Below are 57671 nucleotides of genomic sequence, written 5' to 3' on the forward strand. Positions count from 1 at the left end.
ACGTCCTGTGCGCTGGGCTGGAAGAACAACGTCAGGTAGACGCCGGTCAACAGCAGCGTGATGAAGCTGTAGAGCGCGACCTCACCCAGCATGAAGGACCAGTGGTCCGGAAAAACCTTCCGGATGTACTTTCCGCCGAGCCGGTAGATCCCCAATCTCTCATCGAGCGCGTCGGCGAGGCGCACCCCCTTGCTCTCCCGGACGGATATGCTGGCAGGTTCTGCTCCATGGCCGACCTTGGCGGTCGATTCCTGTGCACTCATGCGAGGCACACCTTTCCTCTCTCCCACATCCTCGGCGCGACGACGGCTGATCCCGTCCGAGGAGGTCTCTGCGAGTTCCCTCGTATCTCAGACGAGACAGCCCGGCGGAATGTGACGTGCACTGCGGAAGCCGAGAGGCAAGCTGGGAGCGGCACGGGCTCTTGAACAACCGCCCGTGCCAGCCGGTGCCGCTGCGGGGAGCAGCTTGTGGTGGCCCGGAGCCGGCACGAACGCCCCGGGCGGTCACTTTCCCTATCTGTTGCCGGAGGTGTCGCACAGCGCGCGGTCGACGAGGTCGCTGGCGGCCTTGTGTTGCCGGAGCATTTCATCGGGGTCGTTGACGCTGGTGGACATGGAGACGGTGACGGTGCGGCTGCCGTCGTCGGTGGCGCCGTTCAGGGTGATGTAGCCGGCTTCGCCTCCTTCGTGGCTCCAGTAGCTGCCGCCGCAGGTCAGGGGGCGGCTGACCAAGCCGAGGCCGTAGCGTCCGCCGGGCCAGATTGCCTCGATCCGCTTGTCGACCGGGACGGTGTCCTGCATCTCGGCCATGCGCGCCTCGGACAGCAGCTTGCCGCCCAGCAGTCCCTGGAAGAAACGGTTGACGTCCGCCGTGGTGGAGACATAGCCGCCGAGGTCGGGGACGATCTGTTCAGTGACGTCGGTCCGTTCGCCGGAGGCGAAGACCTGGTAGCCGTCGGCGTGCGGGCGACGAAGGGGGGACGTGGTGCCCGGCAGGTAGGTCTGGTTCATGCCGAGCGGTTTCAGGATCCGGCTCTCGACCTCCTCCTGCCATGGGCGGCCAGCGGCCTTTTCGACGATCATGCCGAGGACGACGTAGCCGGTGTTGGAGTAGCTCCAGCCGGTGCCGGGCCGGAAGTCCGGATGATGCTTCATCGCCCGGGCGACGATCTGTTCGGGGGTGTAGGTGTCGTAGCGGTGCTGGTAGTACTCCTGCGGGGTGTCGAAGCCGGGAAGGTCGTCGTGGAGGCCGCTGGTGTTCTGCAGAAGCTGGCGCACGGTGATCTTCCGTCCGTCGTTGCCGTTGCCGTCGATCACACCGGGCAGCCGACGGTCCACCGTGTCGTCCAGTGACAGCTTGCCCTCGTCGACCAACTGCAGGATGACAGCGGCCATGAGCGCCTTGCCGGTGCTGGCTATCCGGAAGTAGCCGTCGCGGGGCACCGGGCGGTTCATGCCCACCACGGCGACGCCGGAGGTGGCGACCAGATCCCGGCCGGAGGCGGTGGTCACCCGCGCCTGGACGCCGGTGACCCCCAGCGCCTGGATGGCATCGGTGTCCAGGCGCAGGTCGTCCTGCTGGTAGCCGGGCGCGGACTTCGCGGCCGAGCCGTCCGAGGGCTGGACAGCTATGGCCACACTCGCTGTGCCGAGTGCGGCCGCCGCGACGGCCAGCCACCCTCGGCCGATCCGGCGGTGACGCTGCTGGGACGGGCGGTGCTGCGGCGCGGAGGCCGGGGTTGTGGATCTCATGAATCCCACGCTAGGTAAGCGTCGAGTTGCATGTCGCTACCACAGGCAGCCGATGGAAACCTACAGGTGGCTGTAGTGCCCCAGGGGCGCCCGGCACTTACAGTGGCGCGTCTGAGGGCCGCTCCCGGTCCCGCACGACAGTCAGACGAAAGCGAATCCAGTGCACGGCGTGATCGGCGAGGCCCGCATACGGTTGGTCCAGACCAGGCGTAGCGGGCGCTACCTACTCGGCACCCTGATGACCGCGACGGTGACGCTCGTGGCGGCGCCACTGCTGTGCGTACCGTCGCTGGCAGCTCCCTGGGCCGAGCGCCACCGCCGGCGCGCCGGGGCGCTGCTGGGCCGACCGGTGACGCCACGCCCGCGCGCCCTCCGCCGCGACCTTGCGTGGCTCGTGACTCACGTGGCCACCGGCCTGCCCGCGGGCATAATCGCCCTGCTGTGCCTGGGTAACCTGCTCCTCACCCTTGTCGTCACCGTGGGGTGGTGGGCCTTTCCCACGTCGGATCCGCCACGGCTGCCGCTGCTCGATGTCCGTATCAACAGCTGGGCCCCCGCGCTGACGATCAACCTGGCACAATTCCTGCTTCTTGCGGCGCTGGCGACCATCGCCCTGCCACCGCTCGCCCGGGTGCACGCGCGGTGTTGCCTGGCAGTCCTGGCACCGTCTCCCGCGGATCAACTGGCCGCGCGCGTCACCGAGCTCACCCAGACGCGCGCAGAAGTCCTGCAGGCGCACGGCGCGGAACTCCGCCGGATCGAACGCGACCTGCACGACGGCACCCAGGCCCGGCTGGTGGCCATCGCCATGCGGCTTGCCGTGGCCGGGGAGAGCCTTCGCCAGGACCCCGACGCGGCCGCTGCGCTCGTACGGCAGGCCCAAACCGAGACCGAGGAGGCCATGACCGAGCTGCGCTCCGTCATCCGCACCATCTACCCTCCGGTCCTGGCCGACCAGGGCCTCGTCGGCGCGCTCAGCACCCTGGCCACCAGGTCCGGCGTGCCGACCCGCATCGACATCGGCGAGCTCGGCGAGGTCCCTGCCGCGGTCGCAGTGGTCGCCTACTTCGCCGTCACCGAGGCACTGGCGAACATCGCCCGGCACAGCCGAGCCACCAAGGCCGCCGTCCGCGTCACCCGCAACGGCGCGATGCTGTCCGCAGAGATCACCGACGACGGGACCGGCGGGGCGGACGCATCTCGAGGCAGCGGCCTGGACGGAATTCGCCGCCGCGCCGCCGCCCTGGACGGCACTATGAAGATCAGCAGCCCGCCGGGCGGGCCGACCACCCTCACTGTGGAGTTGCCGTGCGTGTAGTCATCGCCGAGGACAACGTCCTGCTGTCCTCCGGACTCGAACTCCTGCTGGGCTCCCAGGGCTTCGAGGTCACCGCGATCACGGATGACGCCCCTGGCTTCCTCGCCGCCGTCGAGACCCACCGCCCGGACGTCACCATCGTCGACGTGCGACTACCCCCGACCTTCCGCGACGAGGGTATCCGCGCCGCCCTCCGGGCTCGCCGCGACCGCCCCGGACTTCCCGTCCTGGTCCTGTCTCAGTACGTCGAGCAGGAGTACGCCGGCCGCCTCCTCTCCGACGCGCGCGGCGGCATCGGCTATCTGCTCAAAGACCGGGTGAGCCGTATCGCGGAGTTCACCGACGCACTGCGCCGCGTGGCCGCCGGCGGCACCGCCATGGACCCCGAGGTCATCGCCCAGCTCCTCGCCGTCCGCAGCGATCCCATCAACGCCCTCACCCCCCGCGAACGCGAGGTCCTGGCTCTGATGGCCGAAGGACACAACAACGCCACCATCGCCCAGCGGCTTTTCATCACCGAAAACGCCGTCCACAAACACATCGGCAGCGTCTTCCTCAAACTCGGCCTGTCGGCCGGCGACAGCGGCCACCGCCGGGTCCGCGCCGTCCTGGCCTACCTCCGCCGCCACAGCGGCACCGAACCCAGCCCCAGTTGAGTCATCGGCCGATTGATGAGCAAGATCGGCAAGCGCGAGTTCGCGGGCGGCCCGGCGTACCGGCTACCGGCACCCGCTGCTGGACGTACCGCTGCCGGAGTGGGAGAAGATGCACTGCGCCCTTGGCCGCCTGGCCCGTCCTGAGGAGATCGCCGCCGTGACAGCCTTCCTGGTCTCCGACGACGCCTCCTACATCACTGGCCGCACCATCGAGGCCGACGGTGGCTTCCTCTGACCCCGCCACGGGCCACTGCCAACGGCAAGTCGGCCCGTCTCCCTTGGGACGTGCCGGTCGCTTCGCGGGTTCAGCTCACTGCCACACCGTAGGGGCTGGCGCCGACGGTGACAGTGGCGACGACCTTGCGGGATGTCGGGTCGATGACCGTGAGGGTGCCCGCTCCCTGGTTCGTGACGTAGACGGCGCGGCTGGTGACTTCCAGGTTGAACGGGTCGGTTCCTGGAGGGCCCAGGGCAATGGTCGCCGCGACGCGATGGCTGCCGGTGTCGATCACGGATACGTTGCCCGGGCCGAGATCGGCGGAGTAGGCGAAGCGGCCGTCGGGCCCGATGGCCACGTCGAAGGGGCCCTCGCCGACGGACACGGCAGTCGCCTTGCCGGTGCGGGTTGCGACGGCAAGGACCTTCTGTCCCACTTCGTCGGCGACGTAGGCCGACTCGCCGTCCGGCGTGAGGGCGACGCCCACCGGGGAGCGCCCTGCGGAAAGTTTCCGGGCGACCCGGCGCGTGCGGGTGTCGATGACCGACAGGTTGCCCGACCCGGCGTTCGCCACATAGGCACGTCCACCGTCTGGACTGAACGCCACATTCACCGGTGATTTTCCGACCCGGATGGTCGCAGCCACCCGACTGGTTCGGGTGTCGATCACCGAAACGGTGTTGGACTTGCCGTTGGTGACATAGAGGGATTTGCCATCGGGGCTGAGGCCGACACCGGTGGGGCTCTTCCCGACCGGCACAGTTGTGACGATCTTGTTGTTCCGGGTGTCGAGGACCGAGACCCGCGCCGAGCCGCTGTTGGCGATGTACACGTGCCTGCCGTCCTTGGTGACCGCGACGCCTTCCGGCGCCGCGCCGGCCGGCACGGTTGCGACGACCTTGTAGGTACGGGCTTCGATCACCGAGAGTGTGTTGTCCTGCTGGTTCGTGACATATACGCGGCCACTGTCGCCGGCAACGGGCACAGTCGGCGCAATCGGTACAATCGGCGCAGGACCCGATTCCTTTTTGGCCGAGGGGCTGTGCGTACAGGAGATCAACAGGATCCCCATGGCCGCGGCGAGTGCCGGCCGGAGCATCCTGCCGGGTCGCCGGTGGCCGCCACCGGCTGGGGTCCGCAGGGCAGAGAACATCTCGCCTCCTGTACGCATTGCGATGGTTCGGTCCGGGACCGGGCGGCATCCCGCCGCCGACTGCCCGGCAGCGGGTTCGGATCAGGTCAGGAGCCGGCGGGCGTAGTAGTCCTTCTCGTCCTGGACGCCCGGCAGTGCGAAGAAGTAGCCCCCGCCCCGTGGGCTGATGAACGGCACCAGCGCTTCGCCTTCCAGCCGGGTCTGCATGGCGATGTAGGTGTTGAGTTCTTGCTGGAAGGAGACGAACGCATGCCCCATGTCCAGTTCCGGCAGGTTGGGGCTCCGGTCGTAGTCGTAACTGCGACGCAGGATGGTGCTGGTCGCCGCGGTCTGCGGAGTCTGGGGATTGGCCAGGCGGATGTGGGAGTTCAGCGGGGTGATCAGGCCCAGCGGGTCGTTGGTGTAGATGGGGTCGAGAAGATCTGGGGCGCTCTCACCCACTGCGTACATGGGGGCGCCGCTCGCCTTACGGCGGCCGAAGATCCGCTCCTGCTGGGCAACGGGCACCTTCTGCCATGCCTCGATAAAGAAATGCACGATACGCACCACGTGGTACGTGCCACCCGCGGCCCAGGCCGGTTCGGCGCTCTTCGGCTGGACCCAGACCACCTGATTCATCTGGGCGTCGTCGGAGACGGATGGGTTGGAGATGCCGTCCTTGAAGCCGAACCAGTCGCGCCGGACACCGACCGGACGCTCCGGATTGCGCTGGCCGTCGATGCGCCAGCGCAGCTTCATCGCGGACTTGGTGTGGGTCAGGATGTCGATCAGTGCGTGCACCGTCGTGTCGCGGTGATCGGCGCAGATCTGGATCAGCAGGTCCCCCTGGCTCAGCGTGGGGTCCAGGTCGTCGTGGCGGAAGGCTGTCATCTTGACGAGCTGGGCCGGCTTGCGCGCGCTGAGACCGTAGCGGTCGTCGAAGAGGGACGCGCCCACTCCGACGGTCAGGGTGAGACCATCCGCCACGACCGTGGGCCCCAGGATGCCGTTGTCCGTCGGCGGTGCGGTCGGGGCCACCTTCGGTGGTCTGCCGCCCGCCGTGAGGAAACGGGCTCGCGAGGTGAGCGTGCGGAACAGGTCTTTGAGTTTCGTCCGGTTGGAGGCGGTCACGTCGAACGAGACGAAAATCGCGTCCTGCTGGGGCAGAGTGGCGATGCCTGCCTGGTGATAGCCATGGAAGGGAATCGCACGAGATGCCGGTCCCATCTTGGGAACAGCCACTGTGTCGGCGCGCGCCGCACCGCTGCCCAAGGCGACCCCGCCCGCCGCTCCGGCCAGGCCCGCGGCGGCACCGTGAAGAAACGACCGCCGGGCAAACGCACTCGCCGGACACCCTTCGCCGCTCCATCCCTCCTCCAGGGTCGCGAACGTCTCGTCAGCCATCGTTCGTTCCCCTCAGTCAGGAGCCAGGTGGCAAGCCGTACGCTCTTGCCTCGATCGGATTCCGTGTGCCGGCCGGCCCAGCAGGGCACGACCGTAGACGGCAGTTCCCCACCGGCGCTTGAAGAACCGCCAGCCGCACGACCGCCCATAAAACGGAATATATGCGACATCTCTGCGCACGCCACTGGATGGTGCGGCGCGAGGTAAGGGGTTTGGATCGCGTGCGGCGGCGTCGACCGTGCCCGTGTGCTGTCAGTGCGAGGCCAGCGGCACGGCGGCTTCTCGGCGACCGGATCGCAGACCGTCAGCCACCCCGGAGAGCTCCCCCGGACGGCCGACGGGCAGACTAATGACTTCCGGAACCAGCCCAGCCCACCCGCAGGAGCGGCCTGAACTCCTTGAGGCAGACCGGCGGGCCATTGACGAAGACCGCGGACCAGGGGCCCCGGCCGACCAGCGCCTCGGCTACGTCGACGCGCCTGTGGTGACGGAGCAGAACGCCGATGAGCGATCAGGCATCGCCGCGGCCGTCGTCATCCATGGCACGTTCGTCGGCAGAGACGGCGCGACGACCTCGCCACGTGGGAGCCGACCCGCTCGACAAGAGTCAGGACTTGGCGGCCGCGGTCAGTTCGCCGGCGATGAGCACCCGGTCACGAGGGGGACCCTCGGCGCCGTCGATGGTGCGGCCGGCTTCGACCTCGTCGTCACTCCAGGACCACCCGAACAGTGCGCCGTGAGCACCGCGCTCAGGCTTCGTCACTTCGATGAAGCAAGAGCTGGCAGGGAGACCAGGCATTGACGCTCCAACAACGTGGCTGCTGCGCTGAAGCGCGCCCGCCACACCTTCCGGGCGACGAAACCCCATTGGTCGACGGGTTCACATATGACGTCAACGCGCGGATCCCAAAAAAATGATTCACCCGCCACGTCCGTTTTTGCCGTTCGTTTGTGATGCATGAGCGTATAAAAGCCTTCAGGGAGGTGACGATCATCGACAGGCGGACATTTTCCAAGATTCTCGCTGCAGGGACAGCCGGAGTATCGCTGTCGGCGCTCACGGCAACGTCGGCCTCGGCGCCCGGCCGGGAAGTGCCCATGGCGCACCTCATGGGCAAGCCGGGGAACACATCCTTCGACTCACTGAAGCAGATCAATGCCGGGGTCCTGAACATTGGGTACGCCGAGGCCGGTCCCGCCAAGGGTCCCGTGGTCATCCTCCTGCACGGCTGGCCCTACGACATTCACAGTTATGTCGACGTGGCGCCTTTGTTGGCCGCGCGGGGCTACCGGGTGATCGTCCCGTATCTGCGCGGCCATGGCACGACGCGCTTCCTCTCAAGCAAGACGTTCCTGAATGCTCAGCAGTCGGTGTTTGCTCTCGACCTCATCGCGCTGATGGATACACTGAAGATCAGCAAGGCGATCCTCGCCGGCTTCGACTGGGGATCACGGACGGCTGACATCATCGCGGCGCTCTGGCCCGAACGCTGCAAGGCGCTGGTCTCGGTGAGCGGCTATCTGATCACCAATCGCGAAAACAACAAGAAGCCTCTGCCGCCGAAGGCCGAGTGGGCGTGGTGGTATCAGTACTATTTCGCCACAGAAAGAGGCCGGCTCGGCCTTGCGAAGTACACGCATGATTTCGCGAAACTGATCTGGCAGAACGTCTCCCCGACGTGGCATTTCGATGACACAACGTTCGAACGCACTGCGGCGGCCTTCGATAATCCGGACTGGGTCCCGATCGTGATCCACAACTATCGCTGGCGACTTGGCCTGGCCAAGGGCGACCCCCGATACGACCGTCTCGAAGAACGACTTGCCCAGAGCCCCGCCATCTCGCTGCCCACGATCACCCTTGACGGCGAGTTGGATCCCTTCACTCCTCCCGGGGCCGGCGCCGGCTATCGCAGCCACTTCACCGGCCCCTACGCCCACCGGACCCTGAAGGGCATCGGCCACAACGTGCCGCAGGAAGCTCCGAAAGACTTCGCCGAATCGGTCGTCGAAGTCGACGGTTTTTGATCGCGCCACCTGGAGTGACCGTCTCGTCTCACCGCTGAGCTCAGCGTGTCAGCCGTTCGTACCAAAACCTACGAGCAATTCGTATGAGTTCCGGGCCAAGAGGGGTCAGTCGATCGTTGAGGGCAATGGACCGCGCCTTCGCTCATCACGAAGGAGCCCGTCGACCGGGACCAGCCCCGTGGTGATCGCGCCGTGGCCGGAAGCGTCAGACGCTCCTGATACGACGCACGGGAGGTCTCAGCCACCCATCGACCGGTCCGGCGCATGCGCGCAGAACACGGTGCTGTGCGGGGAGCCCACATCGTTGCCCTGACGAAACCCTCGAGTTGCGCGATGTGATGTGCAACCTCCTGCCGCCACCCCATGCCTTTGAGGCCGTCACTGGCTTACGCAAGTCGAGTTCGACTCAAGTGGTGCCGAGTTTGTGATCGTGGCACGCTTCGCACTGACGCAGCCATCTGCCATTTCGGCGAGGCGTTCCCCGGTCGCACGTTGCCGATGCGGCCATCCCTCAACACCGTCATCTCTGACTCGCCGGCGCAGAGGCGAAGGAGGCACTTTGCCCACCGCGATCGTCCGCGTTCTCCGGACACCCGAACTGCGCAATAAGTTGCTCTTCACGCTCGGCATGATCCTCCTGTTCCGCTTCGGGGCGCACGTCCCGATCCCCGGGGTGAACTACGGAAACGTCCAGACCTGCGTCAATGCAGCACAGGCCGCCAACAGCCGGCTACTCGGTCTGTTGAACCTGTTCAGCGGCGGGGCGCTGCTACATATCGCAGTGTTCGCGCTCGGCATTCTTCCGTACATCACAGCCAGCATCATTCTTCAATTGCTGACCGTCGTCATCCCGAAGCTGGAGGCGCTCAAAAGAGAGGGCTCGGCGGGGCAGGCGAAGATCACCCAGTACACCCGCTACCTCACGATCGCGCTCGCCGTGCTGCAGGGCACAGGCCTGGTCGCAACCGCCCGGAGCGGCGCCCTGTTCAGCGGCTGTCCAGTCGCCTCGGACATCGTGCCGGACAAGTCGATCTTCATCACCGCCACCATGGTGATCACGATCGCCGCGGGAACGGCCTGCGTGATGTGGCTCGGCGAGCTGATCACGGACCGCGGTGTAGGCAACGGCATGTCGATCCTGGTATTCGTCTCGACCGCAGCCACTTTGCCCGGCACGCTGTGGGCCATCAAACAGAACGGCAAGATCGCCGGTGGCTGGATCAACTTCGGCAGCGTCATTGCCGTCGGATTCGTCATGGTGGGCCTGGTCGTCTTCGTCGAGCAGGCCCAGCGCCGCATCCCGGTGCAATACACAAAGCGGGTGATCGGCCGGAAGTCCTACGGTCACGCATCCACATACATCCCACTAAAAGTCAACCAGGCGGGTGTAGTTCCTGTCATTTTCGCATCGTCGCTGCTTTACATTCCACAGCTCATTGCACAGTTCTCCAGTTCGACCTCGGGGTGGAAGGCATGGATCGAAAGTAACTTCGTCAAGGGCGACGACCCCTACTACGTAATCACCTATTTCCTGTTGACGGTCTTCTTTGCCTTTTTTTACGTGTCGATCACGTTCAACCCCGAGGAAGTCGCGGATAACATGACGAAATACGGGGGCTTCATTCCAGGAATCCGAGCCGGCCGACCCACCGCCCAGTATCTGGGCTATGTCCTCAACCGGATGACGTGGCCCGGAGCTCTTTACCTGGGAGTGATCGCACTGGTACCAACAATTGCCTTTTCGAGTTACGGCGGCGCCAGCAGCCTCAGCGGAACAAGCATCCTCATCATCGTGGGCGTGGGCCTGGAAACGGTAAAGCAGATCAACAGCCAGCTCCAGCAGCACGATTACGAAGGCTTCCTCCGCTGATTCCCGGCCAGGGGACGGGCGATCACCGGGCGGTGCTCTGCATCGCTGCTTGGCGACGGCCCAGTGGTAGACGTGCGGTGGCCGGTCGGTCTTGGTCGTGAAGGTCAGCTCCTCGGGAACCCGGGCAGCTTTGCAGCGGTCGGGATCCTCCGTCCAGGACCTGGGCAGATACAACTCCTGGTTCACCGGGGCCCGCCCTGGTCGTGGTCGGCGAACTGGAACGCGACGGGTCATGCCTGGTCAGGGGCGGTCGGCGAACTGGAACGCGACGGGTCATGCCTGGTCAGGGGCGGTGGGCTACTTGTGCGCGGGCTGCCGTGGTACGCACGTACGGTGCTCGCAACGCGGTCACTCGAAGCCGAGACCATCCGCACTCGGATCCAGAAGGGGAACGTCGAGCCAACACCGTTCATCCGGACCGTGACAGCCGGGAAAAGCCTCGAATCCATCGCAGGTTTTCGCCGACGGATCCCCGGCGCACGACGTTAATATCGCGACCCGTCCATCCGATTGAGACCGCGAGGTACCCGTGGCGCCCCTCAGCAAGCTCTACCTCCAGCTCGACGATGTTGAACTTCCGGACGTGATCCCGTACTCCCAGGTGAGCGCATGGGAATTGCGCTTTCTCTACCTGTTGGGACGTCATCGGCTGACTGGAGCGGGCAAGGTGATCGAGCTCGGGTCGGGCGGCGGCGGATCGACGTACGCGCTCGCACTCGGTCTGCAGGAGAACCCGGACTTCGACAAGAAGACCAACAAGCTGCACGCGTACGACTTCTTCCGGGTCGGGAAGGGCACCTTCGCCTCCGAGAAATTCTTCTCGGCCGGGACCGCGCCCGAGGGCACCAACTCCTTCCTGGACGACTTCAAGGACAAGCTGAAGCCGTTCATCGACTTCATCGAGCTGCACCCCGGCGACATCTGGCAGACCTCCGACCCCGAGGACCACACCCCCATCGAGTTCCTGCACGTCGACATCGCCAAGACGGCACGGGTCTTCCGCTGTGTGGCCGAGCGCTTCCTGCCCCGCCTGGAGCCAGGGTCCGTTCTGCTGCACCAGGACTTCGCCAGCCCCCGGCTGCCGTGGCTGCACTACAGCACCGGGCTGCTGCTGCCGTACATCGAGATCGCCGGGCCGCCCATCCGCTCCACACTGGCCTTCGAGGTGATCAAGCCGATCCCGCAGGACGTGCTGCGGGCCATAGCCGAGGACGCCTTCGACACCGACGAGAAGCTGAAGCTGATGTCGGACGTCCAGGATGCCGTCGACCGGGACTACACCGACGGGATCCCGTTCAAAGCCGTGATCGAACTCGCCAAGGCCTATGTCGCCCACTACGAGGGTGACCACCGCCGCGCCTGGAAGACAGCCAAGCCGCTGACCTCGAACGAATACCTGAGCCGGACCCGCAAGGACCACTTCGCCCAGCTGGAGAAGGCGCTGAACGCGGCCGAGCCCAGCGGCGGATCCTCTGGTCTTGCCCGGCTGGTCAAGAAGGTGACGCGCAGGGCGTAGCCGCCGGGTGGTGCCGCTGGCGCCGGAGCGCCCCCAGGGTGGTGGCCGCAGCCGGTACCGGGACCGGCAGGTACTGGCCGCGATCATCGTCGTGGCCACCACGGGCTGCGCCTGGGCGCAGGTCTGCGGCGACAATCTCCACGACAGCCAGTCCTTCGAGCCGCTGGTGCGTGGCATTCCGCCCATCCGCTCCCGCCGCGGAACACACGGACGAGGGCCCGACAAGCTCCACGGCGCCGCAGGCCGCCGCCGGCCCGGCCTGCGTCGCCAAGATCCCCATGCGACCGGTCAGGAATGGAGAAGCGAAACCTGCACCCCGTCCGTAGCGTGAAGCGCATGGACATCAAGCTTTCACAGTGCTTCATCGCCGTTGACGATCACGACAAGGCACTCGCCTTCTACCAGGACGTTCTCGGCCTGGAGGTGCGCAACGACGTCAGGTTCGATGGGATGCGCTGGGTGACCGTCGGCGCGCCGTCGCAGCCGGACGTGGAAATCGTCCTCGAGCCGCCGCTCGCGGACCCGAACGCCTCGCCCGCCGACAAGAAGGCCATGGCGGAACTGCTGGCGAAGGGGCTGCTGCGCGGTGTCATTTTCAGGACCGACGACTGCGACGCCACCTTCGAGCGCATCCGCGCCGCGGGTGGCGAGGTCCTGCAGGAGCCGATCGACCAGCCGTACGGCGTCCGTGACTGTGCCTTCCGCGACCCGGCCGGCACCATGCTGCGCTTCAGCCAGCCTCGCAGGCAGTGAGCTCCGGTCCCCCGAACCGGGCGCTACTCTGCGGGCGAACCCCGCGCCGCATCGAGGCCAAGGGCTGTCCCGTGATCCCTGACGGGCACGCGACGACAACTATGGCACCTCGCCGGCTTGTCGGAACATCCGAATACACTCAGTATGCGGACGCCCCTCCGCCTTGCGATGCACCGCATTCGACGTCGCGCGCTGCTCCGCCAGGGGTGCGGGCACAGCCCTTGGGCGCGAGGCGAACGAGATGCCCGAACGCGAGGTGATGCGCGACGGCCGCTGGTTGGTCTGACGCCTCGGCCGGGCGCGCCGCGTGGCCGAGGTCCAGAGGCGCCACGGGCCGAAGCGGCGTGGATGCCCTGGTTCTTGCGTCGAGCGCGCCCCCGGCCGACGCCGCCGGTCTGGTAGACAACGCACCATTGCCGCAACCGCGCCGACGAAGGAGAACAGGAGTACTCCTCGAAGCTGGTCAGATCGAGCCAGGCGACGCCGACGGAGACCGCGAAGGCGGCCCCACCACCCAACAGATGGAGACACGAGAAGCATGGCCAAGAGGACGGACACGCGGTCGACTGCGCTGCCCGGTGCGGACAGCCACGATCTGATCCGCGTGCACGGCGCGCGCGAGAACAACCTCAAGGACGTCAGCATCGAGATCCCGAAGCGCCGGTTGACGGTGTTCACCGGCGTCTCCGGCTCGGGCAAGAGTTCTCTGGTGTTCGACACGATCGCCGCGGAGTCGCAGCGGCTGATCAACGAGACATACAGCGCCTTCGTGCAGGGCTTCATGCCGACGCTGGCGCGGCCCGAAGTCGACGTACTCGAAGGGCTGACGACCGCGATCGTCGTCGACCAGCAGCGGATGGGTGCCGACCCCCGCTCCACGGTCGGCACCGCCACCGACGCCAACGCGATGCTGCGCATCCTCTTCAGCCGACTCGCCAATCCGCACATCGGCCCACCCAGCGCGTACGCCTTCAACGTCCCCTCGGTCCGGGCGAGCGGTGCGATCACCGTCGAGCGCGGCGCCAAGAAAGCGGTGAAAGCGACCTTCACCCGCACTGGCGGCATGTGCACGCGCTGCGAAGGCCGGGGCACGGTTTCCGACATCGACCTCACCCAGCTCTACGACGACTCCAAGTCGATCGCCGAGGGCGCGTTCACCATCCCCGGCTGGAAGTCGGACAGCTTCTGGACCGTGCGGGTCTACGCCGAGTCGGGCCTCCTCGACCCGAACAAGCCGATCTGCAAGTACACCAAGAAGGAGATGGAGGACTTCCTCTACCGGGAGCCGACCAAGGTGAAGGTCGAGGGCGTGAACCTCACCTACGAGGGGCTGATCCCCAAGATCCAGAAGTCGTTCCTGTCCAAGGACAAGGAGGCTTTGCAGCCGCACATCCGGGCGTTCGTGGAGCGCGCGGTCACTTTCACCACCTGTCCTGAGTGCGACGGCACCCGGCTCAGCGAGGGTGCCCGGTCGTCGAAGATCAAGCGGATCAGCATCGCCGATGCCTGCGCGATGCAGATCAGCGACCTGGCCGATTGGGTCAGCGACCTCGACGAGCCGTCGGTGGCGCCGCTGCTCGCCGCGCTGCGGCACACTCTCGACTCGTTCGTGGAGATCGGCCTCGGCTACCTCTCACTCGACCGGCCGTCGGGCACGCTGTCGGGGGGTGAGGCGCAGCGCGTCAAGATGATCCGCCACCTCGGCTCCTCCCTGACCGACGTCACCTACGTCTTCGACGAGCCCACCATTGGCCTGCACCCCCATGACATCCAGCGGATGAACAACCTGCTGCTGCGGCTGCGGGACAAGGGCAACACGGTGCTCGTAGTGGAGCACAAGCCGGAGACGATCGCGATCGCCGACCACGTCGTCGACCTCGGCCCCGGCGCCGGTACTGGGGGCGGCAGCGTCTGCTTCGAGGGCACCGTCGAGGGGCTGCGGGCCGGCGGCACCATCACCGGCCGCCATCTCGACGACCGGGCCGCCCTCAAGGACGCGGTGCGGACGCCCACCGGCACGCTGGAGATCCGCGGCGCGACAGCGCACAACCTGCAGAGCGTCGACGTCGACATCCCGCTCGGGGTGCTCACCGTCGTCACCGGCGTCGCCGGCTCCGGAAAAAGCTCACTCGTGCACGGGTCGATCCCCGTCGGCGCGGGTGTGGTCTCGATCGACCAGAGCGCCATCCGCGGCTCGCGACGGAGCAACCCGGCGACGTACACCGGACTGCTCGACCCGATTCGCAAGGCGTTCGCGAAGGCCAACGGCGTGAAGCCGGCGCTGTTCAGCGCCAACTCCGAGGGCGCCTGCCCCAACTGTAACGGCGCGGGCGTCATCTACACCGACCTGGCGATGATGGCTGGCGTCGCCACCACCTGCGAGGAGTGCGAGGGGAAGCGGTATCAGGCATCGGTGCTGGACTACCACCTCGGCGGCCGCGACATCAGCGAGGTGCTGGCAATGTCGGTGACCGAGGCCGAGGAGTTCTTCGGCGCCGGCGAGGCACACGCGCCGGCCGCGCATCGCATCCTCGGCCGGCTCACCGACGTCGGGCTCGGCTACCTCAGCCTCGGCCAGCCACTCACTACGCTGTCCGGCGGCGAGCGGCAGCGGCTCAAGCTGGCCACCCATATGGCGGAGAAGGGCGGCGTCTACATCCTCGACGAGCCGACCACCGGCCTGCACCTCGCCGACGTCGAGCACTTGCTCGGCCTGCTCGACCGGCTCGTCGACTCCGGCAAGTCGGTCATCGTCGTCGAGCACCACCAGGCGGTCATGGCGCACGCCGACTGGATCATCGACCTCGGCCCCGGCGCCGGCCACGACGGCGGCCGGATCGTCTTCGAGGGCACACCCGCCGACCTCGTCGCCGACCGTTCCACCCTCACCGGCGAGCACCTCGCGGCCTACGTCGGCACCTGACCGAGGCCCTCGCGGGCACCCTGAGACGAGTTCTCTCATCGGTGTGAACTCGCCCCACTTGGTACCGATATCGATCGTTTCCGGACAGTCGGGCGGCACTGCCGGCGAAGGGCCTGCTGCACGCTGTTCTCTTCAGGACCGACAACTGCGACGCCACCCTCGAGCGCATCCGCGCCGGGGGTGGCGAGGTAGCTGTCGTCGTGTGCCCGCCAGGGATACAAGGGGCATCCCTTAACATCACCCCTCCCGTCCGCGCCGCGGACCAGGCAGATGGACTCTTCCGGAACGCTCTGGCGAACCGGCAAGGTGACGTTCGTCCGGAATCCCGGAACCTTGAGGCGGAGGAACGGAAAAAACGATGCCAGGCCACGCGAAGAGATACGGCTCAGCCAAGTATCCCCAGGTTTCATGGCTGCTGGCACAGGCGGCTCGAGCGAATCCCCAACGAGCACCTCCCCCACGGGTCCGCCACCGATGCTCTGCTGCGGAGAAAATCTCACCCTCTCCATCTGCTTGAGTCGCCCTGGAATTTCGCATACGGAAATTGCCGCTCCAGCGATCACGCCTACCGCAGGTTGCGAGAAGGCACTCCAGCAGGGTCGTCATTTCACCTTCTCCTCACCGGGGATCGCTGCTCACCTCATCGGTGTGTCACGGATCGCCACAGCGGTGAAACAAAACATCCTTCAAGCAACCCCTCAGACGGGTGGCGACGGCGGCGAACAAGCCGCCGCTTCCGGTAAGCCCACCAGCCGGTTGCACAGCAGACAGCGAGCTACGGGGGCCTTGAAATCCGGCACCACATGTCCATCGTCGCACTCAAGTCGCCATATTTCGCGCTCCACATGCAGCGCACCCCGGAGGCAGGGAGGTCGTCAATTCAGACGGGAATCGGTGTGGGTCCACGTTTCGCTTACGGGCCGTCCGGCAGAGCAACATCCAGCTCCGGTGAAATCCAGCGTTCCTCGGCAGGAAAGGCTCCGGCCGGGCCCACTCGCATCCTGTGCCGTACCTCAGAGGGGAGCACCAACCATCTTCAGCGAAGCAGGAGTTGGAACAAAGCCCTCAGGGCTGTCCCGTAATCCCCGGCGGGCGCACGACGACAGCTACGGCGCCTCGCCGCGTTGTCGGAACGTCCGAATACATCCAGTATGCGGACGCGCCCCTCCGCCTTGCGATGCACCGCATCTGACGCCGCGCGCTGATCCGCCAGGGATTACGGGACAGCCCTTAGGGACGGAGGCCATCGAACGTGATGTTCAGATGGCGGGGGCCGCGCAGGACCGCGTTCTGCCGGTAGGGGGGCGGGTCCTCCACCAAACGGGGGTTGTCGAGCCTGCGGGCCAGCGCGGTCAGGGCGAGCTGCGCCTCCAGCCGGGCGAGCGGCGCGCCGAAGCAACTGTGGATGCCGCTGCCGAAACCGAGATGCTCGTTGTCCTTGCGGTCCGGGTCGAATCTATCGGGGTCCTCGAAGCGCTCCGGGTCTCGGTTGCCGGCGGCCAGGACGAGCCAGATCGACGAGCCCTTCGGGATGGTAACCCCGCGGACCTCGATGTCCGCGATGCACGTACGTTGCGGCACCAGCTGCACCGGAGGCTCGTAACGCAGCAGTTCCTCGACGATGTTGACGGCGAGGCGCGGGTCGTCCCGGAGCCGCTGGAGGACCTCCGGGTTGCGCAGCAGGGTGAGCATCCCGTTGGTGATCAGGTTGACCGTCGTCTCATGGCCGGCGATCAGCAGCAGGGCCGCGGTACTGAGCACCTCCATCGTGGTCATCGGACCGTCCGGTCCATGGCTGGTCACCAGCTCGGAGAGCATGTCGCCACCGGGTGTCCTGCGGCGCTCCTCGACCAGCCCGGCCAGATACATGCCCAGCTGCACCCGGGCCTCCTCGGTGACGCGGTTCCGCTCGGTGGGGTCGTCCCCCGGAGCCGGATCCAGGCCGGCGGCGATGGTGTCCGCCCACGAGTGGAAGCGCGCCTCGTCCTCCCGCGGCACCCCGAGCAGCCGGCAGATCACGGTTACAGGAAAGGGGTACGAGAACTGGTCGACCACATCGATCCGGTCCGCGTCCCCAAAGCCGGCGATGAGGTCCGAGACGATCCCGGCAAGCTCGTCATGCATGGCGTGGATGCGTCGAGGACTGTGCGGGGGACCGAACGGACGGTTGGTCATCCGACGCAGCCGGTCGTGCTCCGGAGGGTCGAGCCGCAGGAAGCTCGGCGGCAGAGCCGTCTCCCCCGCCTGCTCGGACAACTCGTCGCCGCCGCGCGCGGTGAGATTGGAGGCGTCGGAGCTGATCCGCGGGTCATGGAGCAGGCTCTGGATGTCCCAGTACGTGCTGATGACGTACGGGCCGCCGTCCTCTTCGTGCAGCACCGGGGTCTTGCGCAGTTCCGTGTACAGCGGATAGGGGTTGGCGCGGTTGGCGTAGTCGGTGATCTGGCGCAGGAGCGGGGCTTGCGTCATAGCAGGTCCTTGGGGGCGTGGGAGCAGAGGAGGCCGTTTCGGCCTCGGGCAGTGGGCTGTCGGGCGCCCCGCCGGTGGTCAGGAGTGGGCGGGCTTGAAGACCAGCCGTCGGTCGGCCGGCGAGTAGCCGCTGAGGGTGACGGTCGGCCCGTGGGTGGGCAGCGACGGGTCCGGGAAGTCGGCCGGGACGGGCTGCCTGCCCTCGGGACGGCGGTCCACGGTCCGGAACGTCGGTGGGAACGGCGCGGCCGTCTCGATCAGCCCCTGGTAGAACTGCAGCCACCGTGCGTTGTCGAAGGTGACCGCACCGATGACGCGGCCCTGATAGCCGTACGCCGCGGTGAAGCGGCGCTCGGCGAGCGCCCCCTGCGTAATGAGGATCTCCTCGCCCATGGAGGGAACGCCGACCGACTTGATGTTCACCCCGAACTGGGACGACCAGAAGGCCGGCACCCACATGTGCGGGCGACGGTCCGTGCTGGCGCTGATCATGTTGTGCGCCGCCACCTCGGCCTGGGTGACGGCGTTGCCCCAGTGTTCGAGGGAGAGGAACTGGTAGCCGAAGAGCGGGTGCGGTGACCGGGCCACATCACCGGCGACGAAAATGTCGTCGGTCACGATGCCCCGGAAGTCGAAGGCCCGGCATCCCGCGTCGCAGGCGATCCCGCGGGGTCCCGCTCCGAGCCCGGATCCGGCCAGCCACTCCGTGTTGCGGGTCGCGCCGAGCGAGACGACGACCACGTCCGTCTCGACGGTGCTGCCGTCGGACAGATGAGCGGCGCGCACCCGCCCCGCCGAGTCGCCCTCGAGGCTGGTGACCATGACGCCGGTGCGCAGGTCCACCCCGTTCTCGCGGTGCAGCTCCGCGGCCACCGCACCGACCACCCCGCCGAGCGCACCCACCAGGGGGGCATCGGCCCGCTCCGCCACCGTGACCGGGAGATCACGCGCGCGGCAGGCGGAGGCGATCTCCGAGCCGGTGAAGCCGGCCCCGATCACGAACACCCTCCGGGGCGAGTCCGTCAGCCGCCGCTGCAGCCCGGCCGCATCGTCACGCGTCCGCAGGACGAAGACGCCGTCCAGCTCGGCCTCTGCCGCGTTCGGCCACGGCCGGGCCCGTACACCGGTCGCGATGAGGAGCCGGTCGTACTCCACCTCGTCGCCGTCGGCCAGCAGCACCCGCTTGGCCGCCATGTCCAGCCCGGTCGCCGCGACACCGAGCCGCCACTTCGCCTCCACCGATCGGCGCCGGGGCAGTTCGGTGTGCTTAGGCGACGCGTTGCCCAGCAGGACCGACTTGGAGAGAGGCGGCCGGTCGTACGGCTCGTACGGCTCGTCACCGATCATCGTGAGCAAACCCTCGAAGCCCTCGTCGCGGAGCGTCTCGGCCGCCCGGAGGCCCGCCAGTGAGGCGCCCACGATCACGATCCGGCCTTCGCGCCTGAGCCTCTCCAGGAAGTCGTCAGCGGCCATGGGACGCCTCCTCGCCCGGCGCGTCCGGTGCGTCGACCAGAATGGCCTGGACGGGGCACGCTGCGACGGCGCGCGCCACGCTCTCGCGCTGTTCCTCATCGGCCCGTGGGTTGTAGGTGAGCGCCTCGTCGCCGTGCATGGCGAAGACGTCCGGCGCGAGAAACGCGCACTGCGCGTATCCCTGGCATTTGTTGAGATCGACGACAAGCCTCATCAACGATCCGCCCCTTCCGGCGGCCCGGTCCGGCATCGTCCGCGTGTGCTCGGCGGGGGCGCCCGGACGGCGGTCATCTCCCCCACGTCAGCATCGGAGGGCTGGTGGGTCAGCGCTCGCCCGGGCGAGCCGAAGGAGTGAGCACCCACGCGGCCGCGGGGCCGGGATCGCGGTCAGGACGCGCCCGCGGCATCGGTCCCGGTGACGCGGCTGACCACGGGAATGCAGATGCTGACGATGAGGGACCAGGCCGGGAAGACCGGATCCGCCCAGGCGATGTCGGCCGTGACGAAGAGGGGCAGGCGGGAAGGCCGTACCCGTGTGGCGCCTACCCTGGGATTTCCGTGCGTTCCCACCATTCGTAGATGGGCAATTGCCCCTCGGCGGTCTCCTGGTGGCGCGTCGTTGCCCTGAAGTGCTCGTACCCGCCGCGGAACGGGATCTTGAGGTCGGATCCGGGCGTGGTGAGGGGAACGATGCGCTGGGGGAGATCGTCAGGGCCGCCCTCAAGGACTGCCTTCGTTGCGTTGGTCATGCCGAGAGTCTCCCCGGACAGTGGTCCGGCCTCGCCGAGACGCGCCGTAAGGCTCGCTGGGCGTCCCCCGCCGGTAGCGCCCCGTCGTCGGTCTGCGGCTCGTCGACGACGTACATCACTCCGACGGGCGGTGCAGGGCCAGAAGCGCCTGGTCGTCCTGGCGTTTGCCGCCCGCATGACGTCGTACGTCGCCGACCAGTGCGTCGAGGGTCTGTGACGGCGTGACACGTGTTCCGGCTCGCGCGCCGCGCCGGAGCAGGACGGGCAGACGGGCGGCAGCGTCGTAGAACCTGCCGGCGGCATCCCTGGACTCGGTGATTCCGTCCGTATAGCAGAGCAGGGTCGAGCCGGGCGGGAACGAGAAGCTGTCGACCGGGAAGACCCAGTCCCCCAGCGTGACGATCCCCAGGGGAGGCGCTTCCTGCGAGGGTTCCAGGACTGTCGCCGTCCCGTGCACGTCGAGGAGCAACGGCGGCGGGTGGCCGCGGTTCACCATCCGTACGACATTCAGGTCGGTGGAGAACTCCGCGACCAGGGCGGTGGTGAAGCCCTCCTGTTGTTCCAGGCCCCCGCGCCGTCCTCCCTCGCGCAGCAGGGCCCTTTCCAGCGCGAGCACGAGCTGCGCGAGGTCCTCGGCCTCGTCCGCGGCGTACCGGAAGGCGCCGATGTCCGCGCAGACCGCATTCACCGCGCCCAGCCCCTTACCGCGCACGTCTCCGACCATGAGGCGGGTGCCGTGCGGGGTGCTCTGCACGACGTACAGATCCCCGCCGATCATGGCCTCGTTCTCGGCGGGCACATAGCGTGCCGCGATCTCCAGACCGTCCAGCCGTGACGGTGGGCGGGGCAGAACGGCGCGCTGTGCCACGGCCGCGACGTGGAGTGCGCGCCTGGTCCTGGCGTGCTGACGGTGCAGGGTGCGGTTGATGAGGACGGCGAGCACGGTGACGGCCAGGAGAGTGACCTGGTTGGGGACGCCGTGGTGCCAGCCGAGGGTGCCGTCCATCCTCGCCAGCCCGGCGTGTACCGCCATCGACACGAGACCCACTGTGACAATGCCCCAGGGCATCAGAAGCGGAGCGGCCGAGACCGGCGCCACCATCAGGAGCGGGGCGGACGTCACATCGGGTGGTGTCGCCAGGTCGATCACCACGGCCAGCACGATGACACAGGCCGGGATCCACAAGGCTCTACTCTGCTGCACCACTCCCTCACGTTCCCCGGAAGGCGCGCGCGCCGCATCCCGGACGGCGCGAAATGTGGTCGCCGGCCGGGCCGCCGCGAAACTCCCGGAGTACGTCGGCGGTAGGTCTCCCGGTCAAAGCCCGGTGGCCGCCCGCCACGTCGACCGCGCTTGCGCCGGGGACGCTGTTGGTCGCTCTTCTCAGGGATCGTGTGCGCGATGCCGCGCTCGCGGGCAGGTCTCGACCAGGTTGCTCAGGCCTGCACGACCGGATCATGGAAGGCAGACATGGCCTGGCGTATGCCCGTGTTCGCCTGGCCACCTTCTGCCGCCCGTTGCCTCCCAGGGCGGGTAGGTCCGGACACCGATGTGCGGGCACGGTCACGGGACGGGCAAGAGCACCACGAAGACCGGGGCAGGGACACAGCAGCCCTCGCCCCGGTCCTCCCGGCCTTTCTGACGGGTCAAGCGATCATGAACTCCTTGACCCGTAGTGCGCGTTCGACGATCCGTACGTCGCCGATCCAGCCGTGCATCAGCTGATCGAGAGCGCCGCCGTACTCGTACGCGCCGAGCAACCACGGCAAGCCGACCGTGGCCAGCCCAACGGTCCGGGTGTCGGGGTTACGAGCGACGACGCACCCGTCGATGTACATGGTGGTGTGCGATCCGTCGTTGACGACGGCGACGTGCCACCACCGTTCACGCTGCAGTTCATGGCTCCAGTTGGTGATGGCCCCCGGCTGGTTCAGCGGCGCGGCTGCCCATTGCATCCCGGGTCCGTCCGACAGGGACAGAGTGGCCACAGGCTCGTCCGGGTCGCCGATCGTCTTGCCTGCGGAGCCGAGCGTGCCCCGTCGGCCCAGGACGCCGCCCCAGGCGTGGCGTCCGGCATCCCAGTCAGCAGGCAGCCGGAGGAAGGCCTCAATGGTGTATCCGGAGCGGAATGTCTTGGTGTTGAGGGGGGCGTTGTTCTCCGTGGACAGGTACGAGCCGTGGAGTGGTCCCTTCCCTCCGCCGAAGTAGAGGCTGCCGTGACCCGGTTGGTCCGGGTGGTGCTCGTCCGACCAGCGCAGTGTGTCCGGCTCGCTGCCGGCGACGGTCCGGCGCACCAGGTCGTTGCGGTCTCCGGACAGGTCGGGGACGCGCAGGGCGGCATCGGCGGCCGAGCCGTCCGGGTGCTTCGGGGAATCGAAGCGCCAGTATGCGACAGTGCCGGGTATCAGCAGTTGCTCGGCGGGGCGGGGTTGACGTGCGGGGACGGGTGCGAAGCCTGCGAATCTGTGCTCGAAGTCGAGGGGGATGCTGAAGCGGTCCTGCGGGCCGGTCAGTTCGATCTCGGCGCGTTCCAGTTCGTTGAGCTTCTCGCCGGCGCGACCGAGGATCCACGGGGAGATCGTCTCTACGTCGATGGTGTTCCTGGCGAGGTCGAAGCGGTAGAGACGGATCATCGCGCTGCCGCCGTAGTAGCGGTTCTGGTAGTTGGTGATGTGCAGATGGACGTCGTTGCCCGCGGTGTTCCTGCGGGTGGTGCGCCCGGCGGGCCAGTAGTGGCCGTTGAGGGTGAGGAAGATCTGGTCGTGCCCTGCTATCAGCTCGTCCCACAGATGCTTTCCATGACCGGAGAATTCGGCCTCGTCGCCGTCCGCGTTCGCGTACACCAGTTCATGCGTAGTGAGGATGACCGGCGTGTGCGGATGTCCCGCGATGACGTCCTTCGCCCAGGCGAGCCCGGCCGCCGACGGCCGCCAGTCGAGCGCCAGCACCAGCCACTCGCGGCCCGCGGCGCGGAACAGGTGGTACGTGTTGTAGCCGTCCGACGTCGCGCCGCCGAACGTCGGTAGGCGTCGCATGCGTTGGGGGCCGAAGGTGTCCAGGTACGGGGTGCGGCCGCGTCGGTCGTCGGTGGAGGACTTGATGTCATGGTTGCCCGCGACGACGCTGTAGCCCACTTGCTGCCGGTCGAGAAGGGCGAACGCCTCGCCGATGGGCCCGAATTCGTCCGGGTGGCCGCTTTCGGTCAAGTCGCCAAGATGGGAAAGAAATACGATGTTCTCGTCGTGCCCGTGATCGAGGACGTAACGCAACGACGCCTCGACCGGTGCCTTGTTGATGCTGGCCCCGTCGAAGAGGTACTGGGTGTCCGGCATGACGACGAAGGTGAATCTCGCGTCGTCCGGGTCGGGGCGCCACCTGCCGCCGGCAGCGGTGTTCTGGTGCGGCTGGGCTGCAGCGGGGCCGGCGGCCGCGAGACCTGCGGTGGCGATCGCGGCGCCACCGAGAGCGGTGGCGCGCAGAAACGTACGGCGCGCGGCGGCAGGCAGGAGCGGACCGTCGGGCTGGTGGAGCGGGCTGCACATGGAATTCTCCGCGGAGGACGAGCGTCGGGGGACCAACAGCAAGCTAGCTGCGGCGAGTGGGGAGAAGCTGGGCCTCAGCGGCAACAACTGGGCGGCGAGTACATGAATGGGAGGAACGGCTTCCGGTCGCAGCACCGAATCCTGGCGGACGAGTCCCTCATGTTCTCCGTGCTGTGGACGAAGGTCTCGGCGCCGGGGAACGACGCACTGGAGACCTCATGGGTGCCCCCAGCGCCGCCGGCGCCACTCGGAGGTGCGCCTCAGCACGGCGAAGGGCCGCTTGCGCTTTCCCACTCGGTGCCGCCACCGCCGAACCGCTTCATCAGGCGGCGTACCGAGAGAGCCGGTGTGATGGCCCGGACGAAACGGCCCGTGCCCGTCCTCGGTACGGGGACGTGATCCGGTACTCCGGCCCGTGTGCGGACGTACGCTGAGACCAGCCGGTCCGGTACCCGCTGGGCTACGGGCGCAAGGGGACGGCCCTCCACCGGCCCGGCCGGTGAACCGGACCGGCGGGGCGCATGGAGCCCTGGAGCCGCGCCCGGTGGACCGTCGCAGAGATCTCGACGGTCACCTCGATCAGCACCCTCGCGCAGGAGGACTCAGTGACCACTCCACCCGCACGTGCCGTCGAGCGCCGTCACCCGGTACCGGACGCCGCTCTCACCTGGGAGCCGAGCGAGCGCCGGGTGCGCGGGAAGAAGGGCACGACCGTTGTCGTCGACAGCCGCCGACCGATCCTCGTGTGGGAACCCGGCCATGCCGTTCCGCTCTACGCCTTCCCCCAGGACGACGTCCGCACCGATCTGCTCCGCCCGGCGGCCGCCCCCCACGCGGGTGCGCACTCCGGCTCCACGGTCTTCTACGACCTCGTCGTGGACGGCGTCACGGAGCCGAACGCCGCATGGACCTTCCCGGGCGCCGAGCTCGCCGGGCACATCGCCTTCGAGTGGTTCGGACGCGTCGGCGTGGGCCCCGACCACTGGTACGAGGAGGACGAGGAGATCTTCGTCCACCCCCGCGACCCGTACTCGCGCGTGGACGCGCTCCGCAGCTCACGGCATGTGCGGATCGAGATCAACGGAACACTGGTCGCGGACACCCGCAGCCCGGTGCTTCTCTTCGAGACACGCCTGCCTGTCCGCTACTACATCCCCCGCGACGACGTCCGCCTCGATCTGTTCACCTCGACCGACCTGCGTACGGGATGCCCCTACAAGGGGACGGCCGTGTACTGGTCCCTGACCGGCACGGACAGCGACACACCGGCGGATGTGGCGTGGAGCTACCCCGACCCCCTCCCGGCCGCGGGGGCGGTCAAGGGCCTCATCGCGTTCTACAACGAAGCCGTCGACATCTTCGTGGACGGGGAGCGGATGGAACGCCCGGCCACCGGCTTCACTCGGCGTCCGGGCGCGTGACGGAGGGCCGCATCGGGCTCGTACGAGCCCGATGCGGCGTCGTCGCCCTGGAGCCTGTGCCCGCGCACGACTCGTACGCGTCCTCAACGGCAACGGGCGCGGGAATACAAGGGACCGTGTGATCGTCGGGCGTCCGCGCGATCCGCAGGAGCACGGCGGCGTGGTCAGGGCTGCGGCGGCCGGTCCTCACCCCGCTCAGAACCGAGTTCGTCCTTGAGCTTGTCCTGGGCCGCGTCGACCTGGCCGGTGTACTTTCCCTGCGTCTTGGTGTCGATGGTGTCGCCCGCCTTGTCGATGCCCTTTTCCGCCTTGTCCTCGTGGCCCTTCAGCATGTGCTTGATCTTGTCCATCATGGACATGGGTCCTCCTCAGCGAGTCACCCCCACCTCTCCAGGGTCGCCACACAGCGCCGCTCCCGCATCCGCGCGAGCGGTCCGCAGGACCGTCGGATCAGCAGATCCGGGGCAGCTGCTCCCCGATCGGCAGGTCGACCACGCGCGTCCCGCCGAGCCCGGTGCGGGCCACGACCATGCCGGGATGCGCCTCCACGGCCTCGCCGATCACGGTCGCCTCCGCTCCCAGCGGATGCGCCCGCATCGCCTCCAGCACGGCTTCGGCGTGCTCACGGGGGACGAACGCGACGAGTTTGCCCTCGTTGGCCACGTACATCGGGTCGAGGCCCAGGACGGCGCAGACGTTGGCCACGGCCGGCGGGACCGGCACGTTGCGCTCCTGAATGACGACACCGGTGCCCGATGCCCCCGCGATCTCATTGAGCGCCGCGGCCAGTCCGCCACGTGTGGGGTCGCGCAGGACATGGAGGTCGGGGGTGACCGCGAGCATGGTCTCCACCAGCCCGCCCAGGGCCGCGCAGTCGCTCTCGATCTCCACCCCGAACTCGAGGCCCTCGCGCACACTCATGATCGCCACGCCGTGCACGCCGATCGCACCGCTCGCGATCACGACGTCGCCCGGGACCACTCGCTGGGGACGCAGATCGACGCCGGCCGGGACGAGGCCGATCCCGGCGGTGTTGATGAAGACGCCGTCGCCATGACCGGCGTCCACGACCTTGGTGTCGCCGGTCGCCACCTCGACGCCCGCGGTGCGCGCCGCTGCGCCCAGCGCGTCGGCCACGCGTGCGACGACCGAAAGCTCGACGCCCTCCTCCAGAATGAACCCGCAGGAGAGGTAGGCGGCCCTGGCACCGCTCATGGCCAGGTCGTTGACCGTGCCGTTGACCGCGAGGTCGCCGATGCTGCCGCCGGGGAAGAACAGGGGCCGCACGACGTACGAGTCCGTGGAGAAGGCCAGCCGGGCGCCGCCCAGCGACACCACGGCGGAGTCGGTCAGTTGCGCGAGCACGTCGCCCCCGTAGGCGGGCGCGAAGACGTGCTGGACCAGTTCGGCCGAGAGTGCGCCGCCGCCGCCGTGGCCCATCACCACCCGCGGCTGGTCGCGCAGCGGTGCGGGGCAGGTCCACGCCGTGAGGTCGAGTACGGCCGCCTCGCCGGGACCGCCCGCGGTCGCGGTGACGGCGGTGTTCAGTGCTTCGGTGGTCTCAGGCAACGGGGCTCGTCTCCCTGGGTTCGGTCCTGATGTCCAGGCGCCGGTAGAGGTAGTACGCGGCGCAGGCGCCCTCGCTGGAGACCATGGTGGCCCCGAGCGGATTGCGCGGGGTGCAGGTGGTACCGAACGCCTCGCACTCGTGGGGCTTCAGCAGTCCTTGCAGGACCTCACCGCTGCGGCATTCGGCGGGCTCCTTGGTGTCGATGCCGGTGACGGAGAAGCGGTACTCGGCGTCGTAGTCCCGGTAGCGTGTGGAGAGCCGCCAGCCGCTGTCGGGGATGGTGCCGATGCCGCGCCAGGCGCGGTCGGTGACTTCGAAGACGTCGTCCAGCATGGTGAGCGCCGCGGGGTTCCCGTCCGGGTGCACAGCGCGCGGGTACGCGTTTTCCACGGTGTGCTGACCGCGCTCCAGCTGCAGGACGGTCCGCCGTACGCCTTCGAGGATGTCCAGCGGCTCGAAACCGGTGACCACAATGGGGACCTGGAACCGTTCGGCCAGCTCCGGGTACTCCCGCATGCCCATCACACTGCACACATGGCCGGCGGCAAGGAACCCCTGCACCCGGCAGCTCGGCGACTGCATGATCGCCTCGATGGCCGGGGGGACCCGCACATGAGACACCAGCAGGCTGAAGTTCGGGATGCCGAGCCTGCGTGCCTGATACACCGTCATGGCATTGGGTGGTGCGGTGGTCTCGAATCCGATCCCGAAGAAGACCACCTCACGGTCGGGGTTCTGCTGGGCGACCTTCAGGGCGTCGAGCGGCGAGTACACGATCCGCACGTCGCCGCCCTCGCTGCGAACCCGGAACAGGTCACGGCCGGTTCCGGGGACCCGGAGCATGTCCCCGAACGAGCAGAAGATCACCTCGGGGCGGGAGGCGATCTCCAGCGCCTTGTCGATGACCTCCAGCGGTGTGACGCACACGGGGCAGCCCGGACCATGGATCAATTCGACCTGGTCCGGAAGGAGTTGGTCGATGCCGTGCCGGATGATGGTGTGCGTCTGTCCGCCACAGACCTCCATCAGCGCCCACGGGCGGGTCACGATGGAGTGGATGTCGTCCAGCAGTCGGCGCGCCAGGTCCGGGTTCTGGAACTCTTCGATGTACTTCACTGCTGAACCTCCTGCGGCGCCTCGGCGCCACCGGTCGGGGACGTTCCGCCGGCCTCTGCCGCCAGTTCCCACGGATCTCCGAACTCCTCCTGGAGCAGACCGAGTTCGGCGAAGAGGCCGAGCGTCTTCCGCGCCGACTCCTCGTCGAGTCGCTGCAGGGCGAACCCCACATGGACGATGGCGTATTCACCGACCTGGAGGTCCGGCAGATATTCCAGACACACTTCCTTGACCACACCACCGAAGTCGACGGTGGCCATCCGGGTACCGTCGCGTTCCTCGATGTCCATCACTCTGCCGGGTACCGCCAGGCACATGGCTGCTCCTTGCTGTGGGGGCGTTGCCCGGCTCCGCCGGGCAGGACGTCAGTCGGCGGCGCTCATGTGCGCCGCTCCGGTGCGGGCGGCCACCATGAGCTGGCCGAGCGCCAGTCCGCCGTCGTTCGGGGGGACCTCCCGGTGGCGCAGGACGGTGAAGTCGTTCTCGCTCAGCGTCCTGGCGCACCAGGAGGAGAGAAGGGTGTTGGCGAACACGCCGCCGGTCAGGGCGACTTCGTGCAGGCCGTGCTGTTCGCGGGCCGAGGTGCACACCTGGAGCACAAGATCCGCGACGGCCCCGTGGAAGCGTGCGGCGACGAGCGTCGGTGCCGTGCCGGCGCGCACGTCGTCGACGACGGCTGCCAGTACCGGCGACGGGTCCATGATCAACCGCTGCCCGTCCGCTGCGCCCGCCGGGCGCAGCGCGAAGCCGTAACCGGGTCCGAGGTCCGCGGCGGCGCCGATCGCGGCGGCCTCCAGTTCGACGGCGGCCTGGGCTTCGTACCCGGCCCGGTGGCAGACGCCGGCCAACGAGGAGACGGCGTCGAACAGCCGGCCCATGCTGGAGGTGGGGACGCAGTTGAGGTTTCTCTCCAACTGCCGCAGCACCACGCGTCGTTCGTCCGGCGGACAGGCTGCCGTGCAGGGCAGATCCTCCGCCGCGCCGATGCCCGCCGCGTAAAGATGAGCGAGCGCTATGCGGTAGGGCCGGTGCACGGCGGCATCGCCGCCGGGCAGCGGAACGTACGAGAGGTGCGCGAAGCGGTGGTACGTCTCGTAGTCGGCCAGCATGATCTCGCCGCCCCACACCGCACCATCGTCCCCGTAACCGGTGCCGTCGAACGCGACGCCGATCACTCGGCGGCTGCCGTCCCTTCCGTGCTCGGCCATCGCGGCGGCGATGTGCGCGTGGTGGTGCTGTACGCGGACGACCGGCCGGCCGTCGGCCCGGCGCAGGGCCCACTGGCCGGTGCGATAGCGGGGATGCCGGTCGGTGGCCAGGATGCCGGGGCGCACTCCGGTGATGGTCTCCACGTGCCGTTCGGCGCGTTCGAAGGCGTGCTGGGTGGCGAGGTCGTCCATGTCGCCGACATGGGCGGACAGCCAGGCCCGGTGTTCCTCGGCGAGGCAGAAGGTGTTCTTCAGGTCGCCGCCGGTGGCGAGGGTCGCCGGTACCGGATGCGGCAGGGCGAGCGGCAGCGGGGCGTAGCCCCGTGAGCGCCGTACGATCAGCCGCTCCCCGTCGCAGACGCGCACGACGGAGTCGTCGCACGGCACATGGATCGGGCGGTCGTGCGTGAGCCAGGCGTCGGCGAGGTGGGCCAGTCGCTCCAGCGCCTCGTCGTCATCCGTGACGATCGGTTCACCGGCCACGTTGCCGCTGGTCATGACCAGAAGGCGCGGTCCCGGCGGGTCACCGGGCAGGCCCAGCAGGAGGTGGTGCAGCGGGGTGTACGGGAGCATGACCCCGAGGTCGGGGCTGCCCGGGGCGACCGCGTCGGACGGCCACGGGGCGCGGGGGCCCGGGCGGGCGTCGGTGCGGCGTCGCAGCAGGACGACGGGCCGGACAGCGCCGACGAGCAGGGCCCGCTCCTCGCCGCCCAGTTGCACGAGGTGCGCGATGTCGTCGATGCCCCGGGCCATCATGGCGAACGGCTTGTCGCCGCGGGCCTTGCGGCGGCGCAGCAGGGACACCGCCGCGGAGTTCTCGGCATCGCACGCGAGGTGGTAGCCGCCGAGTCCCTTGATCGCGAGGACAGCGCCGTCGGACAGCAGCCGACGGGCCTCCGCGACCGGGTCGCGTCCGGTTGCGGGCTGTGCCGGCAGTGCGCGGTCCGGCTGCCCGACGAGCAGTCGCAGCCGGGGGCCGCAGTCGGGACAGGCGACCGGCTGTGCGTGGAAGCGCCGGTCGGCGGGGTCGGCGTACTCGCTGGCGCAGTCGGCGCACATCGGGAAGCGGGCCATGGTCGTGTGTGCGCGGTCGTACGGCACTCCGGTGACGATGGTGAAGCGGGGCCCACAGTGCGTACAGGTGATGAAGGGGTGGCGGTGGCGCCGGTCTGCCGGATCGGCCAGTTCGGTGAGGCAGTCGGCACAGGTGGCCACGTCCGGGGAGACCAGTGTGCGGGCCGGTCCGCCGGTCCTGGAGTCCTCGATGCTGAAGCGGGATCCGCCGGCGGCGGGGACTTCCCTGTGGTCGACGGAGTCCACCAGGGCGAGCGGTGGGGCGTCCGCCGCGATCCGGTCGCAGAACAGGGCCACGGCGGCGGGGGCGCCCTCGACCTCGGCGACGACGCCTTCGGTGGTGTTGGTGACGTGTCCGGCCAGCCCGAGCCCGGTGGCGCGGGCGTACAGGTAGGGCCGGAAGCCCACGCCCTGCACGACGCCGCGGACCACGACACGCCTGCGTTGCACGGCTCCGGCGACGGCGGTCCCGGGCTGTGGGGTCGTCACGGGCGGTGCTGCGCCGCGGAGGCGGGTGCCGTCGTCACGACGAACGGCTCGTCCGGGTGCGCGTGGGCGTGCGGGCCGGTGTGCGGGTGATCATGGGTTCCGAGGTCCGGATGCGTGTGCGTATGCACGCCCGTATGCGTGTGGGTGTGGGTGTGCTGGCCTCCGTACGTGTGCTGGTGGGACGCGTGCTGCCGGGCCATCACCGGTGTGTGGACCGGGGCGCCTTCCCCGGCGGCCAGGGCCCGGTCGAGGAGCGTGCCCACCCCCTCACCCCGGCGGGCAGCGGTGAGCACCACGTCCACACCGGGGTTGACCTGCTGGACATGGGCACGGAATGCGGCTTCGTCGAATCCGACGGCCTGTGCGATGTCGGTCTTGGTGACCACGACGAGCTGGGCCAGTCCGAACGCGGTGGGGTACTTCAGCGGCTTGTCCTCGCCTTCCGTCACGGAGGCGAGGACGACCCTGAGCGTCTCCCCGAGGTCGTACGAAGCGGGGCAGACCAGGTTGCCGACGTTCTCGACGAAGAGGATCCGGGTCCCGTCGGGCAGCCAGTCGTCGATGTGACGGCCCAGCATTCCGGCCTCCAGATGGCAGAGTCCGTCGGTCAGCACCTGCTTGACCGGGACTCCTGACCGGGCCAGGCGGACCGCGTCGTTCTCGGTGGCGAGGTCGGCGGTGAGCGCGGCGACCGGCACTCCCTTCTCCCGGGCCCGGCCGAGTTCGCGTTCCAGCAGTTCGGTCTTGCCGCTGCCGGGGCTGGAGAGCAGGTTGACGACGGTGGTGCCGCGCGCCGTGAGCGCGGCTCGCAGGCTGCGCGCGGTCGCTTCGTTCTTGGCGAGTACCGCCTGCTGCAGGTCGACTTCACGGCACATCGTTCAGCGCTCCTGGGAAATCGGTTCGCGGGTGTGTTCGTGTTCGGGTCCGTCCTGCCAGTGCACGCTGACGATCTGCAGCTCGCGCCCCGACAGGAGCTCGGCGGTCGGCTCGCCGCAGGCCGGACAGCACAGCCGGGGTGGCATGCCGACCGCCCACTCGTCCGCGCAGGGCTCGCACCGCGCGCGGGCCGCCACGGGTTCGACGACGAGTTCGGCGCCTTCCAGAACGGTCCCGGCGCAGGCGAGTCCGAAGCAGAAGGACAGAGCGTCGGGAACGACTCCGGCCAGTTCGCCGACCTGAAGCCGGACGGACCCGACCGAGGCGGCTCCGCCTGCCCGAGCCGCCTCCTCCACCTGGTCGACGACGGCCATGGCGATCGACATCTCATGCATTGCGTCTCCGTCCTGCCGTGCGTCATTACAGCGGCGGATGTCGGGGGCGGGCGGACCGGCTCGCCGGTACCCGTACGGCACATACACCATTCGGTGCAGCCAGGACCGGAACCGGGTGGCGGGCGCCGTCACATGCAGCGCATCCGCAGATAGCGCTTGACGTCGGGCAGGACCTGCGCGGCGACGGCGACGAGAACGGCGGCGGCCAGGCCGCAGATGAGGGTCTTCTTCATGGGGGTGGGCTCCTTCTGCTCAGTTCATGGCGGGACCGGCCGCCGTCCGCTGGGCGGCGGCCTCGTGGTCTTCTTCCTGTACGAGGTCCAGGACCATCCGTACGGCCTGTGGCACTGCTGCGGCCACGGGGGCGCTCAGTCCGATCCCTTCGTCGACGTTGTCGGGTTCGCAGCCGATGACGAGCGTGCGCCTCGGCGGTACGGCTCCGGTGCCCACGCACAGGGTGCCGAGCAGTGCCAGGACGGCGTCGGGGGACATCCGGTGGCCGTCGAGCAGTGCGTTCTGCGGCTCGACGGCGCCCGGTTCGTCGACCTCGATCAGGTACAGGGTGCCGGGGGCGCCGCCGCGCTCGGTGGCGTCGATCAGGACGAGCGTGTCGTATCCGTCGAGGAGCTGGTAGGCGAGGTGGACCCCCCGTACGCCAATGTCGGCCACCTCGAGGTGGTCCGGGAGGCGGCACGAGGACAGTGCGCGCACCGCCTCGACGCCGAAGCCGTCGTCGCCGAGGAAGATGTTCCCGATCCCGGCAACCAGGGTTCTCGGACGTTCCTGCGCGGGAGCGTTCACGCATCCCCCAGGGGGACGATCTCGTCCGGCTGGAAGTACAGGAAGCGCCCCTGCTCACGGCGGATGTCCGCGCCCGGGTCGCCTTCGACGGTGACTGCGAGGTGCACTCCGCCGTCGACGTCGTGGAGCACTGCTTCGACCTGTGCGCTGCGGCCCTTGAGGAACAGGTCCTGGGCGTCGGTGCGCCGCAGTCCCGGTCGCAGAAGGACGCGGCTGCCCACGCCCACGGACCGGCCGTCCACCAGGATCCGGTCCCGGGCCGGGTCGGCCGTGTCGTCGCTCGCGGGGTCCCACCACGGGGTGTCGGGGCGGAGCACGCCGCGGGCGTCGATGAGGTCGGCGTCGCCCGGGAGGGGGTCCTGGGCGGCGGGCGAGGACGGGTCGGGTCCGGTGATCTCGCGCAGGGCCCGCACCGCGCCGTGCAGCCGCTCCAGGACCTCGGGGGGCATCGAATCGGCCAGGTCGACGACCGCGGCCGCCCGGGCGTCGGTGCCGCGGGCCTCGCGCTTCTCCTGGTCGGTCAGGGCTGCCGTGCGCAGGGTGAGGATCTCGTCGATCTCGGTGGCGTCGTACAGCGCTCCGGGACTCTCGGGGGCGATGGCCGGATGGTCCTCCAGGATGATCGGGGACGACAGCACCAGGTCCGCGCGCCCGGGTTCCCCGGCGAGCACCGGCCAGGTGTGCAGGTTGCGGCAGGCCGCGACCGCGTCCTTCGCCCACTCGGGCGGGTCCGTCATCGACAGGAACGAGCCCGCGCTGATCCCCATCAGGATGTGGGCGGCGACCAGCGACCGTGGGAGCGCGGCGTCCCGGTCGGCCTCGGCGGAGTCGGGCGTCCAGGTGTTGGTGTTCTCGACCACGGCGGTGAGCCGCACGACCCGGTAGGGTCCGTCGAGTTCGCGGGCGGACAGCCGCACCACGCCGCTGATCACCTCGCAGCGACGAACCAGGCGTCCCACCGTCCGCCCGTCCGCGTCCAGGACGGGTTCCGTCTCCTCGCGGGCGGGCCTGGTGAAGGGCACAGTGACACCGTCCCCGGCCAGTTCGGCGACGTCCACGACCACTTCGACGCGTTCCTCGGCGCCCTCGTCCCAGGGGACCAGCACCCGGTCGGCGAGCTCGAGTTCAGCCACGTCCTCGAACGTGCCGTCGTCGCGGGCCTGTTGCACCGTGCGCCGCTGGGCGTGCAGAAACCGTGCTTCGACGGCGAGCGTCGCGCCGGGCTTCGGCTCCATCAGGCACTCGGTGTGCTGGAAGTCGTGCTCCTCGCGGTCCGCGCCCCAGCCGGGGGGCACGAGCACCCCGAACTGCCAGCGGAGCCGGTTCTTGGCTGCGGAGGCCCGGTACGGGTAGAGCACATAGCCCTCGAAGAGGACGGTGTCGGCCACTTGCCGTGCGGTGGCGAACCGGGACTCCAGTGCGGGCGTGAGGAGGGATGAGGTCACGGCGCCGTCCTCTCGGTGACGCGGGGCAGTACGGCCCGGTGCACCGGGCGCTCAGGGGACCGCGCGGGTGGAGTACCTGCGGCTCCGGCCAGGTCGATCAGGGCCTGGACGGTCGCCTCCCAGGACGGCAGGGCCTGCCGCGAGCGGAATGCGAGCAGCGCGTTCATGGTGTCGCGCGGCAGCCGGATCCAGCCGCAGCCCGGGAAGTGCTGCTCGATCATGTCCTTCCACACCGCCACCGGCATCCGGAAGGGCGCCTCGCGGTCCCAGGGAATCGGCTCGACGTGGAAGCCGCCGTCCCCGGTGAAGGCGGTGCCGGAGAAGAGCAGGAGGAGCGGCACCTCACCGTCCTGGAGCGCGTCGAAGTACCGGGTCGCGGCGATGTCCAGGTCGTAGGTGCAGGGCACGACGAGGTCCACCTCGGTTTCCGTGGTGAAGGACGGAACCGTGAGGGAGACCTGGGCGAACTGCAGCGGCTGGAGCGTGTTTCCCCAGCGTGAGCGGTCGCCGAAGAGGTCGTGCAGTCCGTCCGCCTCGCCCTGCTCGTAGCCCCGCCGGGCCGGTTCGATACGGATCTGGCAGCGCAGCGCGAGGGCGTGCACCCGGGCTTCTGGGGACGCGGTGATGCGCAGCCGGAAGACCAGCGTGGGGCCCGCCGCGTACGGGTCGGCGCGGACTCCGGCGCAGGTGAAGGCGAATTCCGTCACTGCGGGTGCCCCTTCTCCTGGGTCCGGGCGCGTCCCTCGACGTGCGCGAAGAACGCCTGGAGATCGGCTCTCGCCTCGGCGCCGCCGTCGAAGCCCTGCCACAGCACGCGCATGCGTCCCACCAGCTCGTAACAGATGTCGATCGGTACGAGGTAGCACTCGGCCCGGCCCTCCGTGCGACGCATCAGCAGTGCCTCGACGTCGGGTTCGAGGAGGGCGGCGAGGCGGCTGGCGTCGAGCACGGTCTGCCAGGCCTCCGGGTCGAGTTCGCTCTCGGTCGCTCCGGCCGGGCTCGGGTAGAGCGCGACCAGCCGGTCCAGCGCCGCGTTGCGGAAGAAGAACGCGACGCCGACCGGGATCTGCAGCAGCTCCCACGCACCGTCGTCGAGACGGTGCTCCGCATCGGACAGATAGCGGTCCGGGACCGTTCTGAAGCGTCCGTGGGCTGCGCCGGGCCGCTCGAACAGCAGGGCGCACGGGGTGCACGCACAGGCCAGCGCGCGCTTCTCGGTGTCCACGAGATGCCGGTGACCGCCCTCGGTCACGGGCACGCCGCACAGCTCGCACCGTTCCTGCAGGGGTTCCGGCGGCCCGGCGAATCTGCGCAGGCCTCGGGCACGGGCAGCGGGCGCCGGGCGACGCTCGGCCCTGGTCGGGGGGGCGTTCACGGTGCCGTCGCGGCAACGGTCGTGCCGGCTCCGGCAGTTCCGGCCGGCGGGCGGGTGCCGATCTGGAGCAGGGGTGGCTCCCGGTCGACGGTCACCGGCTCCATCACCACCTGCTCCACTTCCGGTACGAAGCAGGCCAGCGCGTCCTCGACGCTGCGCTGCGTCGCCGCACCCGTGCTCGGGCAGCCGCAGCCACCGCCGTCACCGCCCCCGGCCGAGGAGCGCAGCCGCAGGATGCCGGTCTCCTCGTCGAAGCCGACGACCTCGACGGGGTCGGGTACGGAGTCCAGGGCGCGCGCGATGCGCTTGCCGATGTCCTCCGGGTGCAGATCGTGCAGGGCCAGCAGGCTCGACACGAGTTCGTCGTCGAGCAGCGCGGCGAGCGGACCGTCGTCGGTTCCGCGGTCCGCAGAAGTGCCGAGGCGGCCGACGATCCGGGCCAGGCCGGCGCCGTAGAAGTCCATCAGGACCCGCACCAACTCCTCTGCTGCTGCGCACACTTCCTGGTCGCCGGTGGCGGTCAGGCGGTCGAGCAGGTCGTCGACCCGCTGCCCGGCCGCCACGGCGTCGAGGGCCCTCGGCGGTGCGACGGCCATCGCTGCGGCGCTCATCCGGCCAGTCCGCTCAGCCCGGTGGGGACGTGCATCTGCTTGACGGCCTTGCCATCGCCCACGTACATGTGGACGCCGCACGGCAGGCAGGGGTCGAAGCTGCGGATGGTCCGCATGATGTCGATGCCCTTGAAGTTCTCCGGGGTGTTCTCCTCGAAGATCGGTGTGTTCTGCACCGCGTCCTCGTAGGGGCCGGGGGTGCCGAAGGTGTCCCGCGTGCTGGCGTTCCACGGGGTGGGCGGGTAGGGGTGATAGTTGGCGATCTTGCCGTCCCTGATCACCATGTGATGAGAGAGCAATCCGCGTACGGCCTCCGTGAAGCCGACACCGATGCTCTCGTCCGGCACGTCGAACTTCTCCCAGGTCTGGGTGCGTCCGGCACGGACCTCCTCGAGCCCCTGCTCGGCACAGTGCAGCGCGATCGCGGCGGCGTACGCCTGGAAGTAGGTGCGGGCGCGGTTGCGTTCCAGCGCGTTGCTCCACTTCGGGATCTTCCACTCGAAGGTGGTCTCAGGCTTGGTCATCGTGCGCGGCAGGTTGATGACGACACTGTGACCGGTGGCCTTGACATAGCCGACATCGACGAGCCCGGACAGCGCGGTGGACCAGAGGCGGGCGAGGGGGCCGCCACCGGTGTCCAGGGGCAGATGGTCCTTGCCGTCGAACCAGCGGGGCGACATCACCCAGCTGTACTTGTCGTCGAAGCTCCGCTTCTGCGGGGCGGGGATCGTGTGCTGGTTCCACGGGTGGCGGGGGTCCACCGGGTTGCCCAGCGGGTCGTGGGTGACGAACTGCTCCTTGCCCTCCCAGTCGTCGTAGTACGAACTGCCGAGCAGGATCCGGATGCCGAGGTTGATCTCGGTGAGGTCGTTGGTGACCAGCTTGCCGTCCACGATCACGCCGGGGGTGACGAACATCTTCCGTCCCCAGTCGGTCATGTTGGCGTACGTGAAGTCGCAGTGTTCGGGGTCGTTGAGCGCTCCCCAGCAACCGAGCAGCACCCGCCGGCGGCCGACCTCCTCGTACCCGGGCAGCGCCTCGTAGAAGAAGTCGAACAGGTCGTCGTGCAGGGGAACGACCCGCTTCATGAACTCCACGTACCGCATGAGGCGGCTGAGGTAGTCCGTGAAGAGCTGGACGGACGCGACCGTTCCGACGCCGCCCGGGTAGAGCGTGGAGGGGTGCACATGGCGCCCTTCCATCAGGCAGAACATCTCCCGCGTGTAGCGGCTCACTTGAAGAGCCTCGCGGTAGAACTCTCCCTCGATGGGGTTGAGGGAGCGCATGATGTCGGCGATCGTGCGGTAGCCGTGCTCCCCGGCGTGCGGCGCCTCGGTGCGCTCGGCGAGCTCCAGGACTCCGGGGTTGGTCTCGCGGACCATCTTCTCGCAGAAGTCGACCCCTACCAGGTTCTCCTGGAAGATGTTGTGGTCGAACATGTACTCCGCCGACTCACCCAGGTTGATGATCCACTCACCGAGGTTCGGCGGCTTCACCCCGTAGGCCATGTTCTGCGTGTACACGGAACATGTGGCGTGGTTGTCGCCGCAGATCCCGCAGATGCGGCTGGTGATGAAGTGGGCGTCACGGGGGTCCTTGCCCCGCATGAAGACGCTGTAGCCACGGAAGACCGACGAGGTGCTGTAGCACTCCGCGACCTGCTTCTGCTTGAAGTCGATCTTCGTGTGGATGCCGAGACTGCCTACGATCCGGGTGATCGGATCCCAGGCCATCTCGACGAGGCCACTGCCGTCGCCGGCCGCCTTCGTCGTGGGTGCCATTGTGTGTGCCATGACCCTTCTGGGGAGTGGGAGTTGATGGAGGAGGGAGCGGGCGGAATCGGGACGTTCACCGATCGCGGGGTACGGGGCACCCGGTGGACGCCGCGCCCGTCACCGGGGCGATCGGTATCCGGTGGTCAGCTTGGAGCCCTTGTGACGCCACCTCGGTTCCTTGTCCACGGTCTTCGCCGTGATCGACCGGAGCCTGCGGACCACCGCCCCGTACGCTCCGCTGGCGGCACTGGAGACCTTGCCGCCGGGCGGTTCGTCCATGAACGGCATGAACTTGTCGGGGAATCCGGGCATGGTGCAGGCGATACAGATGCCGCCGACGTTCGGGCAGCCGCCGATGCCGTTCATCCAGCCGCGCTTGGGTACGTTGCACTTGACGACGGGACCCCAGCAGCCAAGCTTGACCAGGCATTGGGGCGAGTCGTACGTGGTGGCGAACTGGCCCTGCTCGTAGTAGCCGGCCCGGTCGCACCCCTCGTGCACGGTGGCTCCGAAGAGCCAGGTCGGGCGCAGCTTGTCGTCCAGCGGAATCATCGGCGCGGATCCCACCGCCTGGTAGAGCAGGTAGGTGAGGGTCTCCGAGAAGTTGTCCGGTTGGATCGGGCAGCCGGGCACGCACACGATCGGGATGCCGGCCTTCGAGGTCCAGTCCCAGCCCAGGTAGTCGGGTACGCCCATGGCACCGGTCGGGTTGCCGGCCATCGCATGGATGCCGCCGTAGGTGGCGCAGGTGCCGATGGCGACGACCGCCAGGGCCTTGGGCGCCAGCCGGTCGATCCACTCACTGGTGGTGATCGGCTGGCCGGTCTCGGGGTTGTCGCCGAAGCCGCACCAGTAACCCTCCTGCTTGATCGACTCGTTGGGGATGGATCCCTCGATGACCAGCACGAAGGGGTCGATCTCGCCGCGTTCGCCCTTGAAGAACCATTCGATGAAGGTGTCCGCACCGCCTACCGGACCGCTGTCGAAGTCGATCAGGGGCCAGTGGACCTGGATCTTGGGCAGGCCGGGCAGCACACCGAGCACGATCTCCTCGATGCTGGGCTGCATTGCCGCGGTCAGCGACACCGAGTCGCCGTCACAGCTCAGCCCCGCATTGATCCAGAGGATGTGGATCGGGGACTCCTCGTCGGCGGCCGCACCTTCTGCCTGGGCGCCGACCGTGTTGGCTGTTGCTGCACCCATGGGGATGCCTCCTTGGAGAGCTATGCAATGAATGCCCGCGTTTCGGCGTTCATGTCCAGCTAACAGTCCGCCGGCCCGGGTGCTACGGCGAGCGCGGCCGTTGCGGTGACATTGCGGCCCCGGCCGGCGGAAGGATCCGCCGTGCGCGTGCCGGGAACGCCGGTGCCGAGGTGGTGCGGAGTCCGGGCCGGGGGTTCCTTGCGCACGAAGGCGCGGCGCAGCGAGTGGTAGGGCGCGTCCGGATCGAAGAAGATGGACCGCATCACGGCCAGTTCCTCCTGCCGGTGGACGGCCAGCGGCTTGACCGCCTCCTGACGCTCCAGCGCCGGCTTCTTCTGGGCGATCCGGGCCTGTACGTCCGTCGACGAGGCCAGCCGGACGGCCAGTCGGAGGGTCTCGCCCGGGAAGTCCTGGGGCGGGCAGGCGACCATCCGGTCCACCAGGCCGAGCCGTTCGGCGGCTTCGGCGCCGAGCGGCAGCGCTTCATGGACGAGCCGTTCGGCGACCTCGGGGCCCACTCGGTGCGGCAGAGTGCGGGTCCAGTACTCCGAGCCGGACAGCCCCATCAGCCGGTAGTGCGGATTCAGGACCGATCCCTTGCGGCACCAGACCTCGTCGGCGGCCAGGGCGAACATCGCTCCGCCGGCTGCGGCGTTGCCGCCCACGGCGGCGATCACCAGCCGGTCTGTGGTGGTCAGCACGGCCTGCACCAGGTCGTTCATGGCGTTGATGTTGGCCCAGGACTCCTCGGCGGGGTCGGCCGCCGCCTCGATGACGCCCAGGTGGATGCCGTTGGAGAAGAAGTCCCGGCCGCTGCCCAGCACCAAGACCGAGGTGGGCCGGGAGCAGGCGGTCCGGTAGGCGCCCAGGAGGCGCGTGCAGTGTGTGGTGCTCATCGCGCCGCCGGGGAACGAGAACGTGAGATGTCCGACGGCGCCGGTCTCCTCGTAGCGGATGTCGGTCCAGGTTCCGCGGCGCCCGGGGGCGTCCGGCGGGACCGGGTCCTCGGGCAGCGGAGGCAATCGGTCGCCGAGCGCCAGGACAGCGGGGAGTTTGAGTGGGGCGGGCTCTCCCGGCCGACGCCTGGCCCGCAGCTCCGGGATCCATACGGCGCCGTCGGGCGTCGCCCGGCAGACGGCACCGGCCCGCGTGGCGAGCAGCTCTCCGGGGCGGCCGCGCAGCCGGTCCTCGGGGTGTCCCCCGTGCAGGAACCACTCTTCGCCGAGCAGTTCGTCCAGTACACCGGGGTGCGAGTCGGCTGCGCGCAGCTTGCGCAGCACGGTCTCCGTGGAGTCGGACCGCCAGTCGATCCGCCGGAGTTCCTGTCGGAAGTACGGTCGGGTGCCGCCCGTGGCCCGTGTGCCGTCCTGGGGCCGGGGCCTGTACGTCCCCGAGGCGAACCGGTCGACGGCGAGCAGCACGGCCGTGAGCGCCGCGTCGGAGACCTCGTTGCGGTACAGGTCGCTCTTGCCGACCGGTGGTACGGAGAACCCGACCGATGCCCAGACGTCTCCGGCGTCCATCTCCTCGTCGGCCTGCAGAACCGTCACACCCCAGCGGGTGACGCCCTCATGGATCGCCCAGTCGAGCGAGGACGGACCGCGGTTGCCGACAGGTCCCGGGTGGACGATGAGGCACGTGTGCACCGACCACACATCCCGCGGGATGGCCGTCCTGAGCATCGGAGCCACAATCAGTTCGGGGGCGAACCGCCGGACCGCGTCCCGCAGATGGCCGTCGGAGAGCGCGAGTTCGACCGCCACGCTGTGGCCGCGGTCCCGCAGCTCGGCGTGGACGCGCTGAGTGAGGCTGTTGAACGCGCTCGCGACGAGCAGGATGTGCACGGCGGACTCCCAGCGGTTCTGCGGCTCCCGGCCGGAGCAGGTCCGGCCGGCTGCAAGCCTCGGACACGGGGAACGGGCTCTGTGGGCACCGGGGCGGCGGAGTCACTCGAAAGGGAACGTCCTGCGGCCACTCGACGGCCGGAATACGGGCCGTGGGAGCGACAGCGCATCGGGGCCGGCCCGCTCGGCCCGTCGGCTCAGGTCTCGTCGGCGCCCTTTCGCTGCCCCCTGGCCCGCTTTTTGACCACCGCGGCGGCTGCGGCGGCGCTGCCCGCGAAGGCGAGCGCGACCATCCACGGCTGGTTGAACACGTACCAGGTGGCATGGTCGAGGGAGTAACGGCCGGGGCCGGTCAGTCCGATCGCCGCGGCAGTGAAACCGAGGAACGCCGGGTACTCGTACCCGCCGCGATGCGCGAAGAAGCCCGCGGGCGCGTGCACGGCGACGGCGCCCGCCATGGCGCCCGCGGCCGCCGCGCCGGCGGCGGGGGTGGCGAGGCCGAGAACCAGCAGGGCACCGCTGCCCGCCTCACCGAGTCCGGCGGCCACGGCGCTGTGCTTGGGCGGGTGGAAGCCCATGGCCTCCATGCTCGCGGTGGTTCCTTCGATGCCCCCGCCGCCGAACCAGCCGAACAGCTTCTGGGTGCCGTGCGCGGCCAGGACCGCGCCGGTGCCGACGCGCAGGACAAGAAGGCCGAGGTCACGCCGGTTGACGCAGGTCATGGGGGAGCTCCGCGGGGTAGTGGCTGTAATCCGGGTTATGGATCCACTCTCCGCGCCTCGACGGGTGGACGTACCTCGCTACTACTCCGTCCGGGGGATGGTGTCGGGTGGTCGGCCCGGTGCGACGAACGCCATTATGCAACTTGTTGCATAATGGCGTTCCGGTGGTCTACAACTGGCGCAACGACACTGCGCGAGGAGCCGCCGGATGACCCCGTACCCGAATCTGCTGAGCCCGCTCGACCTCGGGTTCACCACCCTTCCCAACCGGGTGCTGATGGGGTCGATGCATGTCGGACTGGAAGAGGCCGAGCGCGGCTTCGAGCGGATGGCGGCGTTCTACGCCGCCCGCGCCCGCGGCGGAGTCGGGCTCATGGTCACCGGGGGCATCGCGCCGAACGACCGAGCCCGCCCCTATCCCGGCGGCGCCAAGCTCACCACCGAGGCGGAGGCCGATCAGCACACCCAGGTCACCGCCGCCGTGCATGCGGCGGGCGGCCGGATCGCGATGCAGATCCTCCACTTCGGCCGGTACGCGCACCATCCGGATCTGGTGGCGCCGAGCGCGATCCAGGCCCCGATCAGCCCCTTCACCCCGCACGCTCTGACGGACGACGAGGTCGAGGAGACCATCGAGGACTTCGTGCGGACCGCCGAGCTGGCACGGCAGGCAGGCTACGACGGTGTCGAGATCATGGGCTCCGAGGGCTATCTGATCAATGAGTTCATCGCAGCCGGGACCAACCACCGCACCGACCGCTGGGGCGGCTCGTACGAGAACCGCATTCGGTTCCCCGTGGAGATCGTGCGCCGGGTCCGCGAGCGGGTCGGCAGCGACTTCATCCTGATCTACCGGCTCTCGATGCTGGACCTGGTGCCCGGCGGCTCCTCGCTGGAGGAGGTCGTGCAGTTCGCCCGGGAGATCGAGGCGGCCGGGGCCACGATCATCAACACCGGAATCGGCTGGCACGAGGCCCGCATCCCCACCATCGCGACGTCCGTGCCACGCGGTGCGTACACCTGGGTCACCGAGAAGGTGCGCGGGGCCGTCTCCGTACCGCTGGTGACCAGCAACCGGATCAACACCCCCGAGGTCGCCGAGGAGATCCTCGCCTCAGGGCGGGCCGACATGGTGTCCATGGCCCGGCCGTTCCTCGCCGACCCGGACTTCGTCGCCAAGGCCGGCGCGGGGCGTGCCGACGCGATCAACACCTGCATCGGCTGCAACCAGGCGTGCCTCGACCACACGTTCAGCGGAAAGATCACCTCCTGCCTGGTCAATCCGCGCGCCTGCCACGAGACCGAACTCACGTTGTCGCCGACCCGGACCCGTAAGCGCGTCGCGGTCGTCGGCGCGGGTCCCGCCGGACTCGCGTGCGCCGTGTCGGCGTCCGAGCGCGGGCACGAGGTGACGCTGTTCGACGCGGCCGACGAGATCGGCGGCCAGCTGAATGTGGCGCGCCGGATCCCCGGCAAGGAGGAGTTCGACGAGACGCTGCGCTACTTCCGCACCCGGCTCGCGGAGCAGCAGGTCGAGCTCCGGCTCGGGACGAAGGCGACGCCGGACACGCTCGACGGCTTCGACGAGATCGTCCTCGCCACCGGCGTGACACCCCGCTCCCCCGCGATCCCGGGCCTGGACCACCCCAGCGTGGTCGGTTACCTCGACGTCCTGCGCGACGGGGCGCCTGTCGGACAGCGGGTCGCGATCATCGGTGCGGGCGGGATCGGCTTCGACGTCGCCGAATTCCTGACGGACTGCGGCGATTCGGCGAGCCAGGACCCGGAGGTGTTCTTCCGCCACTGGGGGGTCGACACCGCGTACCGGGAGCGTGGCGGTCTGCGCCTCCCCGAGCGCCCGAAGCCGCCGCGCACCGTGCATCTTCTGCAGCGCAGGACGAGCAAGGTGGGCGCGGGGCTGGGCAGGACGACCGGCTGGATCCACCGCACGGAGCTGCGGCACCGAGGCGTCACGATGATCGCGGGCGCCACGTACGACCGCATCGACGACGACGGTCTGCACCTGACGGTCGACGGCGAGCAGCACCTCCTACCGGTGGACACGGTGGTGCTCTGCGCCGGTCAGGAGCCACGCCGCGAACTGTACGAGGAGCTGATCGCCGCGGGCCGTACGCCGCATCTGATCGGCGGCGCCGATGTGGCCGCCGAACTGGATGCCAAGCGGGCCATCCGCCAGGGAACGGAGCTCGCGGCAGCCCTGTGACGCCCGGGCCGTCCCTAGGATGCTCTCCATGTCACTCCCGCACGCGATCCTCACCGCCCTGCTCGAAAAGCCGTCGTCGGGGCTGGAGCTGACCCGCAGGTTCGACCGGTCGATCGGCTACTTCTGGTCGTCCACGCACCAGCAGATCTATCGGGAGCTGGGAAAGCTGGAGCAGGCCGGGCAGATCCGGGCCCTGCCGTCGGCACAGCCGGCCCGTGGGCAGAAGAAGGAGTACGAGGTCCTGCCCGCCGGCCGCGCGGCACTGTCCGCATGGGTGGCGCTCCGGGAGGACCCGAAGCAGATCCGCGATCCGCTGCTGCTGCGGATGCGCGCGGCGGCGGTGGTCGGCGCACCGGGCCTGGACGCGGAACTACGCCGCCACCTGGAGCTGCACCGGAAGCAGCTGGCCGAGTATCTGGCGATCGAGGAGCGGGACTTCCCGCCGGAGCGGAACTCGGAGGAGGACCGGCTGCGGCATCTCGTACTCCGCGGCGGCATCGATCTGGAGAACTTCTGGATCGGCTGGCTGACCCGCGCTCTGGACGGGATCCCGGCCACCGGGCCGGGCCCGTCGGCGGGGTAGGGGTCTCCCCCATGTCCGTAGGGTCACGGGGAGACCGAGGAGGAACCAGCCACCGGATGCCCCGGCATCGGCCTTATGACCCGCCGACCGGCGTCCTGCCGAGTTCCGGTCGCAGCGTCAGCTGGTCCGTCGTCCGGGGGCTGCCGATCACGACCCGCGATGGCACACTCGGCGCCGGCTCCGCCTCGACCCTGGCCCGGTACGCAGACGGCGTCGCCTCGTCCTGCGCCCGGCTGAGCAGAATGACTCCCCGCACCGCCGCCGCCGACCCCAGCAGCGCCGCAACCAGCGCGATCGTCCCGCCCTGGAGGCGTTCGCCGAGCAGCGCCACACCTATCACCGCGGCGGCAACGGGATTGGCGAGGGTCAGGACCGCGAGCGGCGCACCGAGACCACCCTGGTAGGCGGTCTGCGAGAGCAGCAGACCCCCCATCGCGAAGGCCGAGACGAGCAGCGCCACTGTCACCAGGCGCCAGCTGAACCACGGGCCCGTGTGGCCCGTGACCGCCACCGTCACTGTCTGGGTGAGCGCCGAGGCGACGCCCGACGTGATGCCGGATGCCGCAGCGTGCCTGAGTCCGGGGCGGGCCCCCGGCCGGCTGAGTCCGGCGACGACCGCCATGGTCGCCGAACCGACCGCGAGCGCCTCGACCAGGCTCAGCGTCTCGCGCGGTGCGGAGCCGCCCGCCGTCAGCAGGAGGGCGCCCAGGCCGAGCAGGGTGAGGATCGTGCCGCGCCATTCGGTCCCGGTCACCCGGCGCCCGGCGGTGCGCGCACCCAGGGGTACGGCGGCGACCAGCGTCAGCGCGCCGAGCGGCTGGACGAGGGTGAGGGGCCCGTACTTCAGCGCCGCGACATGCAGCAGCGCGCCACCGGCGTTGAGTCCGACCGCCGACCACCACGCCCCGCGCCCGAGCATCCGGAGCACTCCGGTGCCCGGATCGGTGCGTCCGGCGAGCCGGGCCTGAGCCACCGCCGCCGAGGCGTACGCGGCGGCGGAGACCAGGGAGAGGACGACGGCGATCAGTGTGGCGTTCATGGCCGGCCCTCGGACGAGGCGTACGCCCGGGAGGCGGCCTGGTCGGGAACACGGGACAACGGCGGCGCGGTACGGGCGGGCGCGGGCTTGCCCCCTGCGCCGGAAGGCCACGGCAGATGCCCTCGGTCCGACTCCGTCGGCTGGAGCCGCAGCACCGCGAGCGCCACGGCGAGCAGCGCGCTGACGACGATCGAGTCGAGCCAGTAGTGGTTGGCGGTGCCGACTATCACCAGCAGGGTGACGAGCGGGTGCAGCAGCCACAGCCAGCGCCACCGCGAACGCGTCGCGACGATCAGTCCGACGGCGACCATCAGCGCCCAGCCGAAGTGCAGCGAGGGCATAGCGGCGAACTGGTTCGCCATCGAGTCGGTCTCCGGAATGTCTGCGTACACCGTCGGCCCGTACACCTGGCCGGTGTCGACAAGTCCGGCGGCGTCCAGCATCCGCGGCGGGGCGAGCGGGAACAGCAGGTGGAGTGCGAGAGCGGCACCGGTGAGCGCGGCGAGGATCCGGCGCGACCAGACGTAATGGCGGGGGCGACGCCAGTACAGCCAGGCCAGGAAGAGCAGCGTGGCCGGGAAGTGCACGGTCGCGTAGTAGGTGTTCGCAAGGCGGACCAGCGTCTCGCTGTGCAGCAGCGCGCCCTGCACGGCGCCCTCGCTCGGCAGATGCGCCGCACGTTCGAAGTCCCAGACGTGTCCGGCGTTTCGGTACGCCTCCTCGACGTGACCGTTCGCGGCCTGCCGGCCGAACTTGTAGACCACGAAGAGCCCTACGACAAGAAGGAGCTCGCGGACGAGGGGCGGTCGGGCAGAAGTGTCCGGCTCCCGATCTGCGGGCTCGCTACGGGCGTACATCACCCGGTGCCCCTTTGCTGACGAAGCGGTGTTACGGCGGCATGGTCCAGTCCCTGCCAAATCGATACGACAGTGTACCGATACGCGTACGTATCGGTACACGTGCGTTTCGGTACACTGGCGTATCGGAAGACCTCGCCGCAGAGCCGCAGAGAGGGAAAGCACATGTCGTCGCACGATTCCGTGCCGAAACAGGCCCACACTTCTCGGCGCTCGAAGATCACACCGGAGCGGGCGCAGGAGTTCTACACGGCCGTGCTCGACCTGCTCAGGGAGAGCGGCTACGAATCGCTCACCATGGAGGGGGTCGCCTCCCGCACCCGGTGCGGGAAGTCGACGCTCTACCGGCAGTGGGGCTCCAAGCCCGAGCTGGTCGTCGCGGCGCTGCGCAGCACCCGGCGGATGCTGCTCTCGCACATCGACACGGGCTCGCTCGCCGGCGACCTGCGCGAGGCGGCCCAGGCCATCGGCGCGGGCTCCGGACGGGACACCCCGCTGATGCACGCACTCAGCCATGCCGCACTGCAGAGCCCGGAGCTGCTCTACGCGCTGCGCGAGGCGCTGATCCTGCCGGAACTCACAGCGATCGACGCCATGGTCCAGAGGGCCAAGGAACGTGGCGAGATCCCCAGGGACAACCCCGCGGCGGAGTTCGTCTCCGCGCAACTGCTGGGTGTGATGCGGGCCAGGCCGCTACTGGAGGCGAAGATCGCGGATGAGGCATATCTCACCCGCTTCGTGGAGAGCGCCATCTTCCCCGCACTGGGACTGGACCCGGCCGATACCGGGCCCTGATGAACGTGGGCCGTCGTCCGAGCGGAAGACGAGGGCTCGCCTGCGCCGCACCGTGGGGACGGGGGTGGCGCACCGTCCGGCCGGCCGGTGACTTCTTCGGGAGTCACCGGCCGCCCGTGCTCCCGGGACTCCGACCGACTAGCCCACCAAACAAACGATTGGTAGATTCATTTCGGCGACGAGTTCGGCACCAGCGAGGGCGGACCATGGACATCAGCAGTCCCATCGACTTCACCGGGCGAACGGCGATCGTCACCGGTGGCACGAAGGGCATCGGCGCCGCAATCGCCGAGGCGTTCCTCTCCGCGGGCGCGGAGGTGCTGGTCTGCGGGCGCAATGAACCGTCGGAACTCCCGGCGGCCGGGGGGCGGACCGCTCGCTTCCGGTCGGTCGATGTCCGTGATCCGGCGGCGTCCGCCGCACTCGTCGGCGCCGCGGTGGAGCGGTACGGACGGCTGGATGTGCTCGTCAACAATGCGGGCGGCTCCCCCGACGCCGCCGCGGCGACCGTGTCGCCACGGTTCGTCGACAAAGTCGTCGCGCTGAATCTGCTGGCGCCGTTCTATGTGGCGCAGGCGGCGAACCGGGTCATGCAGCGACAGGACGGCGGCGGCTCGGTGATCAACATCGGCAGTGTCTCCGCACACACCCCGCAGCCGGGGACCGCCGCCTACTCGGCGGCGAAGGCGGGACTACTGGCACTGACCCGGGCGCTGGCCCTGGAATGGGCGCCGAAGGTGCGCGTCAACCACATCACGACCGGACTGATCCGCACCGAGAGCGCGGCGTCGGTGTACGGCGAGGACGGAGGTGCGGCGGTGGCGGATGTCATCCCGATGCGACGGATGGCGGTGCCGGACGATGTCGCGCGCGCCTGTCTGTACCTGGCCGGAGACCTCGCGGCATATGTCAACGGCGCCGATCTGGCGGTGCACGGCGGCGGAGAGGTGCCGGCCCGGTTCCTGGCCGCGAAGGGCCGATAGCGGGACGGGTTCAGGGGAGGCCCCCGACCTGGTCGCCCGCGGCGGCGCGCCTGCGCCAGCCGCAGATCACCACAGTGAAAGCACACGGCTACCGCCTGGAGACCGACGGTGCCGGTCACGATCACGGCGGAGCATGAGCCCACCAGATTCGTCTACAGTCCTGTAGACGAAAGTGCTGCGACCGGGCTGCGGGCCCCCGACGAAGGACTCGACTGCCGTGACGGAACTTCTGCAACGCCGCGTCCTGGTCGTCGAGGACGACCACGGGCTGCGCGATGTACTCGCCCGCGGACTGCGCGAGGAGAACTTCGCCGTCGTGACCGCCGCCAACGGAGCCGGCGCCTTGCGCACCCTCGACGACCGAGTGGATGCCGTCGTCCTCGACATCGGGCTGCCCGACTCGGACGGCCGGGACGTGTGCCAGGCCATGCGTTCGGCGGGGCTCCAGGCCCCGGTGGTCTTCCTCACCGCGCACGACACGCTCACCGACCGGCTCTCGGGCTTCTCGGCAGGCGGCGACGACTACCTCGCCAAACCCTTCCACCTGGCCGAACTCGCCGCCCGGATCCGCGCGGCACTGCGCCGCGCCGGACCGGACCCCGTGGTCGAGCTGGCGGAGCTGCGGCTCGATCCCGTACGCCACCTCCTGGAGGTGCGCGGCAAGCCGGTGGCGCTCACCCCCACCGAGTTCCGCCTGCTGGCCGCGCTGATGGCGGCGCCCGGAACCACCGTACGCAGACGGGAACTGCTGCGCGCGGCCTGGCCCGACGGGGCGCACGTCAGCGACAACACGCTCGACCAGTACGTGACCCGGCTGCGCCGGAAGCTGCGCGAGGCGGACAGCCCGCAGGAGATCAGTACCGTACGTGGCGTCGGGTACCGACTGATATGAGACGATTCCGCGTCATCGGACGACTCCGCGCCGCACTGCCCCGCACCCTGCGGGGCCGCCTCGCCCTGCTCGCCCTGGCCTCCGCCACTGCCTGGGTCGCCGCGCTCACCGTCGCGTTCAACATAGTTCTCGCCGGACGACTCAGCAGCCAGGCCGACGAGCTGCTGCAGACCCGTGCTGCGGCGGTGGCCGCCACCATCGAGGCACGCCCGGACGGTGGGATCGTCGTCCACGAACCGGCTGACGACCGGGCCCTGGATGTCGGCACGTGGATCTACCGCGGCAGCACGGCCGTCGAACGGCCGAGCGCGCCCGCCGCGCTCCAGCGGGAGGCGGACGGGCTCACCGGCCAGGGCATCAAATACCAGGAGTCGGGCGGCAGGAACGCCTCCCGGCTGTACGCCCTGCCGGTGCGCGCCGGCAACCGGCAGACCGGCACCGTCGTCGTCGCCGTCTCCCTCGACCCGTACCGCAGCACCGCCCGTGTCGCCCTCGCCGGTTCCGTGATCCTCGGGCTGCTGCTCCTGGCCGGGGTGTATCTGCTGACCCGCACCATCGTCGAGCGGGCCCTGCGCCCGGTCGCCGAGATGAGCACCCGGGCGGCCCGCTGGAGTGAGCTCGGCGCCGCGGAACGCTTCGGCACCAGCCACCGCCCGGACGAGCTCGCCTCGCTCGCCACCAACCTCGACGAACTCCTGGACCGGCTGGCCGCCGTACTGCGCCACGAACAGCTGCAGACCGCCGCGCTCTCGCACGAGCTGCGCACCCCGCTGGCCCGCATCGTGGCCGAGACCGACTGGCTCACCGCCCGGCCACGGGACGCGGCCGGGCAGCACGCCTCCCACGAGGCGATCGCTGCCGCCGCCACGAGCATGCGGCACATCTGCGACACCCTGCTGTCCGAAGCCCGCGCGCGCACCGAGCAGCCGCCCGGCCGCTGCCTGCTGTCCTCATTGGCCCATCACGTGGCCGAGCAGTACGCGCAGCTGCACCCCGACGCCCCGCCGCTGTCCGTACGGGGCGGCGCCGAGGTCACCGCAGGGGTCTCCCCCGCAGTCGTGGAACGCATGCTCATGCCGCTGCTCGACAACGCCCGCCGCTACGCCGCCACCGCCGTCACCCTGACGTACGCGCAGACCCCGGCCGGTGTCGAGCTCGCCGTGACCGACGACGGCCCGGGTGTGCCCCCGGAGACCGGGGCGGACGTCTTCGAACCGGGCCGCCGCGCCGACCCGGACGACGGTCATGACGGGGCCGGTCTCGGGCTGGCCCTGGCCCGGCGGCTGGCCCGCGCTTCCGGCGGCGACATCGAGTGGGACCCGGCCGCCGCCGGAGCACGGTTCGTGGTCAGCCTTCCGACGGGCTGACGGGAGCGGGGGTGGCGTCCCGCCGGGTCACCGTCAGATAGCTGACGAGGGCCAGAATCAGGACGAGGAAGATCGCGCTGGTGCCGACCGTACCGAGGCCGAGACCGCCGTCGGCGCGCGGCTGCGAGAGGTAGTCGCCGAACGAGGCGCCCAGCGGGCGGGTGAGGATGTACGCGATCCAGAACGCCGGGACGGCGGCGAGGCCGAGCCCGTAGTGGGCGGCGGCCACGGCGGCGATGAGCACGGCGAACAGCACTGCGGACACCCAGTACCCGAGGTCCATCCGCTCCGCCGTGAGGTCGCCCGCCGAGGTGCCGAGAGCGAACGTGAAGAGGATCGCAGCCCAGTAGAACGCTTCACGGCGGACCGTGTGAATGGAGTGGATGGAGAGCGTCCGCTCGCTCGCGTACCAGGCGGCGAACACCGCGACGAGCACCACGGCGAAGACGGCCGTCGTCGTCTCCAGCGCCACCCCGAAATTGTCCGTGAGGTTGTCGCTCACCAGCGTGCCGACCACGCTGATCAGCACCACGGCGAGCCAGTAGAGCCCGGGGACGTACTTCTTGGCCCGGAACTGGAACCAGAGCGTGCCGACCAGTAGCACGGCCATGACCAGCGAAGCATGTGCCCGAGTCGGCCGAAGCGATGGCCGAGGCGTTCGACCGGTCCCTGGAGATCACCGCGCCGTTGCGAAGGGCCCACGGCTGATGGCCAGTTTCCTGACACATCATCGCATCGTCCTCGACCGCACGCTGCCGGTCCGGCGCCGCCACGCGGCCCTTCGAACCTGTCTCGACCTGTACGCCCCGTACGGGTTCCGGGCCACCTACCACCATCTGACGGTCAGCGCCCGGATGCCGCGCGACCTGTCCGCCGATCCCGAGTCTCTGACGCGTGCGGTGACCGAGCTCCACGAAGCGCGCCTGCTCCGGCTGGCCGAGGACGCCCAATACGCCGAGCAGCGGCGACGCGAGAAGCAAGCCGGCCGGCGGGTGCCCAGACGGCCGGGAACGTGGTGGCACCTCCACGGGCGGCACACTTACTTCCAGACGGATCCGCTCTGCCACCCGGCCCTGCTGCTCCCCGAGTTCGTCCGCCGCCAGACCCTCCTGGCGCACAGCGAATCGGTGCCCGGTTGCGCACGCTGCGGCAACGAGCAGCCTGCGGTGTCCCGTTCGACCGGCCACGGATTCATCGACCTGTGCCGCGGCTGCGGAGCTGTACTGCGCTCCTGCACGTGCGGCCGCCCCCACTACCTGCACCCCCGCGAGAAGGACCTGTGGCCACGCCTGTGGCGCCGTGAGCACATGACTGACGACGGACTGCCCAACCCCCATTGGCCGGGCGGCCTCGAGGACCGCATCGCCGGACTGCACCTGTGGTGCCCGGCGCCCTCACGGATGCGGAGGGACGGATGAGCGAACTCTCCTTCTACGCCCAGGTCGTGGCCAAGGGCATGGTTCACGGCCTCGACTGCGGTGCCACGCCCGACGAGGCCACTGCCCGGCTCAGTCAGCGGTGCGCAGTTGCTCGGACCAGTCGGCCGGCACCCGTCCGGCCGGGCCGGGCACGGGCTGGTCCAATGGGTGGCTCTCCGGTAGGGCCAGCTGCGGACCGGACTCGTACAACTCGGAGGTGTCGTAGTTCCAGAACCAGCTCTCGCCCGGCTCGAAGCTGCGGATCACCGGGTGGCCGGTCGCCTCGGCGTGCGCGGTGGCGTGCTTGGACGGGGAGTCGTCGCAGCAGCCGATGTGGCCGCAGCGGGCGCAGCGCCGCAGATGAAACCACCAGCCGTCGACCGCGTCGCAGTCGACGCAGCCGGTCCCGCTCGGCGGCACGGTGGGGTTGATCGGATTCTCGGTGCTCATGGTAGCTCCAGCGGGGTGTCGGGTCCTCTGGGGTTGACCGGGAGGCGGACCTGGAAGCGGGTGTCGCCGGGCACGGACTCGAGCCGCAGGTCGCCGCCGTGCCGGTTGACAATGATGCGCCAGGAGACGTCCAGGCCCAGTCCGGTGCCTTCGCCGACCGGTTTGGTAGTGAAGAACGGGTCGAAGGCGCGGTCCCGCACGTCGGCGGGCACGCCGGGACCGGTGTCGCGGAACTCGACCAGCACGCGGTCGCCGTCCCGTCGGGTGCGAACGGTGAGTGTGCCGCCGGAGCCGGTGCTGCGCATGGCCCAGACGGCGTTGTCGATCAGGTTCGTCCACACCTGGTTCAGCTCGGCGGGGTAACCGGGGATGCGGGGCAAGGTGTGGTCGTAGTCGCGCACGACGGTGATGTTCGGGCCGATCTTCGCAGAGAGCATCAGCAGCGTGCTGTCCAGCAGCTCGTGCACATCAGCGTTCTGATACGGGGCGCGGTCCAGCTGCGTGTACTGCTTCGCCGCGCCGACGAGCCCGGAGATGCGGTTGGTGGCGTCCTCGATCTCGTTCAGCAGCAGTTCGGCCTCAACTGTGCATCCCAGCCAGTTCAGCGCTCTGCCGAGCATGTCCTCGGGCAGCGCCTCGGCGATCCGGTCCAGCCAATCGTTGCCCAGGCTCGCCTGGACGAGGACCGGCGCCAGCTGCCAGCTGTCGCCGACGCCGTGCTCGTCCATCCAGTCGCCGAGCTCGTCCTCGCGGTCCGCGGCCTGCAGCGGGCTGAGCGCCTGGGCTTGTCCCATCTGGCCGACGGTCATGTCCTGCAGCTCGCTCAGGCGAGTCAGGTACTCGCCTCTGAATGGCTCAGCCGCGAGGTCACCGAACTCGCGGCGCACCGTGGCCAGGCGTTCCCGCAGCGCCGAGGTGGCGCGCACGGCGGCGGCTGCGGGGTTGTTGAGCTCGTGGGTGAGCCGGGCCGTCACCGACCCGAGGGCCAGCAGCCGCTCCCTCTGGCCGACCGCCTCCTGGGTGTTCTTGAACCCGAAGAACAGGCCCTCCAACAGGTGGACGGCCATCGGGAACCAGTCGCGCATGATCTCCGCGAAGGCTTCTGCGGGCAGCACGAAGAACCGCGATCGCTCGGTCACCCGCAGCGAGTTGTTGTACACCTGGGGCACCTGGTCACCGAGGTACGCCTGGAAGGCCCCGGCATACACCCCGGGCACAGACGTACGGCTGACGTCCACCTCCTGCCCGCCAACGGTGCGTGAGAGCACCACGGTCCCCTGGAAAAGCACATACAGGCTTGCGGCCGGATCGCCTTCTCGGTACACCGGGCCCGGGTCGAGCCACTCCACGCGGCCGTCACGGCACAGCCGGGCGAGCTGGCCGGCAGTCAGTTTCTCGAACAGGAACAGCGACCGCAGCTCCTCCTCGCCGCATCGCTCCGGGCCGGGGGTCATGACTGCTCCAGATAACGGTGCACGAGCATGACGGCCATGGCGCCTTCGCCGACCGCGCTGGCGACCCGCTTGGGGGAAGCTGAGCGTACATCTCCGGCCGCGAAGACCCCCGGCACATTGGTCTCCAGGTGGTACGGGGGCCGGTCCAGAGGCCACCCGGCGGGCGGACGCCCATCGGCGGTCAGATCGGGCCCCGTCAGCACGAAGCCGTACGGGTCCCGGAGCACCGTGCCATCCAGCCAGTCGGTCAGCGGGGCAGCCCCTATGAAGACGTACAGCCACTGCGCATCAACGGTCGCGGTCTCCCCGGTGGCGTGGTTGCGCAAGGTCAGCCCCTCCAGGTGCTCCTTCCCGTGGGCGGCCTCCACGACCGTATCCGTGCGCACGGTGATGGTGGGGGCGTCCTCGACCCGCTGGAGCAGGTAGTAGGACATTGAGGCGGCCAACTGCGGCCCCCGCACCAGCAAGGTGACCTTCCGGGCAGTACGGGCGAAGAACATCGCCGCCTGGCCGGCGGAGTTCGCCCCGCCCACGATGTACACGTCCTGCCCCTGGCAGGCGGACGCCTCAGTCAACGCCGAACCGTAGTAGACCCCGCGCCCAGTCAGCCCGGCAGCCCCCGGCACGTCCAGCTGCCTGTACGACACCCCCGTCGCAAGGATCACGGCGTGCGCCGAGATGGCGGAACCATCGGGGAAACGCACCGTGCGGGCGGCCCCGTTCACCTCCAGTCCGGTGACCTTGCACGCCGTGAGCAGCTCCGCGCCGAACTTCACGGCTTGGCGGCGTGCCCGGTCGGTGAGCTGCACCCCGGAGACACCGTCGGGGAAGCCAAGGTAGTTCTCGATGCGGGAGCTCTGGCCGGCCTGGCCGCCGGTCGCCTCGCGCTCGACGACGACGGTGCGCAGCCCCTCCGAGGCCCCGTAGACAGCCGCACCGAGACCTGCGGGGCCGGCGCCGACAATAACCAGGTCGTAGAAGTCGGCCGCGGGTGTGGTCGACAGGCCCACGCGGGCGGCCAGGTCTCGTTCATCGGGTTCCACGAGCGCGGTGCCGTCCGGGGTCACCACCAGTGGCAGTTGCAGCCCGTTGTGCCCCGCGGCGGCCAGCAGCCGCCTGCCCTCCGGCTCCTCGCTCGAGTACCACCGGTAGGGCACCTGGTTGCGGGCCAGGAACTCCCGGATCTGTGTGGAGCGGGCAGACCAGCGGTGGCCGACGACCTTGGTGATGGCCACGGTCCGGCCGGCGGTTTCCCGCCACGATTCCAGCAGAGCGTCCACCACCGGGTACAGCTTCTCTTCCGGCGGCTCCCACGGCTTGAGCAGGTAGTGGTCGAGGTCGACGACGTTGATGGCGTCGATCGCGGCGTTGGTGTCGGCGTAGGCGGTGAGCAAGACCCGTCGGGCCCCTGGGAAAAGGTCGAGCGCCTCTTCCAGGAACTCGACGCCGTTCATCTGCGGCATCCGGTAGTCGGCCAGGATCACAGCGACCGCTGCGCCGCGCAGCTTCAGCTCACGCAGCGCCTCCAGCGCCGCCGCGCCGGACTCGGCGCGGACCACACGGTACTTCTCTCCGTAGCGGCGGCGCAGGTCACGGGCGACAGCCCGGGACACCGCGGGATCGTCGTCCACGGTCAGAAGCACGGTCCGCACCGCATCGGCGGTCTCTTCCATGGTTCACCACCCGGGCTGTCGCGGGGCTGGGGAGGCGACACTCCTTCCAGTGTGCTCGCTGACACGCGGAACGGCTCGCCATCGCCGCGCCCTGGGGCAGGTGGCTCGCAGGCTCCTCGGTACTGGTGCGGGGTTGGTGCGTGCGGTCAGCGCAGGTGAGGCGAGCTTCTTCGACCACAGCGGTCTTCCCCCTCCACACGCTGGGCCCGCTCAGCGAGGAGGCTTGGACATGCCGTTCGCTGCCTGTTCGGCCAGATCTCCGCGGCCTACCAGGCCTAGCTGCCCGCTGGCCGACCCTCGCTCCCGACGCTTCCCCGTGTTGGGGCGCGGCGGCGGCCGGGCACGCACCTTTCGGGCACGCTCCCGGCGGCCGGCGGCCAGGCGCAGCCCTGGGACGCAGGGCCGACGTCCGCGGCGGGGCGACGGAGGCTGGGGCGAGCGGGCGGGCCAGGGCTCCCGGGGCCGGGCGCCGGGGGCGGGTCACAGTTGGGGAGGCGCGTCACCGCCGAGGAGGGTGATCAGCTGAGCGAGGAGGCCGTCGAGTTCGCGGCCGACGTCGGCGATCCGCGGGTCGCCGTAGCTGGCGAACAGCAGGCTGGGCTGGTCCACGGCGAGCTTGGTCTCGCCGTCGGGGTCGGCGTAGAGCAGGGTCCGCAGTGGTGCATGCAGCATCACCGACGGGTCGTGGCGGAACATGCGTTCGGCGATGGTGTGGTTGCCCATCAGGTACTGCGTGGCCTTCCATGTGGACGGCGAGCCGGCCATGACGGCGGTGATGTCGCTGCGGTAGTAGCGCATGAACCCGTGCGGGGCGTTGATCTCGGCGAGCTCGAGCGTGGCCTGCCACGAGGCCATCTGGAAGAAGCGGTGTAGATCGATCTCGGGGACAAGAGCTTCGTAGTGCTCGCGCGCTGCGTCGTAGGGGCGCGGGAGCGCCACAACGAGCCGTCGGGCGGGGTGATCGATGACGACGGTGTCTCTGGTCATGGCTGTGCCTGTTCGTCGTCGGAGTGGACGAGCTCGACATCGTGGATGTCGAGCGTGATGGAAGGGAGGTTGAGGTTGACGCTGTTGTCGGGATTGCGGCGGAAGACTCGTCGGCGCGTCGCCACGAGCAGCCCGTCGAAATTCTGGTAGCGGCTGGTGTAGTGGCCGACCAGGGTGCTGCCATTGACTTCCGCGATGTAGTCCGTGCGCCGTTGCATTCCGAGGGCGTCGAAGTAGAACACTTGGTCGGGGTTGTGCGTGGCGATCTCGGGTGGGAAGCGCACCTGCAGGCGTCGCCAGGTCTGCCCGGCCTCGCGCCACGGTTCGATCTCGCGGACCCGCACGTCCGGATGGGTGAAGAGGAATGGGGTGGTGAAGTAGTTCCAGCACGCGTAGCCCAGGAAGTAGCCGAGGTGGAGGGCGTCCCAGGTGCTGTTGCGCAGCATTCCCTTGAAACCGGCGCGTGCGGGGGCGAGGGTTTCGACCGGTTCGCCATCGAGGGTCTGCATGGTGACGCTGTCGGCGGCGGCGTCGAAGACCATGCGCCGGTCGGGGCGGGTGAACGGGGTGAATACGATGTGCTCTCCGGCCGTGTCGAGTGTCAGGATCTGGTCGAACGTCTTCTCTGGTGGCCAGCCCTTCATCGCCCAGATCGGGCCGCCGATGGAGATGTCGACTTTCAGGCCGCGCAGGGTGTCCCAGAGCTCTTGACCGCCGGTGGTGGCGATTGCCAGATCGACGAGTTCGTCACTCATGGGCCGGGCCCTTTCCGGGGCGGTTTCGGCGTGCACAATCAATCCGGTGCCCGTGTAGCCACTGGACCCGTGCACGATGGTCGGCCGGCGCCTCCGACGCTCAGCCCGCAACGCAGGACACGCTGGACAACGCACGACGAGGGCGCGGCTTCAGAGGCCGAACAGGCCGGGGTTCTCACGGACGTATTCGGCCACCCCCGAAGGAGGCCGCCCGGTGACCTGCTCGACCCCGTCCGCCTTGCGGTCGTATCGATTCTCCGCGTGAAGGCGAGCCATGGTGGAGATGTGCTGGAAGACGTGGTCCGGCAGCCCCAGCGGCCTGAGATCGTCGACGATCCACTCCTGCAGGGGGACAGCGGTGTAACCGACCGGCCGGCCCAGAGCTGCGGAAACCTCCGCCGCCATGGCGGCGATGTCCTGCGAGCGCGGGCCGGTGAGCTCATAGATCCGGCCGATGTGCGGGG

General features: G+C 69.3%; 50 protein-coding genes and 5 pseudogenes (2 of these 55 running past the window's edge). 18 read left to right on the forward strand and 37 right to left on the reverse strand.

The window, feature by feature from the left end; all coding sequences use genetic code 11:
• Positions 1 to 263: the beginning of a cytochrome bc complex cytochrome b subunit gene (locus tag AB0N06_RS10550; RefSeq protein ID WP_366134307.1), read on the reverse strand. 1429 nt of this gene lie to the left of the window's left edge; the window shows 263 of its 1692 coding nt (coding positions 1-263); the start codon lies at positions 261 to 263; its stop codon lies off the left edge, out of view.
• A 252-nt stretch (positions 264 to 515) separates the two neighbouring features.
• Entirely contained in the window at positions 516 to 1754 is a 1239-nt protein-coding gene (locus AB0N06_RS10555) for a serine hydrolase domain-containing protein (RefSeq protein ID WP_366134308.1), read from the reverse strand.
• Positions 1755 to 1923: 169 nt separating this feature from the next.
• On the opposite strand from AB0N06_RS10555, the gene AB0N06_RS10560 reads away from it, so the two are divergent.
• The 3 genes and pseudogenes from AB0N06_RS10560 to AB0N06_RS10570 form a co-directional block, all read left to right on the forward strand.
• Complete coding sequence (locus tag AB0N06_RS10560; protein WP_366134309.1) at positions 1924 to 3072, forward strand: histidine kinase; 1149 nt, start codon at positions 1924 to 1926, stop codon at positions 3070 to 3072.
• On the forward strand, positions 3063 to 3728 hold the full coding sequence (locus tag AB0N06_RS10565; protein WP_366134310.1) for a response regulator transcription factor: 666 nt from the start codon (positions 3063 to 3065) through the stop codon (positions 3726 to 3728). Before AB0N06_RS10560 ends, AB0N06_RS10565 begins: the two co-directional genes overlap by 10 nt.
• A gap of 85 nt (positions 3729 to 3813) precedes the next feature.
• A pseudogene (locus AB0N06_RS10570) lies at positions 3814 to 3963 on the forward strand (SDR family oxidoreductase); the annotation flags it as partial.
• Between the two features lie 70 nt (positions 3964 to 4033).
• Here AB0N06_RS10570 and AB0N06_RS10575 read toward each other — a convergent pair.
• The 3 genes from AB0N06_RS10575 to AB0N06_RS10585 all read right to left on the reverse strand — a co-directional run bounded on the left by AB0N06_RS10575 (position 4034) and on the right by AB0N06_RS10585 (position 7244).
• Positions 4034 to 5098 carry a beta-propeller fold lactonase family protein gene (locus tag AB0N06_RS10575; RefSeq protein WP_366134311.1) on the reverse strand — a complete coding sequence of 355 codons (1065 nt, stop codon included), beginning with the start codon at positions 5096 to 5098 and terminating at the stop codon, positions 4034 to 4036.
• An 81-nt stretch (positions 5099 to 5179) separates the two neighbouring features.
• A complete protein-coding gene (locus tag AB0N06_RS10580; RefSeq protein WP_366134312.1) occupies positions 5180 to 6481 on the reverse strand; it encodes a Dyp-type peroxidase in 1302 nt (433 codons plus the stop codon).
• 607 nt (positions 6482 to 7088) lie between these two features.
• Entirely contained in the window at positions 7089 to 7244 is a 156-nt protein-coding gene (locus AB0N06_RS10585) for a hypothetical protein (protein WP_366134313.1), read from the reverse strand.
• A 227-nt stretch (positions 7245 to 7471) separates the two neighbouring features.
• On the opposite strand from AB0N06_RS10585, the gene AB0N06_RS10590 reads away from it, so the two are divergent.
• The 7 genes and pseudogenes from AB0N06_RS10590 to AB0N06_RS10620 form a co-directional block, all read left to right on the forward strand.
• Complete coding sequence (locus AB0N06_RS10590) at positions 7472 to 8509, forward strand: alpha/beta hydrolase (protein WP_366134355.1); 1038 nt, start codon at positions 7472 to 7474, stop codon at positions 8507 to 8509.
• Positions 8510 to 9068: 559 nt separating this feature from the next.
• Positions 9069 to 10379 (forward strand): preprotein translocase subunit SecY, encoded by a 1311-nt coding sequence (gene secY / locus AB0N06_RS10595; protein ID WP_366134314.1) that lies wholly within the window; start codon positions 9069 to 9071, stop codon positions 10377 to 10379.
• 529 nt (positions 10380 to 10908) lie between these two features.
• Positions 10909 to 11895: a class I SAM-dependent methyltransferase gene (locus AB0N06_RS10600; RefSeq protein WP_366134315.1), complete on the forward strand. Its 987-nt coding sequence runs from the start codon at positions 10909 to 10911 to the stop codon at positions 11893 to 11895.
• 7 nt (positions 11896 to 11902) lie between these two features.
• A pseudogene (locus AB0N06_RS10605) lies at positions 11903 to 12130 on the forward strand (hypothetical protein); the annotation flags it as partial.
• Positions 12131 to 12231: 101 nt separating this feature from the next.
• Complete coding sequence (locus AB0N06_RS10610) at positions 12232 to 12648, forward strand: VOC family protein (protein WP_366134316.1); 417 nt, start codon at positions 12232 to 12234, stop codon at positions 12646 to 12648.
• A gap of 538 nt (positions 12649 to 13186) precedes the next feature.
• Positions 13187 to 15571 (forward strand): excinuclease ABC subunit UvrA, encoded by a 2385-nt coding sequence (locus AB0N06_RS10615; protein WP_366134317.1) that lies wholly within the window; start codon positions 13187 to 13189, stop codon positions 15569 to 15571.
• A gap of 92 nt (positions 15572 to 15663) precedes the next feature.
• Positions 15664 to 15762, forward strand: a pseudogene (locus tag AB0N06_RS10620) (VOC family protein); the annotation flags it as partial.
• Between the two features lie 1039 nt (positions 15763 to 16801).
• On the opposite strand, the gene AB0N06_RS10625 reads toward AB0N06_RS10620, so the two are convergent.
• The 7 genes and pseudogenes from AB0N06_RS10625 to AB0N06_RS10655 all read right to left on the reverse strand — a co-directional run bounded on the left by AB0N06_RS10625 (position 16802) and on the right by AB0N06_RS10655 (position 23805).
• Entirely contained in the window at positions 16802 to 18040 is a 1239-nt protein-coding gene (locus AB0N06_RS10625) for a cytochrome P450 (RefSeq protein WP_366134318.1), read from the reverse strand.
• A 78-nt stretch (positions 18041 to 18118) separates the two neighbouring features.
• Positions 18119 to 19513, reverse strand: coding sequence for an FAD-dependent oxidoreductase (locus AB0N06_RS10630; protein WP_366134319.1), 1395 nt, complete (start codon positions 19511 to 19513; stop codon positions 18119 to 18121).
• The gene (locus AB0N06_RS10635; RefSeq protein WP_366134320.1) at positions 19503 to 19727 is read right to left on the reverse strand and encodes a ferredoxin; all 225 of its coding nucleotides are present in this window, start codon (positions 19725 to 19727) and stop codon (positions 19503 to 19505) included. Before AB0N06_RS10635 ends, AB0N06_RS10630 begins: the two co-directional genes overlap by 11 nt.
• Before the next feature lie 328 nt (positions 19728 to 20055).
• Entirely contained in the window at positions 20056 to 20262 is a 207-nt protein-coding gene (locus tag AB0N06_RS10640) for a DUF5988 family protein (RefSeq protein ID WP_366134321.1), read from the reverse strand.
• Between the two features lie 115 nt (positions 20263 to 20377).
• Positions 20378 to 21469 carry a PP2C family protein-serine/threonine phosphatase gene (locus AB0N06_RS10645; RefSeq protein WP_366134322.1) on the reverse strand — a complete coding sequence of 364 codons (1092 nt, stop codon included), beginning with the start codon at positions 21467 to 21469 and terminating at the stop codon, positions 20378 to 20380.
• Between the two features lie 89 nt (positions 21470 to 21558).
• Positions 21559 to 21678 (reverse strand): annotated as a pseudogene (locus tag AB0N06_RS10650) (IS5/IS1182 family transposase); the annotation flags it as partial.
• 231 nt (positions 21679 to 21909) lie between these two features.
• Positions 21910 to 23805 (reverse strand): LamG-like jellyroll fold domain-containing protein, encoded by a 1896-nt coding sequence (locus tag AB0N06_RS10655; protein WP_366134323.1) that lies wholly within the window; start codon positions 23803 to 23805, stop codon positions 21910 to 21912.
• Between the two features lie 605 nt (positions 23806 to 24410).
• Between AB0N06_RS10655 and AB0N06_RS10660 the strand changes: the two genes are divergently transcribed.
• A complete protein-coding gene (locus tag AB0N06_RS10660) occupies positions 24411 to 25226 on the forward strand; it encodes a DUF427 domain-containing protein (RefSeq protein WP_366134324.1) in 816 nt (271 codons plus the stop codon).
• Between the two features lie 164 nt (positions 25227 to 25390).
• Here AB0N06_RS10660 and AB0N06_RS10665 read toward each other — a convergent pair whose 3' ends face one another.
• The 16 genes from AB0N06_RS10665 to AB0N06_RS10740 form a co-directional block, all read right to left on the reverse strand.
• Entirely contained in the window at positions 25391 to 25585 is a 195-nt protein-coding gene (locus AB0N06_RS10665) for an antitoxin (RefSeq protein ID WP_366134325.1), read from the reverse strand.
• Between the two features lie 91 nt (positions 25586 to 25676).
• Positions 25677 to 26774 carry a hydrogenase expression/formation protein HypE gene (gene hypE, locus AB0N06_RS10670; protein WP_366134356.1) on the reverse strand — a complete coding sequence of 366 codons (1098 nt, stop codon included), beginning with the start codon at positions 26772 to 26774 and terminating at the stop codon, positions 25677 to 25679.
• A 13-nt stretch (positions 26775 to 26787) separates the two neighbouring features.
• A complete protein-coding gene (gene hypD / locus AB0N06_RS10675; protein WP_366134326.1) occupies positions 26788 to 27912 on the reverse strand; it encodes a hydrogenase formation protein HypD in 1125 nt (374 codons plus the stop codon).
• A complete protein-coding gene (locus AB0N06_RS10680) occupies positions 27909 to 28229 on the reverse strand; it encodes a HypC/HybG/HupF family hydrogenase formation chaperone (protein WP_366134327.1) in 321 nt (106 codons plus the stop codon). The genes hypD and AB0N06_RS10680 overlap by 4 nt, the downstream gene beginning before the upstream one ends.
• A 48-nt stretch (positions 28230 to 28277) precedes the next feature.
• A complete protein-coding gene (gene hypF, locus AB0N06_RS10685; RefSeq protein ID WP_366134328.1) occupies positions 28278 to 30683 on the reverse strand; it encodes a carbamoyltransferase HypF in 2406 nt (801 codons plus the stop codon).
• Positions 30680 to 31558, reverse strand: coding sequence for a hydrogenase nickel incorporation protein HypB (gene hypB, locus AB0N06_RS10690; RefSeq protein WP_366134329.1), 879 nt, complete (start codon positions 31556 to 31558; stop codon positions 30680 to 30682). The genes hypF and hypB overlap by 4 nt, the downstream gene beginning before the upstream one ends.
• A 3-nt stretch (positions 31559 to 31561) precedes the next feature.
• On the reverse strand, positions 31562 to 31954 hold the full coding sequence (gene hypA, locus AB0N06_RS10695) for a hydrogenase maturation nickel metallochaperone HypA (protein ID WP_366134330.1): 393 nt from the start codon (positions 31952 to 31954) through the stop codon (positions 31562 to 31564).
• 252 nt (positions 31955 to 32206) lie between these two features.
• Entirely contained in the window at positions 32207 to 32755 is a 549-nt protein-coding gene (locus AB0N06_RS10700; RefSeq protein WP_366134331.1) for a hydrogenase maturation protease, read from the reverse strand.
• Positions 32752 to 34200 (reverse strand): hypothetical protein, encoded by a 1449-nt coding sequence (locus tag AB0N06_RS10705; protein WP_366134332.1) that lies wholly within the window; start codon positions 34198 to 34200, stop codon positions 32752 to 32754. Before AB0N06_RS10705 ends, AB0N06_RS10700 begins: the two co-directional genes overlap by 4 nt.
• Entirely contained in the window at positions 34197 to 34907 is a 711-nt protein-coding gene (locus AB0N06_RS10710) for a DUF6084 family protein (RefSeq protein ID WP_366134333.1), read from the reverse strand. The genes AB0N06_RS10705 and AB0N06_RS10710 overlap by 4 nt, the downstream gene beginning before the upstream one ends.
• Positions 34904 to 35515, reverse strand: a complete 612-nt coding sequence (locus AB0N06_RS10715; protein ID WP_366134357.1) for a DUF5947 family protein — start codon at positions 35513 to 35515, stop codon at positions 34904 to 34906. The genes AB0N06_RS10710 and AB0N06_RS10715 overlap by 4 nt, the downstream gene beginning before the upstream one ends.
• Before the next feature lie 56 nt (positions 35516 to 35571).
• A complete protein-coding gene (locus AB0N06_RS10720) occupies positions 35572 to 36186 on the reverse strand; it encodes a hypothetical protein (RefSeq protein WP_366134334.1) in 615 nt (204 codons plus the stop codon).
• Positions 36183 to 37967 carry a nickel-dependent hydrogenase large subunit gene (locus tag AB0N06_RS10725; protein ID WP_366134358.1) on the reverse strand — a complete coding sequence of 595 codons (1785 nt, stop codon included), beginning with the start codon at positions 37965 to 37967 and terminating at the stop codon, positions 36183 to 36185. The genes AB0N06_RS10720 and AB0N06_RS10725 overlap by 4 nt, the downstream gene beginning before the upstream one ends.
• 111 nt (positions 37968 to 38078) lie before the next feature.
• Positions 38079 to 39164, reverse strand: coding sequence for a hydrogenase expression protein HypE (locus AB0N06_RS10730; protein ID WP_366134335.1), 1086 nt, complete (start codon positions 39162 to 39164; stop codon positions 38079 to 38081).
• Between the two features lie 59 nt (positions 39165 to 39223).
• Positions 39224 to 41008, reverse strand: a complete 1785-nt coding sequence (locus AB0N06_RS10735; RefSeq protein ID WP_366134336.1) for a hydrogenase maturation protein — start codon at positions 41006 to 41008, stop codon at positions 39224 to 39226.
• Positions 41009 to 41205: 197 nt separating this feature from the next.
• Positions 41206 to 41730 (reverse strand): DoxX family protein, encoded by a 525-nt coding sequence (locus tag AB0N06_RS10740; RefSeq protein WP_366134337.1) that lies wholly within the window; start codon positions 41728 to 41730, stop codon positions 41206 to 41208.
• A 208-nt stretch (positions 41731 to 41938) separates the two neighbouring features.
• On the opposite strand from AB0N06_RS10740, the gene AB0N06_RS10745 reads away from it, so the two are divergent.
• Both AB0N06_RS10745 and AB0N06_RS10750 read left to right on the forward strand, forming a co-directional pair.
• Positions 41939 to 43954 (forward strand): NADPH-dependent 2,4-dienoyl-CoA reductase, encoded by a 2016-nt coding sequence (locus tag AB0N06_RS10745; protein ID WP_366134338.1) that lies wholly within the window; start codon positions 41939 to 41941, stop codon positions 43952 to 43954.
• A 28-nt stretch (positions 43955 to 43982) separates the two neighbouring features.
• Positions 43983 to 44537, forward strand: coding sequence for a PadR family transcriptional regulator (locus AB0N06_RS10750; protein ID WP_358859256.1), 555 nt, complete (start codon positions 43983 to 43985; stop codon positions 44535 to 44537).
• A 73-nt stretch (positions 44538 to 44610) separates the two neighbouring features.
• Here the strand turns inward: AB0N06_RS10750 and AB0N06_RS10755 are convergent, their stop codons facing one another.
• Both AB0N06_RS10755 and AB0N06_RS10760 read right to left on the reverse strand, forming a co-directional pair.
• Complete coding sequence (locus AB0N06_RS10755; protein WP_366134339.1) at positions 44611 to 45576, reverse strand: hypothetical protein; 966 nt, start codon at positions 45574 to 45576, stop codon at positions 44611 to 44613.
• The gene (locus tag AB0N06_RS10760) at positions 45573 to 46436 is read right to left on the reverse strand and encodes a phosphatase PAP2 family protein (protein ID WP_366134340.1); all 864 of its coding nucleotides are present in this window, start codon (positions 46434 to 46436) and stop codon (positions 45573 to 45575) included. Before AB0N06_RS10760 ends, AB0N06_RS10755 begins: the two co-directional genes overlap by 4 nt.
• Before the next feature lie 162 nt (positions 46437 to 46598).
• Here AB0N06_RS10760 and AB0N06_RS10765 point away from each other — a divergent pair, with 162 nt between their 5' ends.
• The 4 genes from AB0N06_RS10765 to AB0N06_RS10780 all read left to right on the forward strand — a co-directional run bounded on the left by AB0N06_RS10765 (position 46599) and on the right by AB0N06_RS10780 (position 50470).
• On the forward strand, positions 46599 to 47228 hold the full coding sequence (locus AB0N06_RS10765) for a TetR/AcrR family transcriptional regulator (protein ID WP_366134341.1): 630 nt from the start codon (positions 46599 to 46601) through the stop codon (positions 47226 to 47228).
• Positions 47229 to 47434: 206 nt separating this feature from the next.
• A complete protein-coding gene (locus AB0N06_RS10770; protein ID WP_366134342.1) occupies positions 47435 to 48211 on the forward strand; it encodes an SDR family oxidoreductase in 777 nt (258 codons plus the stop codon).
• A 229-nt stretch (positions 48212 to 48440) separates the two neighbouring features.
• Positions 48441 to 49103, forward strand: a complete 663-nt coding sequence (locus AB0N06_RS10775; protein ID WP_366134359.1) for a response regulator transcription factor — start codon at positions 48441 to 48443, stop codon at positions 49101 to 49103.
• Positions 49100 to 50470: a HAMP domain-containing sensor histidine kinase gene (locus AB0N06_RS10780; protein WP_366134343.1), complete on the forward strand. Its 1371-nt coding sequence runs from the start codon at positions 49100 to 49102 to the stop codon at positions 50468 to 50470. Before AB0N06_RS10775 ends, AB0N06_RS10780 begins: the two co-directional genes overlap by 4 nt.
• On the opposite strand, the pseudogene AB0N06_RS10785 reads toward AB0N06_RS10780, so the two are convergent.
• Positions 50451 to 51089 (reverse strand): annotated as a pseudogene (locus tag AB0N06_RS10785) (hypothetical protein); the annotation flags it as partial. The gene AB0N06_RS10780 and the pseudogene AB0N06_RS10785 overlap by 20 nt on opposite strands.
• 88 nt (positions 51090 to 51177) lie before the next feature.
• Here AB0N06_RS10785 and AB0N06_RS10790 point away from each other — a divergent pair.
• Positions 51178 to 51888 carry a hypothetical protein gene (locus tag AB0N06_RS10790; RefSeq protein WP_366134344.1) on the forward strand — a complete coding sequence of 237 codons (711 nt, stop codon included), beginning with the start codon at positions 51178 to 51180 and terminating at the stop codon, positions 51886 to 51888.
• 90 nt (positions 51889 to 51978) lie between these two features.
• Here AB0N06_RS10790 and AB0N06_RS10795 read toward each other — a convergent pair whose 3' ends face one another.
• The 6 genes from AB0N06_RS10795 to AB0N06_RS10820 form a co-directional block, all read right to left on the reverse strand.
• On the reverse strand, positions 51979 to 52338 hold the full coding sequence (locus AB0N06_RS10795; RefSeq protein ID WP_366134345.1) for a UBP-type zinc finger domain-containing protein: 360 nt from the start codon (positions 52336 to 52338) through the stop codon (positions 51979 to 51981).
• Positions 52335 to 53792: an ATP-binding protein gene (locus AB0N06_RS10800; protein WP_366134346.1), complete on the reverse strand. Its 1458-nt coding sequence runs from the start codon at positions 53790 to 53792 to the stop codon at positions 52335 to 52337. The genes AB0N06_RS10795 and AB0N06_RS10800 overlap by 4 nt, the downstream gene beginning before the upstream one ends.
• Entirely contained in the window at positions 53789 to 55465 is a 1677-nt protein-coding gene (locus AB0N06_RS10805) for an FAD-dependent oxidoreductase (protein ID WP_366134347.1), read from the reverse strand. The genes AB0N06_RS10800 and AB0N06_RS10805 overlap by 4 nt, the downstream gene beginning before the upstream one ends.
• 480 nt (positions 55466 to 55945) lie before the next feature.
• Positions 55946 to 56452, reverse strand: a complete 507-nt coding sequence (locus tag AB0N06_RS10810; RefSeq protein ID WP_366134348.1) for a DUF302 domain-containing protein — start codon at positions 56450 to 56452, stop codon at positions 55946 to 55948.
• Positions 56449 to 57207 (reverse strand): hypothetical protein, encoded by a 759-nt coding sequence (locus tag AB0N06_RS10815; RefSeq protein ID WP_366134349.1) that lies wholly within the window; start codon positions 57205 to 57207, stop codon positions 56449 to 56451. The genes AB0N06_RS10810 and AB0N06_RS10815 overlap by 4 nt, the downstream gene beginning before the upstream one ends.
• Positions 57208 to 57357: 150 nt before the next feature.
• A protein-coding gene (locus tag AB0N06_RS10820; RefSeq protein ID WP_366134350.1) for an NAD(P)H-binding protein crosses the window boundary here: on the reverse strand, positions 57358 to 57671 show its 3' portion. 616 nt of this gene lie beyond the right edge of the window; only the last 314 of its 930 coding nucleotides appear in the window; its start codon lies off the right edge, out of view; its stop codon occupies positions 57358 to 57360.

It is taken from the genome of Streptomyces sp. NPDC051020 (assembly GCF_040683105.1).
GTDB lineage: Bacteria > Actinomycetota > Actinomycetes > Streptomycetales > Streptomycetaceae > Streptomyces.

Bases quoted from the DNA above. Each gene is read 5' to 3' on its own strand.
- AB0N06_RS10765 (WP_366134341.1), top strand. From the start codon at position 46,599: ATGTCGTCGCACGATTCCGTGCCGAAACAGGCCCACACTTCTCGGCGC.
- AB0N06_RS10800 (WP_366134346.1), bottom strand. From the start codon at position 53,792: ATGACCCCCGGCCCGGAGCGATGCGGCGAGGAGGAGCTGCGGTCGCTG.
- AB0N06_RS10610 (WP_366134316.1), top strand. From the start codon at position 12,232: ATGGACATCAAGCTTTCACAGTGCTTCATCGCCGTTGACGATCACGAC.
- AB0N06_RS10780 (WP_366134343.1), top strand. From the start codon at position 49,100: ATGAGACGATTCCGCGTCATCGGACGACTCCGCGCCGCACTGCCCCGC.
- AB0N06_RS10815 (WP_366134349.1), bottom strand. From the start codon at position 57,207: ATGAGTGACGAACTCGTCGATCTGGCAATCGCCACCACCGGCGGTCAA.
- AB0N06_RS10615 (WP_366134317.1), top strand. From the start codon at position 13,187: ATGGCCAAGAGGACGGACACGCGGTCGACTGCGCTGCCCGGTGCGGAC.
- AB0N06_RS10730 (WP_366134335.1), bottom strand. From the start codon at position 39,164: ATGGGTGCAGCAACAGCCAACACGGTCGGCGCCCAGGCAGAAGGTGCG.
- AB0N06_RS10625 (WP_366134318.1), bottom strand. From the start codon at position 18,040: ATGACGCAAGCCCCGCTCCTGCGCCAGATCACCGACTACGCCAACCGC.
- hypA (WP_366134330.1), bottom strand. From the start codon at position 31,954: ATGCATGAGATGTCGATCGCCATGGCCGTCGTCGACCAGGTGGAGGAG.
- AB0N06_RS10655 (WP_366134323.1), bottom strand. From the start codon at position 23,805: ATGTGCAGCCCGCTCCACCAGCCCGACGGTCCGCTCCTGCCTGCCGCC.
- AB0N06_RS10635 (WP_366134320.1), bottom strand. From the start codon at position 19,727: ATGAGGCTTGTCGTCGATCTCAACAAATGCCAGGGATACGCGCAGTGC.
- AB0N06_RS10745 (WP_366134338.1), top strand. From the start codon at position 41,939: ATGACCCCGTACCCGAATCTGCTGAGCCCGCTCGACCTCGGGTTCACC.
- AB0N06_RS10750 (WP_358859256.1), top strand. From the start codon at position 43,983: ATGTCACTCCCGCACGCGATCCTCACCGCCCTGCTCGAAAAGCCGTCG.
- AB0N06_RS10555 (WP_366134308.1), bottom strand. From the start codon at position 1,754: ATGAGATCCACAACCCCGGCCTCCGCGCCGCAGCACCGCCCGTCCCAG.
- AB0N06_RS10575 (WP_366134311.1), bottom strand. From the start codon at position 5,098: ATGTTCTCTGCCCTGCGGACCCCAGCCGGTGGCGGCCACCGGCGACCC.
- AB0N06_RS10720 (WP_366134334.1), bottom strand. From the start codon at position 36,186: ATGAGCGCCGCAGCGATGGCCGTCGCACCGCCGAGGGCCCTCGACGCC.
- hypB (WP_366134329.1), bottom strand. From the start codon at position 31,558: ATGTGCCGTGAAGTCGACCTGCAGCAGGCGGTACTCGCCAAGAACGAA.
- AB0N06_RS10640 (WP_366134321.1), bottom strand. From the start codon at position 20,262: ATGACCAACGCAACGAAGGCAGTCCTTGAGGGCGGCCCTGACGATCTC.
- AB0N06_RS10770 (WP_366134342.1), top strand. From the start codon at position 47,435: ATGGACATCAGCAGTCCCATCGACTTCACCGGGCGAACGGCGATCGTC.
- AB0N06_RS10665 (WP_366134325.1), bottom strand. From the start codon at position 25,585: ATGTCCATGATGGACAAGATCAAGCACATGCTGAAGGGCCACGAGGAC.
- AB0N06_RS10740 (WP_366134337.1), bottom strand. From the start codon at position 41,730: ATGACCTGCGTCAACCGGCGTGACCTCGGCCTTCTTGTCCTGCGCGTC.
- AB0N06_RS10725 (WP_366134358.1), bottom strand. From the start codon at position 37,967: ATGGCACCCACGACGAAGGCGGCCGGCGACGGCAGTGGCCTCGTCGAG.
- AB0N06_RS10630 (WP_366134319.1), bottom strand. From the start codon at position 19,513: ATGGCCGCTGACGACTTCCTGGAGAGGCTCAGGCGCGAAGGCCGGATC.
- AB0N06_RS10580 (WP_366134312.1), bottom strand. From the start codon at position 6,481: ATGGCTGACGAGACGTTCGCGACCCTGGAGGAGGGATGGAGCGGCGAA.
- AB0N06_RS10680 (WP_366134327.1), bottom strand. From the start codon at position 28,229: ATGTGCCTGGCGGTACCCGGCAGAGTGATGGACATCGAGGAACGCGAC.
- AB0N06_RS10790 (WP_366134344.1), top strand. From the start codon at position 51,178: ATGGCCAGTTTCCTGACACATCATCGCATCGTCCTCGACCGCACGCTG.
- AB0N06_RS10810 (WP_366134348.1), bottom strand. From the start codon at position 56,452: ATGACCAGAGACACCGTCGTCATCGATCACCCCGCCCGACGGCTCGTT.
- AB0N06_RS10795 (WP_366134345.1), bottom strand. From the start codon at position 52,338: ATGAGCACCGAGAATCCGATCAACCCCACCGTGCCGCCGAGCGGGACC.
- AB0N06_RS10805 (WP_366134347.1), bottom strand. From the start codon at position 55,465: ATGGAAGAGACCGCCGATGCGGTGCGGACCGTGCTTCTGACCGTGGAC.
- AB0N06_RS10755 (WP_366134339.1), bottom strand. From the start codon at position 45,576: ATGAACGCCACACTGATCGCCGTCGTCCTCTCCCTGGTCTCCGCCGCC.